This is a genomic window from Streptomyces sp. NPDC127097, from assembly GCF_042724075.1.
Classification (GTDB): Bacteria; Actinomycetota; Actinomycetes; order Streptomycetales; family Streptomycetaceae; genus Streptomyces.
Genome location: NZ_JBHXFI010000023.1, coordinates 1 through 57,671 on the forward strand (window position 1 = coordinate 1; position 57,671 = coordinate 57,671).

11 protein-coding genes and 1 pseudogene (1 of these 12 running past the window's edge) are annotated in these 57,671 nt (G+C 71.1%); 5 read left to right on the top strand and 7 right to left on the bottom strand.

Annotated elements, in window-relative coordinates; genetic code table 11:
* The 4 genes and pseudogenes from ACFWJW_RS19065 to ACFWJW_RS19080 form a co-directional block, all read right to left on the bottom strand.
* Positions 1-2,132 (bottom strand): annotated as a pseudogene (locus tag ACFWJW_RS19065) (type I polyketide synthase); the annotation flags it as partial.
* Positions 2,133-2,184: 52 nt separating this feature from the next.
* Positions 2,185-12,915: an SDR family NAD(P)-dependent oxidoreductase gene (locus tag ACFWJW_RS19070; protein ID WP_387242295.1), complete on the bottom strand. Its 10,731-nt coding sequence runs from the start codon at positions 12,913-12,915 to the stop codon at positions 2,185-2,187.
* A 43-nt stretch (positions 12,916-12,958) separates the two neighbouring features.
* The gene (locus ACFWJW_RS19075) at positions 12,959-34,138 is read right to left on the bottom strand and encodes an SDR family NAD(P)-dependent oxidoreductase (RefSeq protein ID WP_387242298.1); all 21,180 of its coding nucleotides are present in this window, start codon (positions 34,136-34,138) and stop codon (positions 12,959-12,961) included.
* Positions 34,139-34,181: 43 nt separating this feature from the next.
* Entirely contained in the window at positions 34,182-45,053 is a 10,872-nt protein-coding gene (locus ACFWJW_RS19080) for an SDR family NAD(P)-dependent oxidoreductase (protein WP_387242470.1), read from the bottom strand.
* 734 nt (positions 45,054-45,787) lie between these two features.
* On the opposite strand from ACFWJW_RS19080, the gene ACFWJW_RS19085 reads away from it, so the two are divergent.
* Together ACFWJW_RS19085 and ACFWJW_RS19090 are read left to right on the top strand one after the other, a co-directional pair.
* Entirely contained in the window at positions 45,788-46,159 is a 372-nt protein-coding gene (locus tag ACFWJW_RS19085) for a hypothetical protein (protein ID WP_387242301.1), read from the top strand.
* Between the two features lie 2 nt (positions 46,160-46,161).
* Positions 46,162-47,172, top strand: coding sequence for an ACP S-malonyltransferase (locus ACFWJW_RS19090; RefSeq protein WP_387242304.1), 1,011 nt, complete (start codon positions 46,162-46,164; stop codon positions 47,170-47,172).
* Between the two features lie 127 nt (positions 47,173-47,299).
* On the opposite strand, the gene ACFWJW_RS19095 is transcribed toward ACFWJW_RS19090, so the two are convergent.
* Positions 47,300-47,956: a response regulator gene (locus tag ACFWJW_RS19095; RefSeq protein WP_387242307.1), complete on the bottom strand. Its 657-nt coding sequence runs from the start codon at positions 47,954-47,956 to the stop codon at positions 47,300-47,302.
* Positions 47,938-49,836, bottom strand: a complete 1,899-nt coding sequence (locus tag ACFWJW_RS19100) for a sensor histidine kinase (protein WP_387242310.1) — start codon at positions 49,834-49,836, stop codon at positions 47,938-47,940. The genes ACFWJW_RS19095 and ACFWJW_RS19100 overlap by 19 nt, the downstream gene beginning before the upstream one ends.
* Before the next feature lie 519 nt (positions 49,837-50,355).
* Here ACFWJW_RS19100 and ACFWJW_RS19105 point away from each other — a divergent pair.
* Positions 50,356-51,180, top strand: coding sequence for a hypothetical protein (locus ACFWJW_RS19105; RefSeq protein WP_387242313.1), 825 nt, complete (start codon positions 50,356-50,358; stop codon positions 51,178-51,180).
* Between the two features lie 82 nt (positions 51,181-51,262).
* Here the strand turns inward: ACFWJW_RS19105 and ACFWJW_RS19110 are convergent, their stop codons facing one another.
* Positions 51,263-54,193, bottom strand: a complete 2,931-nt coding sequence (locus ACFWJW_RS19110) for an AAA family ATPase (protein ID WP_387242316.1) — start codon at positions 54,191-54,193, stop codon at positions 51,263-51,265.
* A gap of 1,680 nt (positions 54,194-55,873) precedes the next feature.
* Between ACFWJW_RS19110 and ACFWJW_RS19115 the strand changes: the two genes are divergently transcribed.
* Positions 55,874-57,286 carry a class I adenylate-forming enzyme family protein gene (locus ACFWJW_RS19115; RefSeq protein WP_387242319.1) on the top strand — a complete coding sequence of 471 codons (1,413 nt, stop codon included), beginning with the start codon at positions 55,874-55,876 and terminating at the stop codon, positions 57,284-57,286.
* Between the two features lie 61 nt (positions 57,287-57,347).
* On the top strand, positions 57,348-57,671 hold the 5' portion of the coding sequence (locus ACFWJW_RS19120) for a carbon-nitrogen hydrolase family protein (RefSeq protein ID WP_387242322.1). The gene runs 471 nt beyond the window's last position; only the first 324 of its 795 coding nucleotides appear in the window; its start codon is at positions 57,348-57,350; its stop codon lies beyond the right edge, outside the window.

Below are 57,671 nucleotides of genomic sequence, written 5' to 3' on the forward strand. Positions count from 1 at the left end.
CGCTCCTGAACGGCCTCGCGCGAGCCGGCGACCGACACCATGCCACCCCGCCCGGCCAACACCCGACCGATGGCCTGACTGCGCAACGCCACCACCCGCGCACCGTCACGCAGCGACAGGATCCCGGCGACGCAGGCCGCGGCGATCTCACCCTGAGAGTGACCCACCACAGCCGACGGCACCACGCCACAGTCCTCCCAGACCGCAGCCAACGACACCATCACCGCCCACAGCACCGGCTGCACCACATCAACCCGCGCCAACGCGTCCTCGTCGGACAGAACCTCATCCAACTTCCAGGACACGAACTCCGACAGCGCCGCACCACACTCAGCCATCCGCCCCGCGAACACCGGGGAGGCAGCCAGTAGTTCGTCCGCCATGCCCAGCCACTGCGAACCCTGACCAGGGAAAACCAGCGCTACACGGGCACCGGCTCCGGTACCGGTCGAGCCCCGCACCACGCCCGCAGGGTCCACCCCCGCAGCCAGCCCACGAAGGCCCGAGAGCGCCTCCTCACCATCAGCACCGAGCACCACCGCCCGGTACTCCAACCCCGCCCGCGTACTCAGCAGCGAGAACCCCACATCAACGGGATCCAGCCCCGGACGGTCCGCCGCAAAGGACGCCAACCGCCCCGCCTGGGCAACCAACGCCTGCTCCGAACGCGCCGACAGCACCCACGGCACCACCCCAGCAGGCACACCCACAGCCGGTGCGGCCTCAGCCGGTTCCACGGCCTCCGGCTCAGCCACAGGGGCCTGCTCCAGCACCACATGCGCGTTCGTCCCACTGATGCCAAACGAGGACACACCCGCCCGGCGCGGCTGGCCGCTCTCCGGCCAGTCCCGGGCCTCGGTCAACAGCTCCACCGCACCCGCGGACCAGTCCACATGCGACGACGGCTCATCCACATGCAGCGTCTTCGGCAGCACACCGTGCCGCATGGCCAGCACCATCTTCATCACCCCGGCCACCCCGGCCGCGGCCTGGGTATGTCCGAGGTTCGACTTCACCGAACCCAGCCACAACGGCCGGCCCTCCGGCCGCCCCTGCCCATACGTCGCCAGCAGTGCCTGCGCCTCGATCGGGTCGCCGAGAGCGGTGCCGGTGCCGTGCGCCTCCACCGCGTCGACCTGATCGGCGGAGAGCCGGGCGTTCGCCAGGGCCTGCTCCACGACGCGCTGCTGTGAGGGGCCGTTGGGGGCGGTCAGACCGTTGGACGCACCGTCCTGGTTCACCGCCGAACCCCGCACCACCGCCAGGATCGGGTGGCCGTTGCGCTCGGCGTCCGACAACCGCTCCACCAGCAGCATTCCGGCGCCCTCGGCGAGGGTGGTGCCGTCCGCGCCCGAGGCGAATGCCTTGCAGCGTCCGTTGCGGGCCAGGTTCTGCTGGCGGGAGAAGTCGATGAACGTGTCGGGGGTGGACATCACGGTCACCCCGCCGGCCAGGGCCAGCGAGCACTCCCCGGTCCGCAGCGCCTGTACGGCCAGGTGCAGCGTCACCAGAGAAGAGGAGCAGGCGGTGTCCACGGTCACCGCCGGGCCCTCCAGGCCGAAGGAGTACGAGATCCGGCCGGACAGCACGCTGCCGATGCTCCCGGTGCCGAGGAATCCCGCGGCTTCGGGGGCGACATGGTTCAGCCGCGACGCGTACTCGTGATACATCAGCCCGGCGAACACCCCGGTGGAACTGCCGCGCAGGGCCATCGGGTCGATTCCCGCATGCTCGAACGCCTCCCAGGACGCCTCCAGCAGCAGCCGCTGCTGGGGGTCCATGGCGGACGCCTCGTGCGGGGAAATGCCGAACATCTCGGGGTCGAATTCGAGGGCGTCGTGCAGGAATCCGCCCTCGCGGACATAAGAGGTGTAGGGGCGTCCGGAATCCGGGTCGTGCAGGGATTCCAGGTCCCAGCCCCGGTCGTCCGGGAAGGTGGTGACGGCGTCCCGGCCGTCGGCCACCAGCTGCCAGAGTTCCTCGGGTGAACTCACTCCTCCCGGGTACCGGCAGGCCATGCCGATAATGGCGATCGGCTCGTGCTGCTTCTCCTCGACCTCGCGCAACCTCTGGCGCGTGCGGCGGAGATCAGCCGTTGCTCGCTTGAGATAATCCCGGAGTTTGGCTTCATTCTCCATCCGGTACCTTCCCCCAAAACACTGTCAGGCGCTTGATCCGCACGCGTTAGGACATTCCGAGTTCGTTGTCGAGAGCATCGAAGAGTTCGTCGTCGGTGGCTGAGCCGAAGTCCTCTTCGGAGTTCTCCGGGCTCTCGCCGTTCCTGCTCTCGTCCCACTGCCACAAGATGCTGCGCAGCCGAGCGGTGATCTTGTCCCGGCCGGCGGCATCGGGGTCGATCTCCGGCAGTCCGGCGGCGATCCGGTCGAGTTCGGCGAGCAGGCGGGCCGAGGGGTCCGCCTCGGCCGGTACCAGTTCCGCCCGCAGGAACTCGGCGAGCGCGACCGGGGTCGGATGGTCGAAGACCAGGGTGGCGGGCAGGGTCAGGCCGCCGGCCGCGGCGAGCTGATTGCGCAGTTTCACGGCGGTCAGCGAGTCGAACCCCAGGTCCTTGAAGGGCCGGTGGTCCTCGACCTGTTCGGCGGACTCGTAGGCGAGTACCGATGCGACATGAGTACGCACCAGGGCCAGCACGCTCTCCCGCTGTTTGTCCGCCGGCATGGCGATCAGCCGGTCCGCCCAGCCCTTCTCGCCCGGTCCCTCGGCACCGGCCGACCGCCGGGTCTCGCCCGGCATCAGACCGTGCAGCAGGATCGGTATCCGGTCCTTCGGCAGGGCCCGGATCGCCGGGATGTCCAGCGGAATCGGCACCAGCACCGGTTCGCCGGCCCGGCGGGCATGGTCGAAGAGGACCATGCCGAGTTCCGCGGTCATCGCTCCCGCCGAGATCCGCTCCGCCCGCATCTCCTCGCTCTGGTCCGCGGCCTGGACCCGCTCGGCCCAGACGCTCCACGCCATCGAGACGGCGGGCAGGCCCTGGGCGCGCCGGTGGTGTGCCAGTGCGTCCAAGAAGGCGTTGGCGGCGGCGTAGTTGCCCTGCCCGGCGTTGCCGAAGTGCGCGGCCGCCGAGGAGAACAGGATGAACGCGGACAGGCCGAGGTCCTTGGTGAGCTCATGCAGGTTCCAGGCCGCGTCCACCTTGGGCCGCAGCACGGTGTCCAGATGCCCCGGGGTGAGCGAGGTGACCACACTGTCCTCGACCACCCCGGCCGCGTGCACGACCGCGGTCAGCGGACGGTCCTGCGGAACGGCCGCCAGCAGCTCCGCCAGCGCGGTCCGGTCCGCGGCGTCGCAGGCGGCGAGGGTGACTTCCGCCCCGAGTCCGGCCAGCTCGTCCCGCAGTTCGGTGGCCCCCGGGCTCGCCGCGCCACGGCGGCTGGTGAGCACGAGATGACGTATCCCGTGCTGTGTCACCAGATGACGGGCCACCAGGGTGCCGATCATTCCCGTGCCGCCGGTGATCAGCACGGTGCCCTGTGCGTCGAAGGCCGGGGCTTCGCCGGTCAGGTGGACCCGGGCGAGCCGTACGGCGCGGGGTGTGCCGGCCCGCACCACGGCCTGGGGTTCGCCGGAGCCGATGACCTCCGGCAGGGCGGCGGCCGAGGAGTCCTGCTCGTCCAGATCGACGAGGACGAACCGCCCGGGATGCTCGGACTGGGCGGACCGGAACAGCCCCCAACTCGCCGCGTGCGGCAGATCGGTCACCGGATCGGTGGCCTCGGCCGCCATGGCCCCGCTGGTCACCAGCACCAGACGGGAGGCGGCGAACCGGTCGTCGGCCAGCCAGCGCTGGACGAGTTCCAGGGCGTCGCGCACGGCGCCGTGCACCACCCCCGGGAGGAATCCGTCCTGGTCGCTGCGCGGTGCGGCCATCAGCACGACCTCGGGTACGGGCGCGCCCGCGCCGACCGCCGCGGTGAGCGCGGCGAGATCGGCGTAGGTGTCGCCGTTCCCCGTGAGGGCAGCCGACAGTCCCGCGCGGTCCGCACCGAGCACGGCCCAGGAGCCCGTGAACTTCGGCCCGTGGAGGGCCGCCCACTCGGGTCGGAAGAGGGTGTCACGCGGTGCGGCGCCGGTCAGCGCGGTGGCCGTGACGGCCCGGAGCCGCAGCGCGTCGACGGAGGCGATGGGCTCTCCGAGGCCGTCGGCGATATCGAGCGTCACCGCCCCCGTGGGCGCGGTGCTGAGGCGGGCCCGCAGGGTGCTCGCCCCGGTCGCGAAGAGCGAGACACCGTTCCAGGTGAACGGCATCCAGGGGCCACCCTCCTGCTCCGCGAGCGGGGACCACGACAGCGCGTGCAGTACGGAGTCGAGCAGGGCCGGGTGCAGCCCGAACCGCTCGGCCTCGCCCCGCTGGTCCTGCGGCAGGGTCACCTCCGCGTAGAGGTCAGCACCCTGACGCCAGACCTCCCGCAGGCCCTGGAACACGGGACCGTAGTCCACTCCGGCCGCGGCCAGCTGGTCGTAAATGCCGTCCAGGTCCACCGGGGTGGCTCCCTTGGGGGGCCACACCTCAAGGCCGGTGCCACTGCCGGCGGCGGTGTCCGGCCCGAGCAGCCCGGTGGCATGCCCGGTCCACGGCTCACCGTCAAGCGCGTCATCGGCCCGCGAGTGCACGGTGACCGGCCGGCGTCCTTGATCGTCTGGAGCGCCGACGCTGACCTGGAGCTGCACCCCGCCCTGATCCGGGAGGATCAGCGGGGCCTCCAGCACAAGCTCCTCGACCCTGGGGCAGCCGACCTGGTCACCGGCCCTGATGGCGAGGTCCACAAAGCCGGTGCCAGGGAGAATGGTGACGCCCCGGACGGTGTGGTCGGCGATCCAGGGGTGGGTGGCCGCACTGATCCGCCCGGTGAGGACGACCGTGTCCGTACCGGCCATGGAAACAGCGGCCGGGACGAGCGGATGCTCAACCGGTTGCAGCCCGAGACCGGCGGCATCCTGAGTGCCCGCTGCGGCCGACAGCCAGTAGCGCTGACGTTGGAAGGCGTAGGTGGGCAGGCCGATCCGCCGGCCGGTGGGGAGCAGGGTGCTCCAGTCCACCGGCACGCCGTGTGACCAGAGTTGGGCGAGGGACTGCGCGAATCGGGACCAGCCGCCTTCGTCGCGGCGCAGGGTCCCGGTCACTACGACGGGGCTGCCCGCTTCCTGCGCGGTGTCCTCGATGCCCGGGGTGAGGACGGGGTGCGCACTGCACTCGACGAAGACGCCGTGCCCGTCGGCGACCAGTGCCTGGACGGCTTCCTCGAACCGTACGGTGTTGCGGAGGTTCTCGAACCAGTAGGCGGCGTCCAGCTCCTCACCCGATATAGGCGAGGCGTTCACCGCGGAGTAGAACGGGATACGGCCTTCCGCGGGTGCCACCTCGGCCAGGACCGTGGCGAGTTCCTCGCGCAGCTCCTCGACCTGGGCACCGTGGGAGGCGTAATCCACCGGGATCTGGCGGGCCCGTACGTCTTGCTCGGCGCACTCCGTCAGCAGCTCCTGCAAGGCATCCGGTTCACCGGAAACCACTGTCGAGGTCGGCCCGTTGATGGCGGCGACGGACACCCGCTCGCCCCACTTGGCGATGCGCTCCTGAACGGCCTCACGGGAGCCGGCGACCGACACCATGCCACCCCGCCCGGCCAGGACACGGCCGATGGCCTGACTGCGCAACGCCACCACCCGGGCACCATCACGCAGGGACAGGATCCCGGCGACGCAGGCCGCGGCGATCTCACCCTGAGAGTGACCGACCACAGCCGACGGCACCACGCCACAGTCCTCCCAGACCGCGGCCAACGACACCATCACCGCCCACAGCACCGGCTGCACCACATCAACCCGCGTCAACGCGTCCTCGTCGGACAGCACCTCGTCCAACTTCCAGGACACGAACTCCGACAGCGCCGCACCACACTCAGCCATCCGCCCCGCGAACACCGGCGAGGAGGCCAGCAATTCATCGGCCATACCCAGCCACTGCGAGCCCTGACCAGGGAAAACGAGCGCCACACGGCTACCGGCTCCGGTACCGGTCGAGCCCCGCACCACACCCGCAGGGTCCACCCCCGCAGCCAGCCCACGAAGGCCGGCCAGCGCCTCCTCACCATCAGCACCGAGCACCACCGCCCGGTACTCCAGCCCCGCCCGCGTATTCAGCAGCGAGAACCCCACATCAACGGGGTCCAACTGCTTGCGGTCCTCGACGAAGGACGCCAACCGGGCCGCCTGCGCGAGCAACGCACGCTCGGAGCGCGCGGAGAGCACCCACGGCAGAACCCCGGGCCGCGCCTCCTCAACCGGCTCCGCCGGCACCTCGTCAGGAGCCTGCTCCAGCACCACATGCGCATTCGTCCCGCTGATACCGAACGACGACACACCCGCCCGACGCGGCTGACCACTCTCCGGCCAGTCCCGGGCCTCGGTCAGCAGCTCCACCGCACCCGCGGACCAGTCCACATGCGACGACGGCTCATCCACATGCAGCGTCTTCGGCAACACACCGTGCCGCAGCGCCAGCACCATCTTCATCACCCCGGCCACCCCGGCCGCGGCCTGGGCGTGCCCGATGTTCGACTTCACCGAACCCAGCCACAGGGGCCGGTCCTCGGGGCGGTCCTGGCCGTACGTGGCGAGCAGCGCCTGGGCCTCGATCGGGTCGCCCAGCGTCGTACCGGTGCCGTGCGCCTCCACCGCGTCCACATCCGACGCGTCGAGTCCGGCGTTGGCGAGCGCCTGACGAATAACCCGCTGCTGCGAGGGGCCGTTCGGCGCCGTCAGACCGTTGGACGCACCGTCCTGATTCACCGCCGAACCCCGCACCACCGCAAGCACCGGATGGCCATTGCGCCGGGCCTCCGAAAGGCGCTCGACCAGCAGCAGGCCGACGCCCTCGCCCCAGCCCGCGCCGTCCGCGCTCTCCGCGAATGCCTTGCTGCGGCCGTTCGGAGCGAGGGCGCGCTGGCGGGAGAACTCGATGAACTCCATCGGTGTGGACATGATCGTCACACCGCCGGCCAGAGCCAGTGAGCACTCGCCGGACCGCAGCGCCTGGATCGCCCAGTGCAGGGCCACCAGGGAGGACGAGCAGGCGGTGTCGACGGTGACCGCGGGGCCCTCGAAGCCGAAGGTGTAGGAGATCCGGCCGGAGACCACACTGCCCGCGGTGCCGGTGGCGAGGTGACCGTCCACCTCGGCGGAACTGTGGGCCAGGAAGGAGCCGTAGTCCTGGCCGTTGGTGCCGACGAAGACGCCGGTGTCGGCGCCGCGCAGCGTCGTCGGGTCGATGCCCGCGTCCTCCAGGGCCTCCCAGGAGGTCTCCAGCAGCAGCCGCTGCTGCGGGTCCATGGCGGTCGCCTCACGCGGTGAGATGCCGAAGAACCCGGGGTCGAAGTCGGCCACGTCCCGCAGGAAGCCGCCTTCGCGGACGTAGGAGGTGCCGTGGTGGTCGGGGTCCGGGTGGTAGAGCCGCTCGACGTCCCAGCCGCGGTCGCCGGGGAAGTCGCTGACCGCGTCCTCGCCGCGGGCCAGCAGGTCCCACAGTTCCGCCGGAGAGGCGACGCCGCCGGGAAAGCGGCAGGCCATGCCGACGATGGCGATCGGCTCGTCGTCCACGGCCGCGCGGGACCGCACCACGGTGGTGGCGGTCTGCCCGCCGAGCAGTTCTTCCCGCAGGAACCGCACGAGAGCGGCCGGGGTCGGATAGTCGAAGATCAGGGTCGCCGGGAGGCTGAGTCCGGTCGCGGTGTCCATGCGGTTGCGCAGTTCCACCGCCGTCAGCGAATCGAACCCGAGGTCCTTGAACGCACGGGATGCCTCCACCGCGCCGCTGCCCGCGTACCCGAGCACCAGGGCGACCTGGGCCGTGACCAGTTCCCGCAGCGCCCGGTCCTGGTCGGCCTGCGGCAGGCCGACGAGCCGGTCCCGCAACGCGTTCCCCGCACCGGCTCCGGCCGCGGCGGCCCGCCGGCGCACCGGCACCAGTCCGCGCAGGACGGGCGCCACCTCCCCGGACGCGGCGAGGGCCCGCAGGTCCAGCCGGATCGGGACGGACAGCGCGGTGTCCGTGGTGAGCGCGGCGTCGAACAGGGCCACGCCTTCCTCGGCGGTGAGTGGGACGAGTCCGCCGCGGGCCATCCGTCGCAGATCGGTGTCGCTGAGCTGCTGGGTGATCTCGCTGGTCTCGGCCCAGAGTCCCCACGCCAGGGAGGTGCCCGGCAGACCGTGGTTCCGACGATGGCGGGCGAGCGTGTCCAGGAAGGTGTTGGCGGTGGCGTAGTTGCCCTGACCGGCCGCGCCGAGTACCGCTGCGGCCGAGGAGAACAGGACGAAGGCGGAGAGATCGGCGTCCTGAGTGAGTTCGTGCAGGTTCCAGGCGGCGTCCATCTTGGGCCGTAGCACGGTGTTCAGGCTTTCCCCGGTCAGGGAGCCAAGGGTTCCGTCGGAGGTGACCCCCGCGGTGTGCACGACGCCGGTGAGCGGAGCGTCCGCCGGGATCCCCGCCAGCAACTCGGCGAGGGCATCGCGATCCGCCGCGTCGCAGGCGGCGATCTCCACCTGGGCGCCGAGCGCGGTGAGTTCCTCGCGGAGTGCGGCCGCGCCCTCGGCGTCCGGGCCGCGCCGGCTCATCAGCAGCAGGCTGCGAACGCCGTGTGCGGTCACCAGGTGCCGGGCGATCAGGGTGCCCAGGGTGCCGGTGCCGCCGGTGATCAGTACGGTGCCGTCGGGGTTCCAGACGGTGGCCGTGCCTGACGGTCCGGAGGGTCCGGACGGAGCGGACGGAGCGGACGGAGCGGACGGAGCGGACGGAGCGGACGGAGCGAGCCTGGCGAGCCGAGGCACCGACAACGCGCCTTCGCGGACGGCCAGTTCGCTTTCGCCGGTGGCCACGGCGGCATGGATCGCGGCGGAGGACTTCTCGTGGTCGTCGATATCGACCAGCACGAAGCGTCCCGGGTGCTCCGACTGCGCCGAGCGCACCAGCCCCCAGAGCGGCGCCATGGCCAGATCCAGCGGCTCACCGGCGACCGAGACGGCACCCCGGGTCACCACCACGAGCCGCGCGGTGGCGTTCCGGTCATCGGCGACCCAGCTCTGAAGCCGTTCCAGCACCTGGTGCGTCACCGCCCGCACGCCGTCGGGAACGGTCGTCCCCTCCCCGGCCCCGGACGGATACAGGAGCACCAAGCCGTCGTCGCCCACGGCTTCGGAAGCCTCGAAAGCCTCAGGAAGCTGCGGAAGTTCCGGTAGCTCCGGTAGTTCCGGTAGTTCCGGTAGTTCCGACAGTTTCGGCAGGGACACCCACTCCACCGCGAACAGCGCGTCGTGGTGGTCGCCCGGGACGGTCGTGGTCAGCTGCTCGGGAACCACCGGCTCCCAGCGCACCGCATCCACGGAGGCGACCAGGCCGCCTGCCTCGTCGGCGACGAGGAGCGCATACCCGTCACCTGCCCTGCTCAGCTTCACCCGGAGCGCGGTGGCACCCACTGCGTGCAGGCGCACCCCGGCCCAGGACGCGGGGAGCCGCAGCCCGTCGAGCGCGGGTTGCAGCGCGGCGTCGAGCAGGGCCGGGTGCAGCCCGAACTTCGCCGCGTCGGCGACGACTTCGTCCGGCAGGGTGACCTCGGCGTAGATCTCGTCGCCGCGCCGCCAGGCGGCCTGGATGCCCTGGAACACGGGGCCGTGGTGGAATCCGGCGGCGCCGAGGGCGTCGTAGCAGGCGTCCACGGAGAGGGCCTCGGCGCCGGCCGGCGGCCAGACCGGCTCGCCGAACGCCGGCGTCGCGGCACCCTCCGCCAGCACACCCAAGGCATGCGCGGTCCAGGACTGTTCCGGGGACTCCTCAAGGCGCGAGTACACCGCCAGTTCCCGGCGGCCGTCCGCGTCGGGCTCGGCGACGACGACGCGCAGCTGCACTCCGCCCCGCTCCGGCAGAACCAGCGGCATCCGTACGGTGAGTTCTTCGATCAGGTCGCAGCCGACCTGGTCCCCGGCCCGGATGGCGAGTTCGACCAGGGCCGAGCCGGGCAGCACGGCGGCGCCGAGTACGGCATGGTCGGCGAGCCAGGGGTGGGTGGCCAGGGACAGCCGGCCGGCCAGGACCACGGCGTCCGGCAGGGTCACGGTGGCACCGAGCAGCGGGTGATCGGCGGCGCCCAGACCCGCGGCGGTCATATCGCCGGGCCCGGTGTCTCCTTCCAGCCAGAAGTGCTGCCGCTGGAAGGCGTACGTCGGCAGCTCCACCCGGCGGCCGCCGGCGAGCATCGGCTGCCAGTCGACGGGGACCCCACGGACCCACAGCCCGGCGAGGGCCTCCGTAACCACCTCGGGTTCGGGACGGTCCTTGCGCAGCGTGGGCACGAAGACCACGTCGTCCGCCAGGCAGTCCTGTCCCATGGCGGACAGGACGCCGTCCGGGCCGAGTTCGAGGAAGGTGGTGACGCCTCCGTCGGCGTGCGCGGCCTGGATACCGTCGTGGAAACGGACGGCCTCCCGGACGTGCCGCACCCAGTACTCGGGGGCGCGGAGTTCGGCGGGGGCGGCCAGCCGACCGGTCACATTCGAGATGACGGGCAACTCAGCATCCGCGTACGTGAGTTGACGCAACACCGCGCGGAACTCGGCCAGCATCGGCTCCATCAGCGGCGAGTGGAAGGCATGACTCACCCGCAGCCGCTTGACCTTACGGCCCTCCGCCTCCAGGGCGGCAGCGATCTGCTCCACCTCGGCCTCAGCACCCGAGAGCACCACAGCATCAGGACCATTGACGGCAGCGATCCCGACCTGCTCCCGGCCCTCCAGCAGCGGCGCGACCTCATCCTCCGAGGCCCGCACCGAGACCATGACGCCACCAGTCGGCAGCGCCTGCATCAGCCGCCCACGCGCCGCGACCAACTTCGCCGCATCCGCCAGCGACCACACACCCGCCAGATAAGCAGCCGTCACCTCACCGATCGAGTGACCCAGCAGCACAGCCGGAGCCACCCCACGCGACTCCACCAACCGATACAGCGCCACCTCCAGCGCGAACAGCGCCGCCTGCGCATACTGCGTCTGGTCCAGCAGCTCACCCCCGCCCCGGACCACCTCCGTCAGCGGCCGAGGCAGCAGACCGTCCAGCTCCCCGCAGACTTCATCCCAGGCCCGCGCAAACACCGGATACGTCTCGTACAGTTCACGGCCCATGCCCAGTCGCTGCGCACCCTGACCGGTGAACAGCACACCGAGTTTGCCGTCGCTGACCAGTCCGGTGAGCATGCCGGGCGCAGCGTCATCGGTGGCCAGGGCGGACAGCGCGGTGCGCAGTCCGGCCCGGTCGGTGGCCAGGGCGACCGCGCGATGGTCGAGGGCGGCACGTGTGGTGACCAGCGAGAAGCCGGTGTCCACGGGGTTCAGCTCCGGCCGCTCGTCCACGTAGGCGGCGAGTCCGGCTGCCTGTGCGGTGAGTGCCTGCCGGGAACGGGCGGACAGTGTCCAGGGCAGCAGACCGGACGGGTCGGAGGCCACGGGGGCGGGGCCGGGGTCTGCGGGTTCGTCGGCAGGGGCCTGTTCGAGGACGACATGGGCGTTGGTGCCGCTGATGCCGAAGGAGGACACCCCGGCCCGGCGGGGCCGTTCGGCCTCCGGCCAGTCCCTGGCTTCGGCGAGGAGTTCCACCGCGCCGGCGGACCAGTCCACATGCGGTGAAGGGGCGTCCAGATGCAGGGTCTTGGGCAGCACGCCGTGCTGCATGGCGAGCACCATCTTGATGATGCCGGCGACTCCGGCGGCGGCCTGGGTGTGGCCGAGGTTGGACTTGATGCCGCCCAGCCACAGCGGGCGGTCCGCCGGGCGGTCCTGCCCGTAGGTCGCGAGCAGCGCCTGGGCCTCGATGGGGTCGCCGAGGGTCGTACCGGTGCCGTGCGCCTCCACCGCGTCCACGTCCGACGGCGAGAGATGCGCGTTGGCGAGGGCCTGCCGGATCACCCGCTGCTGCGAGGGGCCGTTGGGGGCGGTCAGACCGTTGGACGCACCGTCCTGGTTCACCGCCGAACCCCGCACCACCGCGAGCACCGGGTGACCGTTGCGCTGGGCGTCCGACAGCCGCTCGACCAGCAGCAGGCCGACGCCTTCGCCCCAGCCGGTGCCGTCCGCGGCGGCGGCGAACGGCTTGCAGCGGCCGTCCGCCGCGAGACCGCGCTGGTAGGAGAAGTCGACGAAGGTGTCCGCGGTGGCCATCACGGTCACGCCGCCGGCCAGCGCGAGGTCGCAGTCCCCCGCCCGGAGCGCCAGCACCGCCTGGTGCAGCGCCACCAGCGAGGAGGAACAGGCGGTGTCGACGGTGATCGCGGGGCCTTCGAAGCCGAACAGATAGGAGATTCGGCCGGAGACCACACTGCTCACCGCGCCGGTGCTCATAAAGCTGGCGATGTCGTCGGGGACATCGAGGACCCGCGCGGCGTAGTTGTGGTACATCAGCCCGGCATAAACGCCGGTCTTGCTGCCCCGCAGGGTGCCCGGGTCAATTCCGGCGCGTTCGAAGACCTCCCACGACGTTTCCAGGAGCAGCCGCTGCTGCGGGTCCATCGCCAGCGCCTCGTGCGGCGATATTCCGAAGAACCCCGGGTCGAACTCCGCGGCGTTCTGGAGGAATCCGCCCTCCCGGACATAGGAGGTGCCGGGGTGTGCGGGGTCGGGGTGGTAGAGCCCCTCGACGTCCCAGCCCCGGTCCGCCGGGAAGGCGGACATGCCGTCGCGGCCCTCGGACAGCAGCGTCCACAGGTCTTCCGGAGAGGCGACCCCGCCGGGATAGCGGCAGGCCATGCCGACAATCGCGATCGGTTCCGATTCGAGTTCCCAGATCCGGCGGCGGCTCTGCCGCAGATCGATTGTGGCCTGCTTGAGATACTCGACAAGTTTCTTGTCGTTGGTCACCTGGTTCCGCCCCTTCGACCGGCACGAAAAATGTTCTGGAAGATCATGAGTTACCGAACTCCCGGTCAAAGACGTCCAGTAGTTCATCGGTTGAGGCGTCGCGGATATCGCTGTCCGTGTCGTCGCCGTATTCCGCCGCATCGCCGTCGCGGTACTGGCTCAGCGCACGCTCCAGCCGCTTGGTGATATCCCTTCGGTCACCGCTCTCCGTCCGCAGCATCGAGAGACCGGCTTCCAGCTTTTCGATGGTGGCCAGCACCATCGCGACGGGATCGGGCTCGTTCGCCGCCACCTCGCCGAGGATGTGGTCCGCGAGCGCGGCGGAGGTCGGATAGTCGAAGATCAAGGTGGCCGGCAGCCGCAGACCGGTGGCGGTGTGCAGACGGTTGCGCAGTTCCACCGCGGTCAGCGAGTCGAAGCCGAGATCCGTGAACTGCTGATCCGCCTTCATCTTCGCGGTCTCCGCATGTCCGAGGACCGCGGCGACATGGGTGCGCACCAGATCGAGCACCATGCCGGACCGTTCGGCTGCCGGCACCGCCCCCAGCCGGTCGCCCAGCGATACCTCCGCCACGACCGGACCGGCTGCCGCGGCCCGCCGTGCGGGTGTCCGCACCACGCCGCGCAGCACCGCGGGGATGTCCCCCGACGCCGCCAGCTTCCGCGGGTCCAGGTCCATCGGGAGCACCACGGCCGGGCCGGCCACGGTGGCCGCGTCGAGCAGTGCCACGCCCGCCTCGGAGGACAGCGGTACCAGCCCGCCGCTTCCGATGCGCCGCAGGTCGGCCTCGCCGAGCTTTCCGGTCATGCCGCTGCTCTGCGCCCACAGCCCCCAGGGCAACGAGACCGCGGGCAGTCCCGCCGCCCTCCGGTGCGCGGCGAGCGCGTCCAGGAAGGTGTTGGCGGCGGCGTAGTTGCCCTGTCCCGGTGCGCCGAGGATGCCGGCGACCGAGGAGAACAGCACGAACGCGGACAGGTCCAGGTCCTGGGTCAGCTCGTGCAGGTTCCAGGCGGCGTCGACCTTGGGGCGCAGCACCCGGTCCACCCGGTCGGGGGTCAGCGAGGTGATCACCCCGTCGTCGGTGACTCCGGCGGTGTGCACCACCCCGGTCAGCGGAGCGTCCGCCGCAATCCCGGCCAGCACCGCGGCGAGCGCGTCCCGGTCGGCCGCATCGCAGGCGAGGATCTCCACCCGGGCGCCGGCCGCGGTGAGTTGGGCCCGCAGTTCCCCGGCGCCTTCGGCCGTCGGGCCGCTGCGGCTGGTCAGCACCAGGTTCCGTACGCCGTGTCCGGTCACCAGATGCCGCGCGACCTCGGCGCCCAGCACACCGGTACCGCCGGTGATCAGCACGGTGCCTCCGGTGTTCCACACCGGGGCGCTGTCCTGCCCGGACGGTTCGAGCGCGGTGAGGCGCGGCACCGAGAGGACTCCCCGGCGGATCGCGGCCTGCGGTTCACCGGCGGCGATCAGCGCGGGCAGCCGCGCCGGCGAGGCGTCCTCGTCGTCGAGGTCGGCCAGCACGATCCGGTCCGGGTGCTCCGACTGCGCGGAACGCAGCAGGCCCCAGACGGGAGTGGTCGCCAGGTCGGCCGGTGCCCGGTCGGGTGAGACCGCGCCCCGGGTGAGGACGACCAGCCGGGTGTCCTCAAGGCGCTCGTCAGCCAGCCAGGACTGCACCGTGCCCAGGACACTGTGCACCGCCGCACGGGCCGCGGCCGGTGTCATCTCCGTCCCGGCACCGGACGCCGGCACCACTACCGGCAGCACCACGAAGTCCGGTGCCGTGCCCTGGCCCGCCGCGTTCGCGGGCTCCGGGCAGGTACTGACGTCCACACCCGCCCGCCGCAGAGGTTCGGCGATCTTCTCGGCCTCCGGGCCGACCACGGTCCAGCTACCGGATACGGACTCGGCGGCTTCCTCTTCAAGGACGTTCCAGACGAGTTCGTACAGCGCTCCGCGCCGCGTGGTGGAGCCGAGCTGTTCGGCCGGCACCGGTCGGGTCACCAGGGAATCGATGGTGGCCACCGGCGCACCGGTCTCGTCGGCCACCAGGACCTGCACCCCGCCGTCACCGGACGGGGAGAGCCGGACCCGCAGTGCGCTCGCGCCGACGGCGTGCAGCCGGACCCCGGTCCAGGCGAAAGGCAGCCCCGATACGGCGTCCCCGAGCAGTCCCACGGTCTGGAGCGCGGCATCGAGCAGCGCCGGGTGCAGGGCGAACTTCGCCGCATCGGCGCCCGGCTCCTCGGGCAGGGCCACTTCGGCGAACACCTCCGCACCCCGCCGCCAGGCCGCGCGCAGCCCCTGGAACACCGGCCCGTACGCGAAGCCGACCGAGACCAACTCCTCGTAGAACCCGTCCACCGGGATGCGCTCGGCATCGGCCGGCGGCCAGACGGTTTCGCTGAAGCGCACGGGTGTAACGGGTGTATCCGCCGCGACGGTCAGTGAGCCGGTGGCATTCCGGGTCCACTCCTCGTCGGGCTCGTTCTCGTCACGGGAGAACACCGCGAGTTCACGGCGCCCGTCCCCGGCCGACTCCTCCCCCACCGTGACCCGCAGCTGCATTCCGCCGTGCGGCGGGAGGATCAGCGGGGCGTGCAGGGTGAGCTCGTCCAGGAGATCGCAGCCGACCTGGTCCCCGGCCTGGATGGCGAGTTCGACCAGGGCGGTTCCCGGCAGGAGAACGGTGTCCATGATGGTGTGGTCGGCCAGCCACGGATGCGTGGCCAGGGACAGCCGACCGGTGAGGACCACGGCATCCGGCAGGGTGACCGCGGCACCGAGCAGCGGATGGTCCGCGGCGCCCAGCCCGATCGAGGACACGTTGCCGCCCCCCGCGTTGGCCGTCAGCCAGTAGTTCTGCCGCTGGAACGCGTAGGTGGGCAGCGCCACCCGGCGGGCCCCCGGGAACAGCGGGGTCCAGTCCACCGCGACGCCACGGGCCCACAGCCCGCCCAGTGCGTCAATCAGCGCTCCGGGTTCGGGACGGTCCTTGCGGAGGCTGGGCTGGAGGGTGGTGGGGGTGTTATGTGCGGCGGTCTGCGGTAGGCAGTCCTGTCCCATGGCGGACAGGACGCCGTCCGGGCCGAGTTCGAGGAAGGTGGTGACGCCTCCTTCGGCGTGGGCGGCCTGGATGCCGTCGTGGAAGCGGACGGCTTCGCGGACGTGGCGCACCCAGTACTCGGGGTCGCGGAGTTCGGCGGGGTCGGCCAGCAAGCCGGTCACGTTCGAGACGACCGGCAACTGGGCGTCGGAGTAGGTGAGTTGGTCCAGGACCGTGCGGAACTCGGCCAGCATCGGGTCCATCAGCGGCGAGTGGAAGGCATGGCTCACCCGCAGCCGCTTGACCTTGCGGCCCTCCGCCTCCAGGGCGGTGATGACCTGGTCCATCTCGGTCTCGGCGCCGGAGAGGACGACGGACTCCGGACCGTTGACGGCGGCGATACCGACCTGAGCGCAGCCGTCCAGCAGCGGCGTGACCTCGTCCTCAGAGGCCCGCACCGACGCCATGACACCACCTGCCGGCAGCGCCTGCATCAGACGCCCACGCGCGGCGACCAGCTTCGCCGCATCCGCCAGCGACCAGACACCCGCCAGATAGGCAGCCGTCACCTCACCGATCGAGTGACCCAGCAGCACAGCCGGAGCCACACCAAGGGACTCAACGAGACGGTAGAGCGCGACTTCGAGGGCGAACAGCGCCGCCTGCGCATATTGGGTCTGATCGAGCAGGTCTGCCTCGCCCCACACCACTTCACGCAACGGCCGCGGCAGCAGACCGTCCAGTTCCCCGCACACCTCGTCCCAGGCCCGGGCAAACACCGGGAAGGCGTCGTACAGCTCACGGCCCATGCCCAGTCGCTGAGCGCCCTGGCCGGTGAACAGCACACCGACCCGGCCATCGCCGGCGACCGCCGTGGGGTGTTCACCCGCGGCCAGCCGTCCGGCCGCGGCCAGCAGGGCATCCCGGTCCGCCCCGGTGACGACCGCGCGGTGCTCCAACGCCGCGCGGGTGGTGGCCAGCGAGAACCCGATGTCGGCCGGGGCCAGTTCCGGGTGCTCGGCGGTGAAGGCCACCAGTCGTGCCGCCTGCGCGTACAGGGCTTCCTGCGTCCGCGCCGAGAGCGTCCAGGACAGCGAACCGGCAGGCCCGCTACCGGCGGACGTGACCTCGGCGGTTTCCGACTTCGCGGGTTCCGTCGTAGTCGGTTCCGTCGTGGCGCGTGCCGTCGTGGCGAGTTCCTCCAGGGGCGCCTGCTCAAGGATGACGTGGGCGTTGGTGCCGCTGATACCGAAGGCGGAGATTCCGGTCCGGCGCGGGCGGCCGGTCTCCGGCCACTTCCGTGTCTCGGTGAGCAGCTCCACCGCACCCGCGGACCAGTCGACATGCGGGGTGGGCTCGTCCACGTGCAGGGTCTTGGGCAGCAGCCCCTGCTGGAGCGCGAAGACCATCTTGATGACGCCGGCCGCACCGGCGGCGGCCTGGGTGTGCCCGATGTTGGACTTGACCGCGCCGAGCCACAGCGGCTGGTCGGCGGGCCGGTTCTGCCCGTACGTGGCGAGCAGCGCCTGGGCCTCGATCGGGTCGCCGAGCGTCGTACCGGTGCCATGCGCCTCCACGGCGTCCACGTCCGACGGTTCGAGTCCGGCGTTGGCGAGTGCCTGACGGATCACCCGCTGCTGCGAAGGGCCGTTGGGGGCGGTCAGACCGTTGGACGCACCGTCCTGGTTCACCGCCGAACCCCGCACCACCGCAAGCACCGGGTGACCATTGCGCCGGGCGTCCGACAGCCGCTCGACCAGCACCATGCCGGCGCCTTCGGCCCAGCCCGTGCCGTCCGCGGCGCCGGCGAACGGCTTGCAGCGGCCGTCCGCCGCGAGGCCGCGCTGCCGGGAGAACTCCACGAAGTTGCCCGGGGTGGCCATGACGCAGACACCACCGGCCAGGGCCATCGAGCACTCCCCGGAGCGCAGCGCCTGGATCGCCAAGTGCAATGCCACCAGTGACGAGGAGCAGGCCGTGTCCACGGTCACCGCCGGCCCTTCGAGGCCGAGCGAGTAGGAGATACGGCCGGAGAGCACGCTGCCCGCGCCACCGGTGGTGAGGTAGCCCTCGATGTCCTCGGGCACGTTTCCGTCGGCGGGCGCATAGTCGTGGTAGTTGATCCCGGTGAACACCCCGGTCTGGCTGCCGCTCAGGGCCAGCGGGTCGATACCCGCGTTCTCGAAGGTCTCCCAGGCGGCCTCCAGCAGAATGCGCTGCTGCGGATCGGCCGCCAGGGCCTCCCGGGGGCTGATCCCGAAGAAGCCGGCATCGAACTCGCCCGCGTCATAAAGGAATCCGCCCTGCTGGGTGATGCTCTTCCCGGTTTCGGCGGAGTCGCTGCCGAACAGGTTGTCCAGGTCCCAGCCGCGGTTGACGGGGAAGCCGGAGATGGCGTCCCCACCGCTGGTCACGAGCTGCCAGAGGTCGTCCGGGGAAGACACCCCTCCGGGGTAGCGGCAGGCCATACCGACGATCACGATGGGGTCGTCGTCGACGGGCCGGGCCACCGGGACCGTGGCGACCGGTGCGGCCACCGTGCCCAGCAGTTCCTCGCGTACGTAGCGGGCGAGGGCCTCCGGGTTCGGGTAGTCGAAGATCAGCGTGGCCGGCAGGGTCAGCCCGGTGGCCGCGTTCAGCCGGTTCCGCAGTTCGACCGCGGTGAGCGAATCGAAGCCGAGCTCCTTGAAGGCCCGGGTGGTCCCCACGGCGTCGCCGCCGTCGTAGCCGAGTACGGCGGATGCCTGCCGGCGGACCAGTTCCACCAAGGTCCGCTCACGCTCCGGCTCGGTCATCGGGCGCAGTCGCTCGGCGAGGGTGTCGGCCGTTGCGCTGCCGGTGGTCACGGCACGACGCCGGACCCGCACCAGGCTGCGCAGCAGTGACGGAACCTCTCCGGTGGCGGCGATGGTGTTCAGGTCCAGATGGGCGGACAGCGCAACCGGCTGGTCCGTGCCCAGGGCAGCGTCGAACAGCGCAGCGCCTTCAGCCTGACCGAGCGGGATCATCCCGCCCCGGGCCATCCGCCGCAGGTCGGTCTCACTGAGCTGCCCGGTCATCCCACTGGCATCGGCCCACAGGCCCCAGGCCAGGGAAGTACCCGGCAGACCACTGAGACGACGGTGCTCGGCGAGAGCATCCAGGAACGTATTCGCCGCCGCGTAACTGCCTTGTCCGGCGCTGCCGAGCACACCGGCGGCCGAGGAGAACAGCACGAACGCGGACAGGTCCAGGCCCTGGGTCAGCTCGTGCAGGTTCCAGGCCGCATCCACCTTCGGCCGAAGAACCGTGTCGAGACGCTCAGGGGTCAGCGAGCCGATGATGCCGTCGTCCAGGACACCTGCCGTATGCACTACGCCCGTCAGCGGGGCGTCGGCCGGGATGCTTGCCAGCACGGCGGCCAGCGCGTCCCGGTCAGCCGCGTCGCAGGCGACCACATCAACCCGGGCACCCAGCTCAGTCAGCTCGGACCGCAACTCCCGGGCTCCGCCGGCGTCCAGACCACGGCGGCTGGTCAACACCAGCCTGCGGACGCCATGTTCGGACACCAGATGCCGGGCGAACAGCGCACCCAACGTGCCCGTACCACCCGTGATCAGCACCGTGCCCTCGGAGCCCCACACCACCGGCGCACCATCCGACGGCGCAGTCCGCACCAGCCGAGGCACGGAGACCACACCGTCGCGAACCGCCACCTGCGGCTCACCCGAAGCCACCGCCGCAGCAATAGCGTCCACCGAGGACTGCTGCTCATCAAGATCAAGCAGCACAAACTGATCCGGGTTCTCACTCTGCGCGGAACGCAGCAGACCCCACACCGCGCCGCCCACGGCATCCAGCGGTTCTCCGGCCACGGAGACGGCACCACGGGTCGCCACCACCAGCTTCGAACGCGTGCAACGCTCATCAGCCAGCCACGACTGAAGGTGCTCCAGCACCCGGCCCACGGTGGCGCGCACCGCCGCCGGCACCTCCAACGCACCATCCACGCCAGGCACCGCCAGCACGACATGCTCCGGCACGTCCACCAGCTCACTCAGTACGTCCGCACCCGACGCACCCAACGCCGCAGCCAGCCCGACCTCCGCACCGAGCACCGCCCACGAACCCGCCACCGGCTCAGACCGAAGCGGCAACTCCGACCACTCCACCCCGAACAGCGCATCCCGGTGCTCCGGGCCGGCGACAGCCACGTCCGCTTCGGAAATCGCCGTCCAGGCAATGGATTCGGCCGCGGCGACCACTTCGCCGTCGTGATCGGCGACTACGAGGGCATAGCCGTCCCCCACGCTGGAGAGCTTGACCCGTAGCGCGGTCGCGCCCTCGGCGAACAGCGTCACGCCGGTCCACTGAGTGGCGAGTCGCGTCCCGTCCGCGGCCTCCTGGCGCGTCACCGGATGCAGCGCGGCGTCGAGCAGGGCAGGGTGCAAGCCGAATCGGCCCGCCTCGCCCGCGCTCTCCTCCGTCAGAGCGACCTCGGCGAACAGGTCCGTACCGCGGCGCCAGGCCGCTCGGACGTTCTCGAAGACCGGGCCATGGGTGATCCCGGCGGCGGCGAGTTCGTCGTAGAGCCCGTCCACCGTCAAGGTGTCGGAGCCGGCCGGGGGCCAGACCGCTTCGCCGAATCCGACGGGTGCGGCACCCGCGGCCAATACACCGGTGGCGTGCCGGGTCCAGGGCAGATCGGTTTCGGCGTCCTCAACGCGGGAGAACACGGCCAGCTCCCGGCGACCGTCCTCATCGGACTCGCCGACGGTGACACGGAGCTGGAGCCCGGCACCGTCCGGCAGGAGAGCCGGAGCCAGCACGGTGAGTTCTTCCAGCAGATCGCAGCCGACCTGGTCGCCGGCCCGGATGGCCAGCTCCACGAGGGCAGAACTCGGCAGCACCACGGCGCCGAGTACCGAGTGGTCGGCCAGCCAGGGGTGCGTGGCCTGGGACAGCCGCGCGGTGAACAGGTAGCCGTCGGACTCGGGCAGGGCCACGGCCGCGCCCAGCAGGGGATGCTGCGAGTCCGCCTGGCCGAGGCCGGTGGCGTCACCGGCCGCGACCACAGTGGCGGGCCAGTAGCGCTTGTGCTGGAAGGCGTAGGTGGGCAGGTCGACCCGCCGGCCGGCCGGTACCAGGGTGCTCCAGTCCACCGGCACGCCGTGCGCCCAGAGCTGACCGAGCGATTGCGCGAACCGGGGCCAGCCGCCTTCGTCGCGGCGCAGGGTCCCGGTCACCACGACGGGGCTGCCCGCCCGTTGCGCGGTGTCCTCGATTCCAGGCGTCAGTACGGGGTGCGCACTGCACTCCACGAACACTCCGTGCCCGTCAGCCAACAGCGCCTGGACGGCCTCCTCGAACCGCACCGTGTTGCGCAGGTTCTCGAACCAGTACGCGGCGTCCAGCTCCGCGCCCGACACGGGCGAAGCGTTCACCGCCGAGTAGAAGGGGATGCGGCCTTCCGCAGGCGCAACCTGGGCCAGGACCGCCGCGAGCTCTTCGCGCAGCTCCTCGACCTGCGCGCCGTGGGAGGCGTAATCCACCGGGATCTGCCGCGCCCGCACCTCCTCCTCAGCACACTCCGCCAGCAGCTCCTGCAAGGCATCAGGTTCACCAGAAACCACCGTGGCGGACGGCCCGTTGATGGCGGCGACGGACACCCGCTCGCCCCACTTGGCGATGCGCTCCTGAACGGCCTCACGGGAGCCGGCGACCGACACCATGCCACCCCGCCCGGCCAACACCCGACCGATGGCCTGACTGCGCAACGCCACCACCCGCGCACCGTCACGCAGCGACAGGATCCCGGCGACGCAGGCCGCGGCGATCTCCCCCTGAGAGTGACCCACCACAGCCGACGGCACCACGCCACAGTCCTCCCAGACCGCGGCCAACGACACCATCACCGCCCACAGCACCGGCTGCACCACATCAACCCGGGCCAACGCGTCCTCATCCGACAGCACCGCCATCAGATCCCAGGACACGAACTCCGACAGCGCCGCACCACACTCAGCCATCCGCCCCGCGAACACCGGTGACGTAGCGAGGAGTTGGTCCGCCATGCCGAGCCACTGCGAGCCCTGACCGGGGAACACCAGCACCGCGCCAGAGGCTGCCGTGGCCGCCACGCTGCCCTGGACCACACCGGCACCGCCATCCAGGCCACCGGCAAGGCCGCGCAAGCCGTTGAGCAGCTGATCCCGCTCAGCGCCGATCACCACGGCCCGGTGCTCCAGCTCCGCCCGGGTGCTCAGCAGGGAGAACCCGACATCGGCCAGGCCCACCTCCGGCCGCTCCGCCACAAAGGACGCCAACCGGCCCGCCTGAGCCGACAACGCCTGCTCCGAGCGCGCCGACAGCACCCACGGCACCGGCCCCGGCCCCGGCCCCGTCACCGGAGCAACCGACTCCACCCGCTCCTCTTCAGGAGCCTGCTCCAGCACCACATGCGCATTCGTCCCGCTGATACCGAACGACGACACTCCCGCCCGACGCGGACGGCCGGTGTCCGGCCATGCGCGCGCCTCGGCGAGCAGTTCGACCGCGCCGGCGGCCCAGTCCACGTGCGGGGAGGGCTCGTCCACGTGCAGTGACTTGGGCAGGATGCCCTGCCGCATGGCGAGGATCATCTTCATCACGCCGGCCACACCGGCCGCGGCCTGGGTGTGCCCGATGTTCGACTTGATGGATCCCAGCCACAGCGGCCGGTCCTCCGGCCGGTCCTGGCCGTACGTGGCCAGCAGCGCCTGGGCCTCAATCGGGTCACCCAGCCGCGTGCCGGTACCGTGCGCCTCCACCGCGTCCACCTCGGACGGGGACAGCCGTGCGCCAGCCAGGGCCTGCCGGATCACGCGCTGCTGCGAGGGACCATTCGGGGCGGTCAGACCGTTGGACGCACCGTCCTGGTTCACCGCCGAACCCCGCACCACCGCAAGGACCCGGTGACCGTTGCGCCGGGCGTCCGACAGCCGCTCCACGAGCAGCATGCCGACGCCCTCGCCCCAGCCCGTACCGTCCGCGGCCGCGGCGAACGGCTTGCAGCGGCCGTCCGCGGACAGGCCACGCTGCCGGGAGAAGTCGATGAACGTATCGGGGGTGGCCATCACGGTCACGCCGCCGGCCAGGGCCAGCGAGCATTCACCGGACCGCAGCGCCTGCACCGCGAAGTGCAGGGCCACCAGAGAGGACGAGCACGCGGTGTCCACGGTGACCGCGGGCCCTTCGAAGCCGAAGGAGTAGGCCAGCCGGCCGGAGGTCACACTGCCGGAGTTGCCGGTGCCCATGAAGCCCTCGACGCCCTCGCCCACGGACTGCAACTGGTGGACGTAGTCGTGGTACATGAGTCCGGCGTATACACCGGTCGGGGTGCCGCGCAGGGTGGTGGGGTCGATGCCCGCGCTCTCCAGGGCCTCCCAGGACGTTTCCAGCAGGAGCCGCTGCTGCGGGTCCATGGCCAGCGCCTCGTTCGGGCTGATCCCGAAGAACGTGGGGTCGAAGTCCGCGGCGCCGTCCAGGAAACCGCCCTCGCGCGTGTACGAGGTGCCCTGGTGGTCGGGGTCCGGGTGGTACAGGGCGTCGAGGTTCCAGCCGCGGTCGCCGGGGAAGGCGGAGATGCCGTCCCGCCCGGATTCCAGCATGCCCCAGAGGTCCTCGGGGCTGTGGACGTTGCCGGGGAGGTGGCAGGCCATACCGATGATGGCGATGGGTTCGTCCATCGTCGTGCCGGTGGCGACGCTGGTGACAGCCGGCTGGTCCCGGTCCCCGACCAGCTCGTCGCGCAGGTGGTCCAGCAGCGCGGCCGGGGTCGGGTAGTCGAAGACCAGGGTCGCGGGAAGCCGGAGGCCGGTGGCCGAGTTGAGCCGGTTGCGCAGTTCGACCGCGGTCAGCGAGTCGAATCCGAGGTCCTTGAAGACCTGGTCGATACGGACCGCTCCCGAGTTCTCGTAGCCGAGGACGGCCGCCACCTGGGTGGTCACCAGGTCGAGCAGCAGCTCATCGCGTTCCTCGACGGGGAGGCCGAGCAGGCGGTCGCCCAGCGATCCGGCCGAGGTGGCCTCGGCCGCGGTGCGACGTACGGGCGCCCGCACCACTCCGCGCAGGATCGCCGGCACCGCCCCGGAGGCCGCCAGGGCCCGCGCGTCCAGCCGGATCGCTGCGATCACGGCCTCGTCGGCGCCGACGGCCGCGTCGAACATCGCGGTGCCGTCGGCCGCGGAGATCGCCAGGAACCCGTCCGCGGCCATCCGCCGCAGATGGGTGTCCTCGACCTGGCCGGTCATCCCACTGGTGTCCGCCGCCCACGGCCCCCAGGCCAGGGAGGTACCCGGCCGGTCATTGAGACGACGGTGCTGAGCGAGGGCGTCGAGGAAGGAGTTGGCCGCGGCGTAGTTGCCCTGCCCGGCGCTGCCGAGCACACCGGCAGCGGAGGAGAACAGCACGAACGCCGACAGGTCCATGCCCTCGGTCAGCTCGTGCAGGTTCCAGGCCGCATCCACCTTCGGCCGAAGCACGGTGTCGAGGCGTTCCGGAGTCAGCGAGCCGATGATCCCGTCGTCCAGGACACCTGCCGTATGCACCACGCCCGTCAGGGGTGCGTCCGCCGGGATGCCCGCCAGCAGCGCCCCGAGGGCCTCCCGGTCAGCCGCGTCACACGCCACGACCTCCACCCGGGCACCCAGCTCAGTCAGCTCGGACCGCAACTCCCGGGCACCGCCGGCCTCCAGACCACGACGGCTCGTCAACACCAGCCTGCGGACGCCGTGTTCAGACACCAGATGACGGGCGAACAGCGCACCCAGATTCCCGGTGCCACCAGTGATCAGCACCGTGCCCTCGGGGTTCCACACCGGCGCACCGTCCACCCCGGACGGCACGGTCCGCGCCAACCGCGGCACCGAGACCACGCCGTTCCGGACCGCCAGCTGCGGCTCGCCGGACGCCACGGCCGCACGGACCGCCTGGAGCGAACTCGCCGCACCGTCCACGTCGACCAGCACGAGCCGGCCCGGATTCTCCGACTGCGCGGACCGCACCAGCCCCCACACCGCGGCCGCCGCCACCTCGACCGGCTCGCTGCTCGCCGTCGAGACGGCGCCCCGGGTCACGACCACCAGCGTCGAAGCGTCGCACCGCTCATCCGCCAGCCATGTCTGTACCCGCTGCAACACCTCAGCCGTGGCCCCGCGCACCGAGCCCGGAACATCCGCGCTCGCGCCCGTCTCCACGTCCGGGGACCACGCCACATGGCCCGGCACCGACTCCGCCGACGGATCCAGGACTCCCACGCCCAGACCGGCCGCCAGCACCACATCCTCGTCGGCCACCGCCCACGAGCCATCCACATCCCCGGCGGGCAGCGCGACCGGCGCCCACTCCACCGCGTACAGCGCCTCGCGCTGTCCGCCGCCGGCACTCGCCAGCTGCCCGGCGGCAGGCACCGGTCGGGTGGTCAGGGCGTCGATGGTGGCTACCGGGGCGCCCGCGTCATCGACGGCCAGGATCCGCATGCCGCCATCGCCCGTGGGCGTCAGCCGGGCACGCAAGGAGGCCGCGCCGACGGCGTGCAGGCGCACGCCGGCCCAGGCGAAGGGCAGGCCGGGGCCGTCCGTGCCGAGGTCATCGCTGAGACCGAAGGTCTGGAGTACGGCGTCGAGCAGTGCCGGGTGCAGCCCGAACTTGGCTGCCTCCTCGGCCGCGCCCTCGGGCAGCGCCACCTCGACGAACAGCTCCGGGCCGCGTCGCCAGGCCGCCCGTACCCCCTGGAACACCGGGCCGTAGCCGAATCCGGCGTCGACGAGTTCCGCGTAGAAGCCGTCCACGGAGACGGCCTCGGCCCCGGCCGGCGGCCAGGCCGCCTCACCGAGGTCCGCGACCGGGGTGGCACCCGCGGTGGTCAGCACCCCCAGTGCATGCTGGGTCCACGGCTCCGCACCGTCCTCGCCACGGGAGAACATGGACAGCTCGCGTCGGCCGTGGGCGTCCGGACCGTCCACGGTGATCTGGATCTGTATGCCGCCGGCCGACGGGATGATCATGGGCGCCTGAAGGGTCAGTTCCTCCAGCAGGTCGCAGCCGACCTGGTCCCCGGCGCGGATGGCCAGTTCGACCAGCGCGGTGCCGGGCACCAGGACGGTGTCCATGACGGCGTGGTCGGCGAGCCAGGGGTGGGTGGCCAGGGACAGCCGGCCGGTGAAGAGGAACCCGTCGGACCCGGGCAGCGGCACCGCGGCGCTGAGCAGCGGGTGATCCGCGGCGGCCAGTCCGGCCGAGGTCATATCGCCGGCGCCCGCGCCGGTGCGGTCCAGCCAGTACCGCTGCCGCTGGAACGCGTAGGTGGGCAGCGCCACTTGGCGGGCACCGGGGAAGAACGTCGCCCAGTCCACCACGACGCCCCGCGCGTACACGGCCCCCAGAGCCTGGAGAACCGCTTCCGGCTCGGACCGGTTCTTGCGCAGACTCGGCTGAAGGGCGGCGCTCTCCGGCAGACAGTCCTGTCCCATGGCGGACAGGACGCCGTCCGGGCCGAGTTCGAGGAAGGTGGCGACGCCTCCTTCGGCGTGGGCGGCCTGGATGCCGTCGTGGAAGCGGACGGCTTCGCGGACGTGGCGCACCCAGTACTCGGGGTCGCGGAGTTCGGCGGGGTCGGCGAGACGGCCGGTCACGTTCGAGACGATCGGCAACTGGGCGTCGCTGTAGGTGAGTTGGTTCAGGACCGTGCGGAACTCGGCCAGCATCGGGTCCATCAGGGGCGAGTGGAAGGCATGGCTCACCCGCAGCCGCTTGGCCTTGCGACCCTCGGCCTCCAGGGCGGTGATGACCTGGTCCATCTCGGTCTCGGCGCCGGAGAGGACGACGGACTCGGGGCCGTTGATGGCGGCGATGCCGACCTGAGCGCGGCCGTCCAGCAGCGGCGTGACCTCGTCCTCCGAGGCCCGCACCGAGACCATGACACCACCGGCCGGCAGCGCCTGCATCAGCCGCCCACGGGCCGCAACCAGCTTCGCCGCATCCGCCAGCGACCAGACACCCGCCAGATAGGCAGCCGTCACCTCACCAATCGAGTGACCCAGCAGCACAGCCGGAGCCACACCATGGGACTCAACGAGCCGGTAGAGCGCCACTTCGAGGGCGAACAGCGCCGCCTGCGCGTACTGAGTCTGATCGAGCAGGTCTCCCTCGCCCCACACCACTTCACGCAACGGCCGCGGCAGCAGACCATCCAGCTCCGCACACACCTCGTCCCAGGCCCGCGCAAACACCGGATACGTCTCATACAACTCACGGCCCATGCCCAGCCGCTGCGCCCCCTGACCGGTGAACAGCACACCCAGACGGCCCTCACCCGCCACAGGCTCAGTCACCGAAGGCAGGCTCCCCAGAGCCGCGACCAGCGACTCCCGGTCCGAGCCCGTGACCACGGCACGGTATTCCAGCCCCGCACGACTCCTCGCCAGAGAGAACCCGACGTCAGCAAGCCCCAACTCCGGCTGCCGCGCCACAAACGCCGCAAGGCGTTCCGCCTGCCCCGCCAACGCCTGCTCCGAGCGCGCCGACAGCACCCACGGCACCGGCCCCGGCACCGGCCCCGGCCCCGTCACCGGAGCAACCGACTCCACCCGCTCCGCTTCAGGAGCCTGCTCCAACACCACATGCGCATTCGTCCCGCTGATCCCGAACGACGACACACCGGCGCGACGCGGACGGCCGGTGTCCGGCCACTCCTGCGCTTCGGCGAGCAGCTCCACCGCACCCGCGGACCAGTCGACGTGCGGGGTGGGCTCGTCCAGGTGCAGGGTCTTGGGCAGGATGCCCTGCCGCATGGCGAGGACCATCTTCATCACGCCGGCGACGCCGGCCGCGGCCTGGGTGTGCCCGAGGTTGGACTTGATCGCGCCGAGCCACAAAGGCTGGTCGGCGGGCCGGTCCTGGCCGTACGTGGCGAGCAGCGCCTGGGCCTCGATCGGGTCACCCAGCCGCGTGCCGGTACCGTGCGCCTCCACCGCGTCCACCTCGGACGGGGACAGTCCCGCGCCGGCGAGGGCCTGCCGGATCACGCGCTGCTGCGAGGGGCCGTTGGGCGCGGTCAGACCGTTGGACGCACCGTCCTGGTTCACCGCTGAACCCCGCACCACCGCCAGGACCGTATGGCCGTTCCGCCGGGCATCGGAGAGCCGCTCCACGAGCAGCATGCCGACGCCCTCACCCCAGCCGGTGCCGTCCGCGGCCGCGGCGAACGGCTTGCAGCGGCCGTCCGCCGCGAGGCCGCGCTGCCGGGAGAAGTCGACGAAGGTATCGGGAGTGGACATCACCGAAACACCGCCGGCCAGCGCCATCGAGCATTCACCGGACCGCAGTGCCTGCATCGCCCAGTGCAGCGCCACCAGCGAGGCGGAGCACGCCGTGTCCACGGTGACTGCGGGGCCTTCGAAGCCGAGGGAGTAGGAGACCCGGCCGGACACCACGCTGGCCGAGGTTCCGGTGATCAGGTAGCCGTCCGCGTTGTCCGCGCCCTGGGCGAGGACCGAGCCGTAGTCCTGGCCGTTGGTGCCGACGAAGACACCGGCATCGCTGCCCCGCAGAGTGGTCGGGTCGATGCCCGCGTTCTCCAGGGTCTCCCAGGAGGTTTCCAGCAGGATCCGTTGCTGCGGATCCATCGCGGTCGCCTCACGCGGCGAGACGCCGAAGAAGCCGGCATCGAAATCACCGGCGTTGCCGAGGAAGCCGCCCTCGCGCACATACGAGGTGCCCTTGTGCTCCGGGTCCGGGTGATACAGCCGCTCCACGTCCCAGCCACGGTCGGCCGGGAAGTCACCGATCGCATCGCCGCCACGCGCCAGCAGCTCCCACAGCGCGTCGGGACTGTCGATCCCGCCGGGGAAACGGCAGGCCATGCCGACGATGGCAATGGGCTCGTCGTCCACAACTGCCTTGGCACGTACCGCGGGGGTGGCGGCCTGGCCGCCGAGCAGTTCCTCGCGCAGATGGCGCACCATCGCGGACGGAGTGGGATAGTCGAAAATCAGCGTGGCCGGCAGCCGCAGACCGGTGGCGTTGTCCATCCGGTTCCGCAGTTCCACGGCGGTCAGCGAATCGAACCCGAGGTCCTTGAACGCCCTGGACGCGTCGAGCCCACTGCTGTCGGAGTAGCCCAGCACCAGGGCGACCTGGGCGGTGACAAGGTCCAGCAGAGCACGGTCCTGATCGGCCTTCGTCAGCCCGACGAGCCGGTCCCGCAATGTGCTGCCGGCACCGCCGCCGGCCGCGGCGGTGCGCCGCCGGACCGGTACGAGGCCGTGCAGGATCGCCGGTACCGAAGGCGCGGCGGCGAGGGCGCGCACGTCGAGATGGATCGGTACGGAGAGCGCCGATTCCCCGGCGATCGCCGCGTCGAACAGGTCCACGCCTTCGGCCGCGGAGACCGGCAGCACACCGTCGGCCGCCATCCGCCGCAGGTCGGCATCGCTCAGCTGCCCCGTCATCCCACTGGCATCGGCCCACAGGCCCCAGGCCAGGGAGGTACCCGGCAGGCCACTGAGACGACGGTGCTCAGCGAGCGCGTCGAGGAAGGAGTTGGCCGCGGCGTAGTTGCCCTGTCCGGCGCTGCCGAGCACGCCGGCGGCCGAGGAGAACAGTACGAACGCCGAGAGGTCCAGGTCCTGGGTCAGCTCGTGCAGGTTCCAGGCCGCGTCCACCTTCGGCCGAAGAACCGTGTCGAGACGCTCAGGGGTCAGCGAGCCGATGATGCCGTCGTCCAGGACACCGGCGGTGTGCACCACACCCGTCAGCGGGGTGTCGGCCGGGATACCTGCCAGCACGGCCGCCAGCGCGTCCCGGTCAGCCGCGTCACACGCCACGACCTCCACCCGGGCACCCAACTCAGCCAGCTCCGACTGCAACTCCCGGGCTCCGACAGCCTCCAGACCACGACGACTGGTCAACACCAGGCTACGGACGCCATGTTCAGACACCAGATGCCGGGCGAACAGCGCACCCAACGTGCCCGTACCACCCGTGATCAGCACCGTGCCCTCGGAGCCCCACACCACCGGCGCACCATCCGACGCCGCAGTCCGCACCAGCCGAGGCACGGAGACCACACCGTTGCGAACCGCCACCTGCGGCTCACCCGAAGCCACCGCCGCAGCGATGACAGCCACCGAGGACTGCTGCTCATCAAGGTCGACGAGCACAAACTGGTCCGGGTTCTCGGCCTGGGCGGAGCGCAACAGACCCCACACCGCGGCACCCACCGCATCCAGCGGCTCCCCAGCCACCGAGACAGCGCCCCGGGTGGCGACCACCAGCTTCGAACGCGTGCAACGCTCATCAGCCAGCCAGGACTGAAGGTGCTCCAGCACCCGGCCCACGGTGGCGCGCACCGCCGCCGGCACCTCCAACGCACCATCCACGCCAGGCACCGCCAGCACGACATGCTCCGGCACGTCCACCAGCTCACTCAGTACGTCCGCACCCGACGCACCCAACGCCGCAGCCAGCCCGACATCCGCACCGAGCACCGCCCACGAACCCGCCACCGGCTCAGACCGAAGCGGCAACTCCGACCACTCCACCCCGAACAGCGCATCCCGGTGCCGCACCCCGGCGTTCGCGAACTGCTCGGCGGAGACCGCATCCCACGCCACCACGTCCGCCGAGGCCACCAGGCCGCCGGCCTCGTCCGTCGCAGTCAGCGCATAGCCGGCACCGGCCTTGGTCAGCCGCACCCGCAACGACACCGCGCCCACCGCGTGCAGCCGCACCCCGGACCAGGAGACCGGCAGCCGCAGCCCGTCGATCACCGGCTGTAGGGCCGCGTCCAGCAATGCCGGATGCAGGCCGAACTCACCCGCCCGGTCGGCGATTTCCTCGGGCAGCGCAACCTCGGCGAAGACCTCATCGCCACGACGCCACATCGCTCGTACGCCGCCGAACACCGGCCCGTGCGCAAAGCCGGCCGCGGCCAGCTCCCCGTACAGCCCTTCCACGGAGACGGCTTCCGCGCCGGCCGGCGGCCAGACCGGAGCGTCGATGCTCCCGACGGGTGTCCCCGCGGCCAGCACGCCGTCGGCATGCCGAGTCCAGGGCTCGTCCACCGCTTCCTCAGCGCGGGCGAATACCGCGATCTCACGGCGACCGTCCACCGCGGACTGCCCGAGCGCGACCCGCAGCTGCACTCCGCCGCGTTCGGGCAGGATCAGCGGCGTCCGCACGGTGAGTTCTTCCAGCAGGTCACAGCCGACCTGGTCACCGGCCCGGATGGCCAGCTCCACCAGCGCCGAGCCGGGCAGCACGGCGGTGCCGAGTACGGCGTGGTCGGCGAGCCAGGGGTGGGTGGCCAGGGACAGCCGGCCGGTGAAGAGGAACCCGTCCGAATCCGGCAGGGCGATGGCAGCGCTGAGCAGCGGGTGGTCCGCAGCGCCCAGACCGGCCGAGGTCACATCGCCGGTACCCACACCGCTGCGGTCCAGCCAGTACCGCTGCCGCTGGAACGCGTAGGTGGGCAGCGCCACTTGGCGGGCACCGGGGAAGAACGTCGTCCAGTCCACCAGCACACCCCGCGCGTACGCAGCGCCAAGGGCTTGGAGGACGGCTTCCGCCTCGGGCCGGTCTTTGCGCAGCCCGGGGAGGAAGGCCGCGGGAGTGCCCTCGACCTCACGGAGGCAGTCCTGTCCCATGGCGGACAGGACGCCGTCCGGGCCGAGTTCGAGGAAGGTGGTGACGCCTCCTTCGGCGTGCGCGGCCTGGATACCGTCATGGAAACGGACGGCCTCCCGGACATGCCGCACCCAGTACTCCGGGTCACGGAGCTCGGCGGGGGCGGCCAGCCGACCGGTCACATTCGAGATGACCGGCAACTCAGCATCCGCGTACGTGAGTTGACGCAACACCGCGCGGAACCCGGCCAGCATCGGCTCCATCAGCGGCGAGTGGAAGGCATGACTCACCCGCAGCCGCTTGACCTTCCGGCCCTCCGCCTCCAGGGCGGCAGCGATCTGCTCCACCTCGGCCTCAGCACCCGAGAGCACCACAGCCTCAGGACCATTGACGGCAGCGATCCCGACCTGCTCCCGGCCCTCCAGCAGCGGCGCGACCTCATCCTCCGAGGCCCGCACCGAGACCATGACGCCACCAGTCGGCAGCGCCTGCATCAGCCGCCCACGCGCCGCGACCAACTTCGCCGCATCCGCCAGCGACCACACACCCGCCAGATAAGCAGCCGTCACCTCACCAATCGAGTGACCCAGCAGCACAGCCGGAGCCACCCCACGCGACTCCACCAACCGATACAGCGCCACCTCCAGCGCGAACAGCGCCGCCTGCGCATACTGCGTCTGATCGAGCAGGTCACCCTCGCCCCACACCACTTCACGCAGCGGCCGAGGCAGCAGACCGTCCAGCTCCGCACACACTTCATCCCAGGCCCGCGCAAACACCGGATAGGCGTCGTACAGCTCACGCCCCATCCCCAGCCGCTGCGCCCCCTGACCGGTGAACAGCACACCAAGACGGCCCTCACCCGCCACAGGCCCACTCACCGAAGGCAGGTCCCCCAGAGCCGCGAGCAGCGACTCCCGGTCGGAGCCCGTGACCACGGCACGGTATTCCAGCCCCGCACGACTCCTCGCCAGAGAGAACCCGACGTCAGCAAGCCCCAACTCCGGCTGCCGCGCCACAAATGCCGCAAGGCGTTCCGCCTGCCCCGCCAACGCCTGCGGAGACCGAGCAGACAGCACCCACGGCACCGGCCCCTGCCCCGCCACCGGCCCCGTCACCACCGGAGCAACCGACTCCACCCGCTCCGCTTCAGGTGCCTGCTCCAGCACCACATGCGCATTCGTCCCACTGATGCCGAAGGACGACACACCCGCCCGACGCGGCTGCCCGCTCTCCGGCCAGTCCCTGGCCTCGGTCAGCAGCTCCACCGCACCCGCGGACCAGTCCACATGCGACGACGGCTCATCCACGTGCAGCGTCTTCGGCAACACACCGTGCCGCAGGGCCATGACCATCTTGATGACACCGGCCGCGCCGGCCGCGGCCTGGCTGTGTCCGATGTTCGACTTGACCGTGCCCAGCCACAGGGGGCGGTCCTCGGGGCGGTCCTGGCCGTACGTGGCGAGCAGTGCCTGGGCCTCGATCGGGTCGCCGAGCGTCGTACCGGTGCCGTGCGCCTCCACCGCGTCGACCTGGCCGGCGGTCACGCCTGCGTTGGCGAGTGCCTGGTCGATGACGCGCTGCTGTGAGGGGCCGTTGGGGGCGGTCAGACCGTTGGACGCGCCGTCCTGGTTCACCGCCGAACCCCGCACCACCGCAAGGATCGGGTGACCGTTGCGCTCGGCGTCCGACAGCCGCTCCACCAGCAGGATTCCGGCGCCTTCGGAGAGCACGGTGCCGTCGGCGCCGGTGCCGAAGGCCCTGACCTCACCGCTGCGCGCCAGGTTCTGCTGGCGGCTGAAGTCGACGAAGGTGACCGGGGTGGACATCACGGTGACGCCGCCGGCCAGCGCCATCGAGCATTCGCCGGAGCGCAGCGCCTGGATCGCGAGGTGCAGGGAGACGAGTGAGGAGGAACAGGCGGTGTCCACGGATACGGCCGGGCCTTCGAGGCCGAGCAGATAGGCCACCCGTCCGGAGAAAATGCTGCCGTCGGAGCCGCTGCCCAGAAAGGCGGCCACTTCCTCCGATATGCCGGAGATCCCGGTGCCGTAGTCGTGGTACATGACGCCGGCGAACACACCGGTTTTGCTCCCCTTCAGCGAGAGGGGGTCGATCCCGGCGCGTTCGACGGCTTCCCAGGAGACCTCCAGCATCAGCCGCTGCTGTGGGTCCATGGCCAGTGCTTCGCGCGGTGAGATGCCGAAGAATGCCGGGTCGAACTCCGCGGCCTGGTGCAGGAATCCGCCCTGCCGGACGTAGGACGTGCCGCGGCTCGCGGGGTCCGGGTCGTACAGCGAGTCGATGTCCCAGCCACGGTCGGCGGGGAATTCGGTGATGCCGTTCCCGCCCTGGGACACCAGGTCCCAGAGGTCCTCCGGTGACGACACCCCGCCCGGGTACCGGCAGGCCATTCCGACGATCGCGATCGGCTCCGATTCGAGCTCCCAGACACGACGGCGGCTCTCTCGCAGGTCGATCGCCGCCTGCTTCAGATACTCGACAAGCTTTTCGTTGTTCGTCACCTGCACCGGCCCCCTCAGGCTGGAAAGAAAGTGTTGGACAGAATCGCGGTCAGGACTTTCCGAACTCCTGGTCGAAGAAGTCCAGTAGTTCATCGGCGGAGGCATCCCGGATATCGCTGTGTGTTTCGCGTTGATCCGTTGCCGAGCCGCCGTCGCGATACCTGCTCAAGGCCCGCTCGAGGCGTTTCGTGATGGTCGTTCGTTCACGGCTTTCCGTTTCCAGCGTCAGCAGAGCGTTTTCCAGCTTGGTGAGCGTCGCCAGCGCCGTGGCGACCGCATCGGGTTCGTCATCGATGAGCCCGGTGAGAATGTGGTTGGCCAGCGCCGCGGAGGTCGGGTAGTCGAACACCAACGTGGCCGGCAGCCGCAGCCCGGTCGCCGCATGGAGGCCGTTGCGCAGCTCCACCGCGGTCAGTGAATCGAAGCCCAGCTCGCTGAAGCTCTGATCCGCGTTGACCATGTCGGCGCCGGAGTGCCCCAGCACCATGGCCGTGTGGTGGCGCACCAACTCCAGGACCATGGCGGCGCGTTCGGCGGCCGGTACCTCCACCAGCCGGTCGCGCAGGGACTTCGCCGAGGCGGGCCCGGCACTCACCGTACGGCGCACGGGGGCGCGGACCAGGCCGCGCAGGATCGCGGGCACCTCGCCGGCCGCAGCGGCCTTCCTGGCGTCCAGCGCGACGGGGATCACCACCGGCGTTTCGGCGGCGCCCACGACGTCGAACAGCGCCACGCCCTCCTCCGAGGACATCGGCGGCAGCCCCTCCCGGTTCATCCGCCGCAGATCGGTGTCGGTGAGCTTCCTGGTGAGGTCGCTGCGCTCGGACCAGAGCCCCCAGGCCAGTGACAGCGCGGGGAGGCCCTGGGCGTGCCGGTGCTCGGCCAGCGCGTCGAGGAAGGTGCTCGCCGCCGCATAGTTGGCCTGGCCGGGCGCGCCGAGCACCCCGGAGGCCGAGGAGAACAGCACGAACGCCGACAGGTCCAGGTCCTTGGTGAGTTCGTGCAGATTCCAGGCCGCGTCGACCTTGGGCCGCAGTACGGTCTCGATCCGCTCCGGGGTCAGCGCGCCGATCAGTCCGTCGTCCAGCACCCCGGCGGTGTGCACCACACCGGTCAGCGGCGCGTCCGCCGGGATCCCGGCGAGCAGTGCGCCCAGCGCGTCCCGGTCGGCCGCGTCACAGGCGACCACCTCCACGTGGGCACCGAGCGCGGTCAGCTCGTCCCGGAGGCGCGGGGCTCCGTCGGCTGCCAGGCCCCGGCGGCCGGCCAGGATCAGCCGCTTCGCACCGTGCTCGGCGACCAGGTGCCGGGCGACCAGACCGGCCAGCATGCCGGCGCCACCGGTGATCAGCACCGTGCCGTGACCGGCCCAGACGGGTTCCCGGTCGGCATCCACCGGACCGAACCGGGCCAGCCGGGGAGCGGAGGCGGCCCCGCCACGCAGCGCCAGTTGCGGTTCCGCCTCGGCCAGCAGTCCGGGCAGGGCCCGCAACGACGACGCCTCGCCATCGAGGTCGGCGAGCACGATCCGGCCCGGGTTCTCGGACTGCGCCGACCGCACCAGACCCCAGACGGGAGCGAGTGCGAGATCCGGGCTCGGCTCACCGGACACGGCGACCGCGCCCTGGGTGAGGACCACCAGTTTCGCGTCGGTGAACCGGCTCTCGGCCAGCCAGGTCTGCACCGTCCCCAGCACCTGGTGCACCGCCGAGCGCACGGTGTCCGGCACCGCACCGGAACCGGCAGCCGGGACCGGCAGCAGCACATACTCCGGCAGCGTGTCCTGCTTGCCGAGCACCGCCAGGTCCGCCGCGGTGCCGGCCTCGATTCCGGCAGCACGCAGGGCACCCGCGAACTCGTCGGCGGCGGGCCCGATCACGGCCAGGGACGTCTCGACGACTCGGCCGGAGAGGCTGGGCAGCTCCGTCCAGTCCAGCCGGAAGACCGCGTCCCGGCCACTGCCGGCGGCCCGCAGCTGGTCGGCCGAGACCTCACGCATGACCAGCGACTCGACGGTTGCCACGGGTGCCCCGGTGGCATCGCTCACCTCGACCCGCACACCACTCTCGCCGGCCTTGCTCAGCCTGGCGCGCAGCGCGGTGGCGCCCACCGCGTGCAGCTGGACCCCGGTCCACGCGAACGGCAGTCCCGGCCCCTCGTCGCCATGGGCTTCGCCCAGGCCCACGGTGTGCAGCACCGCGTCGAGGAGCGCCGGGTGCAGACCAAACCGGCCCGCCTCTCCGACGGCTTCCTCGGGCAGGGCGACCTCCGCGAAGATGTCCTCCCCGCGCCGCCACGCCGCCCGCAGCCCCTGGAACACCGGGCCGTACTCGTAGCCCGCCTCGGCGAGTTCGCCGTAGAACCCGTCCACCGGGACGGCTTCCGCACCGGCAGGCGGCCAGGACTCCGCGCCGCGCGCGGCCGGCGCGCCGGTGCCGACGGCCAGCACACCGGTGGCATGCCGGATCCACGACTGGTCGGCCGCCGCTTCCTCGTCGCGGGAGAACACCGCGAGGCTGCGGCGCCCGTTCTCGTCGGGCTCACCGACGGTGACCCGCAGCTGCACCCCACCGGTCGGCGCGATGATCAGCGGGCTCTCCAGAGTGAGCTCCTCCAGCAGGTCGCAACCCACCTGGTCCCCGGCACGGATGGCCAGTTCGACCAGCCCGGTGCCCGGCACCAGCACCGTGTCGAGCACGCGGTGATCGGCCAGCCAGCGGTGTGTGGACAGCGACAGCCGCCCGGTGAACAGGAAGCCGTCCGAGTCCGGCAGCGCCACCGCGGCACCGAGCAGCGGATGGTCCGCCGCGCCCAGCCCCACCGAGGACACATCCCCGGCGCCGGACGAGGTCTCCAGCCAGTAGCGCTGTCGCTGGAAGGCGTAGGTGGGCAGGCCGATCCGCCGTCCGGCCGGCAGCAGCGCCTTCCAGTCGACCGGGACGCCGTGCGTCCAGAGCCGGCCCAGCGATTGCGCGAACCGGGACCAGCCGCCTTCGTCGCGGCGGAGGGTGCCGGTCACTACGACCGGGGTGCCGGACTCCTGTGCCGTGTCCTCGATGCCCGGGGTGAGGACGGGGTGCGCGCTGCACTCGACGAAGACGCCGTGCCCGTCAGCCAGCAGTGCCTGGACGGCTTCCTCGAACCGTACGGTGTTGCGCAGGTTCTCGAACCAGTAGGAGGCGTCCAGCTCCTCGCCGGAGACCACTGACGCACTCACCGCCGAGTAGAACGGGATCCGGCCCTGACCAGGGCGTACCTCGGCGAGAACCGTCGCCAGCTCCTCGCGCAACGACTCGACCTGGGCGCCGTGCGAGGCGTAGTCCACCGGAATCGTCCGGGCCCGCACCTCCTGCTCGGCGCACTCCGCCAACAGCTCCTGCAAGGCATCGGGTTCACCCGAAACCACCGTGGCGGACGGCCCGTTGAGGGCGGCCACGGACAGTTGCTCACCCCACCTGGCGATGCGCTCCTGTACGGCTTCGCGGGAGCCGGCGACCGACACCATGCCGCCGCGACCGGCCAGCACACGGCCGATGGCCTGACTGCGCAACGCCACCACCCGGGCGCCATCACGCAGCGACAGAATGCCCGCGACGCAGGCCGCGGCGATCTCGCCCTGGGAGTGGCCCACCACGGCTGCGGGCACCACGCCGCAGTCCTCCCAGACCGCGGCCAGTGACACCATCACCGCCCACAGCGCCGGCTGCACCACGTCGACCCGCGTCAACGCGTCCTCGTCGGACAGCACCTCGTCCAGCTTCCAGGACACGAACTCCGACAGCGCCGCACCACACTCGGCCATCCGCCCCGCGAACACCGGTGACGTGGCGCGCAGTTGGTCCGCCATGCCGAGCCACTGCGAGCCCTGGCCAGGGAACACCAGCACCGCACCCGAGGCCGCCGTGGCCGCCACACTGCCGTGCACCACACCCGCAGCATCCAGGCCGGCACCGGCAACCCCACCGGCGAGCCCGCGCACGCCGCTGAGCAGCTGATCCCGCTCAGCGCCGACCACCACGGCCCGGTGCTCCAGCTCCGCCCGCGAAGCCATCAGCGAGAATCCGACCTCGGCCACGGACAGCTCCGGGCGCTGCGTCACAAAGGACGCCAGCCGGTCCGCCTGCGCCGCCAACGCCTGCTCCGAGCGCGCCGACAGCACCCACGGCACCACCCCGGACGGCGCACCGCCACCCGGTTCCACGGTCTCCGGCTCAGCCGCCGGGGCCTGCTCCAGCACCACATGCGCGTTCGTGCCGCTGATGCCGAACGACGACACACCGGCCCGCCAGGGTTCACCGGTCTTCGGCCACTGCCGGAGTTCGGTCAGCAGCTCGACGGTGCCGGCGGACCAGTCGACGTGCGGGGTGGGCTCATCGACATGCAAAGTCTTCGGCAACAGGCCGTGCCGCATGGCCAGCACCATCTTCATCACCCCGGCCACTCCGGCCGCGGCCTGGGTGTGCCCGATGTTGGACTTGACCGACCCCAGCCACAGGGGCCGGTCGGCCATCCGCTCCCGGCCGTACGTCGCTATCAGCGCCTGGGCTTCGATGGGGTCGCCGAGGGTGGTGCCGGTGCCGTGGGCCTCCACCGCGTCGACCTGATCGGCGGTCACCCCTGCGTTGGCCAGGGCCTGTTCGATGACCCGCTGCTGCGAGGGGCCGTTCGGTGCGGTGAGGCCGTTGGAGGCACCGTCCTGGTTCACCGCCGTGCCCCGGACCACCGCCAGGACGGTGTGGCCGTTGCGCCGGGCGTCCGAGAGGCGCTCGACCAGGACCATGCCGACGCCCTCGCCCCAGCCGGTGCCGTCCGCCGCGGCGGCGAATGCCTTGCAGCGGCCGTCCGCGGACAGGCCGCGCTGCCGGGAGAAGTCGACGAAGGTGTCCGGAGTGGACATCACCGATACGCCTCCGGCCAGCGCCAGGGTGCATTCCCCGGTGCGCAGCGCCTGGATGGCCCAGTGCAGGGCGACCAGTGAGGAGGAGCAGGCCGTGTCGACGGTCACGGCGGGGCCTTCGAAGCCGAAGGTGTAGGAGACCCGGCCGGAGAGGACGCTGCCCGCGCTGCCGGTCCCGACGTAGCCTTCGAGGTCCTCGGGGATCTGGCCGCTCGGCGGTGCGTAGTCGTGGTAGCTCACTCCGGCGAACACGCCGGTTTTGCTGCCGCGCAGGGTGGTCGGGTCGATGCCGGCGTTCTCGAAGGTCTCCCAGACGGTCTCCAGCAGGATCCGCTGCTGGGGGTCGGTGGCCAGCGCCTCACGCGGGTTGATCTCGAAGAAGCCCGCGTCGAAATCGGCGACGTCGTAGAGGAATCCGCCTTCGCGGGTGTAGGTCTTTCCGCTGCGGCCGGGGTCCGGGTCGTAGATGCCCTCGACGTCCCAGCCGCGGTTCTCCGGGAAGTCGCTGATGGCGTCGCCGCCGGAGACCAGCAGGCGCCACAGGTCGTCGGGGGAGGCCACCTGGCCGGGGAAACGGCAGCCCATTCCGACGATGACGATGGGGTCGTCGTCGGCCGCCGGCGCGGTGGAGCGCACGGCGACGGGCGCGGCCGAGGTGCCGCCGAGCAGCTGTTCCCGCAGGTGCCGGACCAGGGCGACGGGGGTGGGGTAGTCGAAGACCAGGGTCGCGGAGAGGCTCAGACCGGTCGCGGTGTCCAGGCGGTTGCGCAGTTCTACGGCGGTCAGGGAGTCGAAGCCGAGGTCCCGGAAGGCGCGGGAGGTCTCCACCGCGCCGCCGCCGGCGTATCCGAGGACCAGGGCGATCTGGGCGGTGACCAGGTCCATCAGGGCCCGGTCCTGGTCGGTCTGCGGCAGTCCGGCCAGCTGCTCCCGCAGGGAGTCGCCGGTGCCGGCCCCGGCCGCCGCGGCGGCGCGCCGGCGGAACGGCACCAGGCCGTGCAGCATCGGCGGGAAGTCACCGGTGACGGCGAGGACGTTGGTGTCCAGGCGGACGGGTACGACCAGCGGTGCGCCGGAGCGGACGGCGCCGTCGAACATCCGCATGCCCTCGTCGGGGGTCTGCGCCACGATGCCCTTGCGGGCCATGCGCCGCAGGTCGTTCTCGCCGAGTCCGCCGGCCATTCCGCCGCCGTCCTGCGCCCACAGGCCCCAGGCCAGCGAGACGCACGGCAGGCCGAGGCCGTGGCGGTGTTCGGCCAGGGCGTCGAGGAAGGCGTTGGCCGCCACGTAGTTCGCCTGTCCGGGTGCGTCGAAGACGCTGCACGCGGCGGAGAACAGGATGAATGCGGACAGGTCGAGGTCGCGGGTCAGCTCATGGAGGTTCCAGGCCGCGTCGACCTTGGGCCGCAGCACCTTGTCCATGCGCTCCGGGTTCAGCGAGGCGAGGACGCCGTCGTCCAGGACGCCCGCGGTGTGCACGACGCCGGTCAGCGGGGCGTCCGCCGGGACGGTGGCCAGCAGGGCGGCCAGCGCCTCCCGGTCCGCGGTGTCACAGGCGGCGATGGTCACCCGGGCGCCGAGTGCGGTCAGCTCGTCGCGGAGTTCCGCGGCGCCTTCGGCGGCCATGCCGCGCCGGCTGGTCAGCAGCAGCTGCCGGACGCCGAGGTCGGCCACGAGGTGGCGGGCGGTGATCGCGCCCAGGCTGCCGGTGCCGCCGGTGACCAGCACGGTGCCGTCCGCGGTCCACACCGGCTCCGGTTCCCGCTCGGGGGCGGGCAGTTGGGCGAGGCGGGGTGCCGAGACCAGACCACCGCGGATCGCCAGCTCCGGTTCACCGGCGCCGGCCACGGCGGGCAGCACGTCCAGGGACCGGGTGTCGTCGTCGATGTCGACGAGGACGAGCCGGTCGGGGTTCTCCGACTGCGCGGAGTGCACCAGGCCCCAGGCCGGGGCCGTCACCAGATCGACGGGTTCCTCCGCCACCGAGACCGCGCCGCGGGTGAGCACCACGAGCCGGGTGCCGGCGAACCGCTCCTCGGCCAGCCACCACTGGAGGCGGGCCAGCAGCTGATGGGTGGTTTCCCGTACGGCCTCGGGCACGGCGCCGGCGGTGGCCCCGATGACCGGCAGCACCACGGTGTCCGGTACCGGGGCGTGGGTGTCGTCCGGGTCGAGGACGGAGGCGCCCAGGGCTGCGGCGAGGGCGGGATCGTCGCCGAGTACCGCCCAGGAGCCGCCGGTCCGTTCGGCGACCGGGACGGGTGTCCAGTCCAGCCGGTAGAGCGAGTCCGAGGGGTCCGCGTCGGTGGCGAGTTCGCCGGCGGTCACGGCGCGGCGGGTGACCCGGTCCACGGAGGCGACGACGGCGTTGTCGGCGTCGGCGGCCATTACGGAGAAGCCGTCCGCACCGGCCGGGGAGATCTTGACGCGCAGGGTGGTGGCGCCGACGGCGTGCAGCCGGAAGCCGGTCCACGAGGCGGGCAGCCGGGGGCCGTCGGCGGCGGTCTCGGCCCGGCTCAGGGTCTGGAGCACGGCTTCCAGCAGGGCGGGGTGCAGCCCGTAGGTGTCGGCCTGGGCGGCCGGTTCGTCGGGGAGGGCGACCTCGGCGTACAGGTCCTCGCCGCGCCGCCAGGCCGCGCGGACGCCTTGGAAGGCCGGCCCGTAGCCGAAGCCGGTCGCCGCCAGCTCGTCGTAGAGCCCCTCCACCATGAGGGGTTCGGCGGCGGCCGGGGGCCAGGAGGTCTCCGGGAAGGCGGGCGCGGGCGCGGTGCCCCCGGCGGCGAGGACACCGGTGGCGTGCCGGGTCCAGGGCCGGGTGTCCTCGGCGTCCTCGGGCCTGGAGAACACCGCGAGTTCCCGTCGGCCGTTCTCGTCCGGCGCGTCCACGGTGAGCTGGATCCGCACCCCGCCGCGGGCGGGCAGGACCAGCGGGTCGAGCGTGGTCAGTTCCTCGATCAGCGTGCAGCCGGCCTGGTCACCGGCCCGGACGGCCAGCTCGACGAGGGCGGAGCCCGGCAGGACGACGGTGCCCAGGACGACATGGTCGGCCAGCCAGGGGTGGGTGGTGAGGGACAGCCGGCCGGTCAGGAGGAAGCCGTCGGAGCCGGGCAGCGGCAGCACCGCGCCGAGCAGCGGATGGTTTCCCGCCCCGAGCCCGGCGGAGGTCACATCGGCGCCTCCGGCGGCCCCCTCCAGCCAGTAGCGGCCGCGCTGGAAGGCGTAGGTCGGCAGGTCCACCCGCCGGCCCCCGGGCAGCAAGGCGGCCAGGTCCACGCGGACGCCCCGGGTCCAGAGCCCGGTCAGCGCCTTCAGCAGTGCCTCGGGGTCGGCGAGCGGGGTCCGCAGGCTCGGCTGGAAGGTAACGGTGTCGTCCTCGGGCAGGCAGTCGCGTCCCATGGCGGAGAGCACGCCGCCGGGGCCGAGTTCGAGGAAGGTGGTGACGCCGTCGGCGTGCGCGGCCTGGATGCCGTCGTGGAAACGGACGGCTTCCCGGACGTGCCGCACCCAGTACTCCGGGTCGCGGAGTTCGGCGGGGTCGGCGAGCCGGCCGGTCACATTCGAGACGACCGGCAACCGGGGCTCGGCGTAGGTGAGTTGCTCGACGACCGTGCGGAACTCCGCCAGCATCGGCTCCATGAGCGGCGAGTGGAAGGCATGGCTCACCCGCAGCCCCTTCACCTTCCGGCCGCGCGACTCCAGGACCGCGACCACCTGCTCCACCGGCTCCGCGGCACCGGAGAGCACCACCGAGGCCGGTCCGTTCACCGCTGCGACACCGATCTGCTCGCGGCCCTCCAGGAGCGCGCGCACCTCGTCCTCGGCGGCCGCCACCGACACCATCACGCCGCCGCTCGGCAGGGCCTGCATCAGCCGCCCACGGGCCGCGACCAGCTTCGCCGCGTCCGCCGGCGACCAGACACCCGCGAGATGGGCAGCGGTGACCTCACCGATGGAGTGGCCCAGCAGTACGTCGGGGACCACGCCGTAGGACTCGACGAGCCGGAAGAGGGCGACCTCCAGCGCGAACAGTGCCGGCTGCGCGTACTGCGTCTGGTGGAGGAGTTCCTCCTCGCCGCTGCCGGGCGTGGCCCAGACGACCTCGGTCAGCGGGCGCGGCAGCAGGCCGTCGAACTCCGCGCACACCTCGTCCCAGGCCCGTGCGAACACCGGGTACGCCGCGTGGAGTTCACGGCCCATGCCCAACCGCTGTGCGCCCTGGCCGGTGAACAGCGCGGCGAGCCGTCCCTCGCTCACGGCCCGGGACTGTGCGGTGTCCTCGGCCAGTGCCCGGAGTCCGGCGAGCAGTTCTTCCCGGCCGGTGCCGGTGACCGCCGCGCGATAGTCCAGTCCGGCGCGCGTGGTCACCAGCGAGAAGCCGATGTCGACCGGGTCCAGCTCGGGACGGGACGCCACGTGGGAGGCCAGACGCCCGGCCTGAGCGGCCAGTGCCTCCCGGGACCGTGCGGACAGCACCCACGGGACGAGCCCGGTGCCGGACGCCGCGGTGGCCGGTGCGTCCTCCGGGTCCGTCGGCTGTGCGTCGTCCGACTCCGGCTCCGGCTCCGGCTCCGGTGCCTGCTCCAGGACGACATGCGCGTTGGTGCCGCTGATCCCGAAGGAGGACACGCCCGCCCGGCGGGGGTGACCGGAGTCCGGCCACTCGCGTGCCCGGGTGAGCAGCTCCACCGAACCGGCCGACCAGTCCACATGCGGCGAGGGCTCATCCACGTGCAGGGTCTTCGGCAGCATCCCGTGCCGCATGGCGAGCACCATCTTCATCACCCCGGCCACGCCCGCGGCGGCCTGGGTGTGCCCGAGGTTCGACTTGATCGAGCCCAGATAGAGCGGCTGTTCCTCCGGCCGGTCCTGTCCGTACGTGGCCAGCAGTGCCTGGGCCTCGATCGGGTCACCCAGCTTCGTGCCGGTGCCGTGGGCCTCCACCGCGTCCACATCGCCCGTGGACAGCCGGGCGTTGGCCAGCGCCTGCCGGATCACCCGCTGCTGCGCGGGGCCGTTCGGCGCGGTCAGCCCGCTGCTCGCGCCGTCCTGGTTGACCGCGGAGCCCCGCACCACGGCAAGCACCGGATGCCCGTTGCGCCGGGCGTCGGACAGCCGCTCCACCAGCAGCACACCGGCGCCCTCGCCCCAGCCGGTACCGTCCGCGGCCGCCGCGAACGACTTGCAGCGGCCGTCCGCCGCGAGACCGCGCTGCCGCGAGAAGTCGATGAAGGTCTCCGGGGTGTACATCACGGTCACCCCGCCGGCCAGCGCCATGCTGCATTCGCCGGCCCGCAGGGCCTGGATCGCCCAGTGCAGCGCCACCAGCGAGGAGGAGCAGGCGGTGTCCACCGTCACCGCTTGGCCCTCCAGGCCGAAGAGGTAGGCCACCCGGCCCGAGACGACGCTGGAGTCGGCACCGTTGCCCTGGAACGCCGCGATGTCCTCGGCGACGCCGGAGACCCCGGAGCCGTAGTCGTGGTACATCACGCCGGTGAAGACGCCGGTCTTGCTGCCCCGCAGCGAGGTCGGGTCGATGCCAGCACGTTCGATGGCTTCCCAGGACACCTCCAGCAGCAGCCGCTGCTGGGGGTCCATCGCCACCGCCTCGTGCGGGGAGATGCCGAAGAATCCCGGATCGAATTCCGCCGCCCCGTGGAGGAATCCGCCCTCCCGGGTGTACGAGGTGCCGACGTGCTCGGGGTCGGGGTGGTACAGCGAGTCCACGTCCCAGCCGCGGTCGACGGGGAACTCCGAGACGCCGTCGGTCCCGGCGGAGACCGCGTCCCACAGTTCCTCCGGCGAGGACACCCCACCGGGATAACGGCACGCCATTCCTACGATGGCGATCGGCTCGGACTCTTTCCGCTCGGTTTCGGTCAACCGGGCCCGGGTATCCCGAAGCTCAGCCGTTGTCCGCTTGAGGTACTCGAGCAGCTTTCCCTCGTTGTTCGCCACCGTATTCCACTCCACTGAATCGGTCGGAGGACCTTTACGTCGATGACACCGAAAGACACCGAACGCCACGACACCGGTACGGCGCACACGGCGGCGGCAGTCCCTGCCGCGCCGGATGCCGCATCATTCGCCCTGATGAGGGCGCGCATTGAGGCCGAGCAGTCGGCTTCCCAAGAATTCCAAGCTCGACAGATCCCCCTTCGACTCACTGCGGGCCACGCTACGGAATCGCCGGTGGGTACTCCAACCCCTAGCCGTCCCCTAAGGAATATCGCGCAACCCTGAGACAAGGGTGGGGCGATGTGGGCTGATCAGGGGTTGATACCGGCGGTCCCGGTCGGGGTCGCGGTGAATTACCCGGTGTACGGGTGTGAAGCGGAGAAGTTCCGCGCGTGGATACGGGTCGCAAGGAAGGTCGGGTGGAGAAATACCGGCCGCTGCTTCCGCGTGCTCCAGGCCCCGCCGGCGACCCCACGGCCGTACCGTTCAGCAGCGACGGCGCGGCCTTTTCCCCTGCTCACGGCAGTAACGGAGGTACGTGGGCGGCCCTTGGACACCAGGGCCGGGAACGACTGAAGCGCACAATCCCACTTCTCTTGCGGCTGCCAGGTTAGAGCCGGGATCCACGCGCCGGCTACCCCTATCCGGTACCCCCGAACCCCCTAATTTTGCGCCATGCATCGGCGTCCGATTGCTCATCACATCGGTGACAGGCGCGGAGCGGACCGGATACGCTGAAGCCGCTGCGGCCGTCATCCACAACGGTGTTGACGACCGCGGCACGACACAAGGGGAGGATTCATATGCCCAGGGGGGCGGCCCGCTTCCGGGTCCTCGCGTTAGCACTGGTACTGCTGACCGTGGGATGCACGGACAAGGGGCATTCCAATAAAGCGACCGATCTCAAGGACAAAGCCTCGGCCTGTGTGAAGGCACTGCGGATCGTCGATCTGGTGCCGGACCCGAAGAAGGCCGAGGACTACGAGAAAAAGGGCAAGGAATTACGCGAGCTGGCGAAGGACGTACGCGACCGTGATGTCGCGGCGGCCATGCGCCAGGTGGCCCATCAATATGGCATGGCACGAACGGAGGCCGCGCGCGATTTCGGCCGGGTGGCGGTATGGGTCAAGGCAACCGTCACCAACATCAAAGCACTGAAAAAGGTGTGTGCCTGACCATGGGGCAGACTGAAGCGCGAGCCGGGGACTCCCCCGTCGCGCCGGCCGTCGAGCGGGACTCCGGTGCGGCGCCGCGGACCGCCGTACTGTTCCCCGGCATGGGCCGGTTCGATTTCGCGAGCGCCGGCCGGTTCCTGGTGCTCGACCGCTATGCCCGCGCCCGGCTCGCGGTCGCCGACGAGGTGCTCGGCTTCTCCGTACTGGAACGGTTCCACGACGCCGGCGCCGACTACTCCGAGTACGCCCAATTGGCCTTTCTGATCGCTTCGCTCGCCGCCGCGGACCGGGCCGAGGACCGGTTCGGTATGCGGCCGGACGTCTGCGCCGGAGCCAGCTTCGGCCAGAAGGCAGCGGCCGCGTACGCCGGTTCGCTCGATTTCCCCGATGTCCTACGGATGACGGCGGAGCTGGCGCGCTGCGAGAAGGAGTACTTCACCACCGAGCACTCGGATGTGGTGACCCACGCCGTTTACCGCGTCCCGGACGAGGAGTTCCACGCCCTGCTGGACGAAATGCGGGCACGGGGCGACTGGTTCGAGATCTCCGGCGAGCTGGACCGCGGGTTCTACATGGTGTCCCTGCCCGAATCCCGGCTGGAGGATTTCATCCGGGCGGTGCGGGACCTCGGCGGATACTCGATGTACACCATGCGCCCGCCGGTGCATGCCCGTGCGTTCGGCGCGCTGCGCCGCAAGGCGGAGGCCGAGGTCTTCCCCCAGTACCGGATCAAGGCGCCCCGGCTCCCCGTCATCTCGGACGCCGACGGCACGGTCGTGGACTCCGCCGAGGCGATGCGGACCCTGCTGCTGGACACCTTCGACCGGGCGATCCACTGGCCGGCCATGGTGACCTCGATGGTCGCCCTCGGCGTGGACACGCTCCATGTCACCGGCGCCGACGACATGTTCCACCGGCTGAACTGCACCTCCCGCGCCTTCGACGTCCTCACGGTCAATCCGAAGAACGCCCTGCGCCCGGGACCACCGAAGCTCCGGAGCCGGGCGGCCTGAGACGGGCCGCCTGAGGCCGCGCCCCCTGAGGCCGCGCCGCCGCCCGAAGCCGGTCCGATGAGTCGGTACGGTCCCCCGGCTCCGGTCCCCCGGCACCGGCCCACCGGACAGGCCCTGAGGACAGCCCCTAGTCCAGGTTCGCGCTGTTCAAGTACGCGAGAACCGCGAGCACCCGGCGGTTGGTGTCATTGGAGTTGGTCAGATTCAGCTTGCTGAAGACGCTGGCGATGTGTTTGCTCACCGCGCCTTCGCTGATGTAGAGACGGTGGGAGACCGCCGCGTTGGAACAGCCCTCCGCCATCAGCTCCAGGACCTCCCGTTCCCGGGCGGTCAGGGTGCCCAGCGGCTCCTGATGGGCGTTGCTCTCCACCAGTTTGGAAATGACCTCCGGGTCCATCGCGGTACCGCCCTCGGCGACCCGGCGCAGCGCGTCCACGAACTGCGTGGCGTTGAACACCCGGTCCTTCAGCAGATATCCGATGGCACCGGACCCGTCGGCCAGCAGTTCGCGCGCGTAGAGCTGCTCGACGTGCTGGGACAGCACCAGGACGGGCAGGCCGGGGATCCGCCGGCGGGCCTCGTGCGCCGCCTGGAGCCCCTCGTCGGTGAACGTGGGAGGTAGCCGGACATCCACGATCGCGATGTCGGGCCGGTGCTCCTGCACGGCCGTGAGCAGCTCCGGGCCGGTCTCGACCGCGGAGACCACCTCGAAGCCGTGCGCGGTGAGCAGATGGGTCAGACCTTCGCGAAGCAGGTAGAGGTCCTCTACGAGGACAACACGCACGGAATCTCCAGAGTGACTGTGGTGGGGCCGCCGAGTGGACTGTGCACGGCGAGACTTCCGTCGAAGGTAGCGAGCCGCCGCTGGATGCCGCGCAGCCCGCTGCCCTTCGCCGGATCTGCGCCCCCGACCCCGTCGTCGGTGAGCGCGATCCGCAGCTGGTTCGCCGTGTAGCGCACATCGATGTGCACCCGGCCCGCGTCGGCATGTTTGGAAACATTGGTGAGCAGTTCGGACACCGCGAAGTAGGCGGCGGATTCGACCGGGCGCTCGGGACGGCCGGGCAGCTCGATCCGCAGACCGACGGAGAGCGGCGAGTCCAGGGCCAGCCCGCGGATGGCGTCCGCGATGCCGCGTTCGGCGAGCACCGGCGGATTGATCCCGCGGATCAGATGGCGTAACTCGATGAGCGCTTTCGCGGAGGCTTCCCTGGCGGTCCCGACCATCGTCTTGGCGGCAGCCGGGTCCCGTTCGATGAGTGCCTCGATGGCGCCGAGTTTCATCCCCATGGCCACCCACTGTGCCTGCGCCCCGTCGTGCAGATCCCGTTCGATCCGGCGCAGCTCCGAGGACAGCGTCTCCCGGGCCTCCATCCGGGTCTCGGTGAGCTGGTCCACCCGGCGGCCGAGCAGCGCCGACTTGGTCGGCCCGAGGAGGAGCCAGCTCCACAGGCCGTGCAGCCGCAGCAGCGGGAGGGCGAGCAGACACCCGGTCAGGGTGCCGACCACACCGATCAGGGGGGCGGTGACGATCGGGTACTCGCCGAGGACCGGGACGCCGCGGGTCAGCAGGGGCCAGCTCTCGAAGGTGTGGAAGTCGACGAAGAGCTGAAGCAGCGACGCCCAGGCCCAGGACCAGATCAGGCCGAAGAAGCAGTATCCGGTGACCAGCACGGGGACCGCGGCGAGCAGCACCCCGACCACCGGGTCGAGCAGCAGCCACAGCAGGTCCCGCCAGGTGGCCAGGTCCCGGGCGTTCTGCCGGTAGCGCAGGGACCGCAGCGCCATCTCCGGGGTGCGGTACAGCGTGCGGCCGATCTGGTACGTGCCGTCGGGCCGGGGCGGCGGCAGGACGGGTTCGGGCAGATAGGGCCGGTCGATCCGGATGCCGGTCCACTCCTGGATCTGCTGCCGGCGCCAGGAGGTGAGCTGCCGGCCGGCGACCAGCACGGTCGGCCAGGCCCACAGCAGGATCGGCACCATCGCCAGCACATGCATGAGGGCGGCGGCCAGTTCGGCGACCGCGAGTCCGGCGGTCAGGGCCAGCCGCCAGGTGGCGAGGCCCCCACGGCCGATCCAGATCAGCGCACGGCGTATTCCGGAGTCGGCCGCGGATGCGAGGAGTTGGCAGGTCCAGCGGCCGTGCAGATGGAGCAGGACCGGCCCGAAGCCGAAGCCGGCCAGCCCCGTCGCCACGGCGACCGGGATGGTGATCCCGGGGTGTCCCGGCCAGTACCACGGGGAGGTGGCGCCCACCACGACGAGGGTGAGCGGCAGCAGCGCCGTGATGCTGCCGGCGACGGGGTTGATCAGCATCCACAGGATGTCCCGCGAGGTGGCCGGGTCCTTGACCAGCCAGTCCCAGCGCCGTTCGTAGGAGAGCTTCTTCGGGGTCAGGTAGAGCCGGTTCTTGTAGCGGTACCAGCCGTCGGGTTCGGGTTCGGGTGGTGGCGGCGGGGGCTGGTACGGCACCGGGATGTCCACCCCGCACCACCGGCCGGCGAGGGTGCGGTAGACGTTGAGCGGATCGCGGTACCACTGGGCGAGTGACTGGATGCCGAAGAGCGTGCCGAGGCCGACGGCGGCCAGCATCGGCCCGGCGGTGAGTCCCAGCCCGAAGAGCACGAGGCCGCGCAGGGGCGCCCAGAGGTGCCGTCCGAACATCGCTCTCCCCGTGTTTCCGATGCCCCCGGCGGGAGCGTTCGCCGCCTGCCACAATACCGACCGGAGGCAGCGGTTCCCGGTTTCTTTTGGCCGACACCCCTGGCCTCAATAGGGCGGCATTGGCCGGGAATCGATCCTCAATTCCCGGGGCCCGCACGCTATCCGTGATCCGGGGCATATCCGCGACGCGTCCCGTAGCGGATCGACCCCTTCCGCACGGCCGTCCGGAGCACCGCCGCTCTCCGCCTCACGCCCCAACAGCTGGCTGGAAAAGGCGCCTTGGGCCCTTCGAGGATGGCCAGGTGAAGCCGTCGACGGCACTTTGTCCGCGGAGTCCGGATCATCTCTCCCCGGTAAGGAATGAGATATCGGGTAACCGGGGTAGAGGTAGCTCCACCCGTCGTGTGGCCGTAGCTTGATTCACGGAATGGACCGCCACGGCATATTTTCTGCATACGACGATTCACGATGCACAAAGGTCCATACCGGCTCCCCTCCCTCATCGCCAGGAGGTATTCGATGCGGTCGTCGCGCGGTGCAGCCCTCGCACCGGCCCGGGTCTACGGTGTCGGCGTCTGCGCCGGTCATCTCGTCGTGCATGACCCCCTGACCGGGACGACCCACCACCGGAACCAGCTGATCACGGTGGGCCGCACGTTGCTGCGGGCGAGCGAGGTCGCCACGCACCCCGTGGCCGACCTGGCCGCGCTGGGCGGATCGTGGGCCCTCGGGGTGCGCTGGTCCCCGGTGGTGCAGCGCGATCCGTCCCCCACGTGCGTGCCCGCGGATTCCGTGCACCGCCGTGCGGCCCGCGCGCTGGCCTGCGCCGGGCTGCTCACCGTGGACCTGCACGAGGTCGATCCGCTGCCCACCCCCGCGCTCACCGACATCGCCGGCCATCTCACCGACGACGGCTGCACGGTCAGCCTCACCACCGAACACTGCCCGGCCGAGCGTCACGCGGAAGCGCTCGCCGACTGTGTCGACGCGCTGCGCATCTGCGTGGACACCGCGGTCACCCGGCAGCATCGATTAGGGCCCGAAGAGCGCGAGCACCGTCTCAGATCCCTGCTCTCCGGTACCCGTGCCACCGTCGCGGCCGGGCTGCCCACCCAGCTGTACACCCGCGTCATCCCGCCCCCGCCGGGCAACGCGGCCACCCGGTGGCTGGTCGAGCTGGCGGACGCCGTCGGCGCGCACGGGGTGACCTTCGCCCGCCCCCAGGAGGACGGCACGCCGGCGATGCCGGACCCGGCCGACTGGGGCGCCGACGCACCGCCCTGCGGAACGCTCAAGCCGCTGGACGTCCCGCTGGACACGGTGTGTCTGCGCGCCGATGTCTGAGGGGGCCGTCCGCCGCGCCCGTACCGGCACGCGGCTCCGACTCCCGTACCACGAACGCCAGTTGGCGCCGTGCGCCCGTCAGTCAGGCGATATCCGCGATGTCCGCCGGGAGCCCGACCGGCAGATCCGCCCGGCGCTTGATGTTCAGCTTCCGGTACACCCTCGTCAGGTGCTGTTCCACGGTGCTCACGGTGATGTGCAGCTTCCGGCCGATCTCCCGGTTCGTCCGCCCCAGCGCGGCGAGCGCGGCCACCCGGCGCTCGGCCTCGCTCAGCACGGCCATGCCTTCGGCGTCCTCCCACTGGCTCGTGGCCGGCTCACTGTTCAGCGGCTCCCTGGTGGCGAGCAGCTGATGGGACAACTGCTCGGCATGGCAGCTCTTGGCCAGTTGCAGCGCCCGGCGCCGGATCAGCTGGGCCCGGTCCAGTTTGCCGAGGATCTGCCAGACCTGACCGAGTTCGACGAATGCCTGGGCCAGCTGGTAGCGGTCCCCGCCGGCCTGCAACAGATCGACCACCTCGCCGAGCAGCGGCAGTCGTTGTTTGAGGTCGCTGACCGAGGCGAGGATGCCGAGGGAGATCCCGCGCATCCGGGTGGAGTCCGGCCCGATCATGCGTAGTTGATCCTTGATGAGCTCCCTGGCCCGGTCGGTCTGACCGACCCGGACCAGGGCCTGGGCCAGGTCCCCGCGCCAGGGCAGAGCCATCGGGTGATCAAGCTTCCACTTGACCACGAGATCACCCACGGCCTCGAAGTCCTCCAGCGCGGCATGCGGCCGGTCCGTCGCGAGATGGAAATGGCCCCGCGCCGTGCGGTACTGGAGCCCGTAACGGGTGTCCATCATGGACTGCGGGATCATCTGGTGGAGAAGTGCCTCGGCCCGGTCGAAATGGCCGCGCATCGTCGCGGCATGGATCGCGTGGGACAGCGGTGAACCGATCGCCACGCCCCAGCTGCGAGCGGAGAGAGCCGTCAAGGCGCTGCAAGCGTCCCGTTCCGCATCGGCGAGATCACCGAGCCGGAGGCTGACCGCGGCCCTGGTGTCCAGCAGCACCCCGCGCCAGGCGGCGGCGTGCTGGCCCTCGGCCTTCTGGAGCAGCTCATTGCACCAGTACATCGCGCGCTCGAACCGCTCGGCAGTGAGGAGTTCATGCAGTGCGGAGATCACGGATGCCAGCGGGGTCTCCCGGACCCGGGCCTTTTGCAGCACCTGCTCGGGCCCGTCCACGGCCGGGGCGTTCGCGGCGCCACGGGGAAGAACGGCGGTGTGCGGCCGGCGCACCGGGGCCGGGGAGTTCGTGGGTTCGGCCATCGCGGCGTGCCGTTCGACCCGGGCGAAGATCTGCGGATGCCAGCGGGCGAGCCACCGGCGGGTCAGTCTCCGTTCGGCCGGATCGCGGGAGCCGTCACCCTCGGGCAGCGCGCCCAGGGATTCCAGCGCGCGGACCGCTTCCTCGGGCCGGCCGTGCCATGCCAGCGAACGGACCAGCCGCATCACCTCACGGCTGCTGAGCAACTCCTTCTCCAGCGCCGTCTGCAAGGGCCCGTGGTGCCGGGTCGCGGCCGCGGGGCTGATCGTCCACTGCACCCAGGCGAGCCGCGCGGTGAGCATGGCGCGCTTGTGCTCGTCGCCGCAGGAACGGCTGGCGAACTCCAGGTACTGCACGGCCTCCGCCACCTTGCCGGCCGCCAGTGCCTGCTCCGCGTGGGCCAGCGCCTGATCGGCGGCGGCATGCAGCACCCGGGCGGCCCAGGGCTCGTCGGCCTCGCCGGCGGCCAGCAGGTAGCCCACCACGTCCGAGGGCGCCACGCCGTCGTGATGCAGCAGCTCGGCCGCGCGGCGGTTCAGTGCGGAACGCTCCTCGGGCGTGAGTTCGTCCAGTACGGCGGTGCGTGTGCCGTGGTAGCGGAACTGGGCGTCGGTGGTCAGCCCCGCCAGTTCCAGGGTTTCCAGCGCCCCGCCCACGGCCGATGGCCGGACGTCCAGGAATCGGGCCAGCAGCGCGGGGGCGGCGAACTCGCCGAGCACCGCGACCGCCCGCGCCGTCCGCAGCAGTTGCGGGCCGCCGCGGCGCAGGATCGCCAGCACGGCCCTGGTGAAGGCCGGCCCGGTGACCGGTTCGACCCCCGCTCCGGCGGCCGCTTCCTGGTCGGGCGCCAGACTGTCGTCGATCAGGGCGTGCGTCAGCAGGGGGTTGCCACCGGTCACGGCGTAACTGCCGGGTGCCTGCTGATCGGCGACCAAGGAGTCCAGCCGCTGCGCGAGGAGCTGCCCGACCCCCTCCGGGGACAACGGGGACAGCGTGAACTGCCGGGAATACGGCTGCCGGAGCGCCTCCGCCACCAGCTCGGACGGCGGCTCGGTCCCCTGGCTGAGCAGCAGCATCACCCGCGCCGTGCCGATCCGGTGCTGAAGGTAGGTCAGCACTTGCAGCGAGGCGCTGTCAGCGAACTGGTGATCGTCCACGGTGATCACCAACGGCCCCTGCCTGCTCAGTTCGAGCAGCCCGACGCACAGGTCGTGCGCGGCCCTGGTCCCGGACTGCGCGGAGGACGGTGCTTCGCTCCCCACCTGGGGCGTGGTCAGGCCGGCCAGGTGGGACAGCGACTCGGTGGCTTCCGGCGGGGTGGTCGCCCCGCTGAGGAACTGCTCGATCAGACCGAAGCGGAGCGACTGCTCACCGGGCGCGCCCGAGGCCCGCAACAGCGTGGCGCCGGCGGCTACCGCATGCTCCTCGAATGCCCTGAGCAGGGCGGTCTTACCGCTGGCGATTCCCCCTCGTATCACCGCTACCTTGCCGGACCCCTTGGCGCTGTCACTCAATGCGGCGCGTAGCTCCGACATCACTGCTTCTCGTTCCACTAACCCCATGCAGCTCTTCCTCCCCGAAGAAGAACCCCGGGCGTACCTCTCGGGCCCGAGGAAATGCACATTCCCCACAAGATTCACTTGGACGACGGCAGTGCCGGTCGGCGCGAGTGCCGCACCGCTCATCGGAACGCTCATCGTCATCAACACTTTCCCGCCGTCTGAAAAACAGGACACCCCGTCAATCCGGATCCCCGGAGTGCACACAATGCATAAGGATCCAGCAATGAAGAAGTGTTGATTTCACACTGAGTACTCAGGCGAAATCTGGCTGCCGAGTAAATTCGACGAAGGCCGGTCAACCGCAGTTGTAAAATTTGACTCAGGAGTCAATATTGCATTTCAGAAATCACCGGAAGCAAGAAGGCAACATCGCCTCCGGATGCGCAACATCACGCCGCCGGACACGCATCGCGGGAGCGGAAATTCCAGCTGGAAAACGTCTGGAAAGTGGATTTTCGCCAAGAAGCCCGACCCCCCGAATGCCGGAAACGTACACCTGAATCCCGAACCAGGGAAAATCAAGAGACGTTAAAGTCGACGTTTTCATGTCGCAAAGGCACTACCACCAATAATATGAACGATCACACCCCTGAGGTTCAAGCCGGTCCGGTGTGACGGCAGTCACATGGAGGCCACTAAGTGTACGCCACCAGCCGGCATGGCATTCTCGTGAATTTTGGAATCCGAACCGGGTCCGGCCGCCGCGGAATTTCAGGTTCCGGGAGCCGGTACATCGCCACGGAATTTACGATTCCGCAGTTCGTGTTGCCGCTGCCTGCACGAACATGAACCGGCCGGACCCTCCGGAGCATCACGTTCCACCACCGGAACAACCGCCTCCACCGGCGGTCGACGACGCAGCGCCGCCAGATGTTCACGCAACGCACCAACCGCACTTCTCGGCCTTCCGGGCCTTCCGCAAGGGCTCCTGAGTATGCGTCACGTAAAAGTGCGCTTGAGCAACCAATAGGGCGTCGCGCACCATCAGCGCAGCCCACGGAGCAAAACTCCCACAGCGCCTGAGGAGGCGAGCAGCAGTCCGTGGACACCAACGGCCGGCGGGCACTTCTCCGCACCGTCACACCGTGGCCACCCCACGAACCACCCCACCCATCAGCACAATCCGTGGCGGGACGACGGAAGTTGACGTGGCAGCGCTTGACCCCGCCTTGACTCTCGTGCACAGGGCGCTACCCAGAGTAAGTGCAGGAACTGACCTGTGAGTAACCCGCAAAAGTCAGCTCGCCCGCCGGCCCGGCATCCTCGCGGGTCACGCGACGAAGGAGGCCAGGGGCGGTGCACGGGCACCTGAGCCAGTACGGCGGAAGATGGCCGAAAGGAATTACCGGGGTGGGGCGCGGCGCGGCGTATCACGGCGGCCGGGCAGGAAGGTGAACCGCGGAGGAAAACCGGCAGGCGGAATTGCTCGGCGAAAGCAAGATCGATCATGCCGCCCTCCGCGGTGGCACCTCGAACGCCGCGGCGCCGGTGGGCAGGCCACGACGAAGGCGCCCGCGCGCAGGCCGCGTTCCCCTCATTCGCCGGATGCCTGGACGCGGCGGCGCCGATACCCGCTGCACTCCGCGCAACGTCCCTGGTGGGCCCGGCCCGCAACGGAATTCCCGGCGCAGCGGCACGCGGCCGCGGCGGCAAGAGAAGGGACCTTAGGGGTGCGGATAAGGGTTCCCTCCCCGCGCCCCCGCTTCCAGACTCGCCGTAGGTGAGGCACGTGCCCTGCCCTGTCGGCTGGGCGGCTCCCGCTGGTTTTCCGTAGTGATGCCGCATGTGAGGTCTGCCCACGAGGAAGGAAGCGTGCGACCAGTGAACGCAAAGATCTTTGCCCCTGACTCGGTGCGGACCTTGTCCGAATTCGAGCAGGACGCACTCCGCATCGCGCAGGTGCTCGGCGAGCGGGGCGTCGGCCCCGGGGACCGGGTCATGCTCAAGGCCGGCAACTCGCCCGCCTGGGTGGCGACACTGCTCGGGCTGATGCACATAGGCGCCTCGATCGTGCTGGTCGACCAGCAGGAGCATGCGGAGCCGACCCGGCGGATCATCCTGCGGACCGGTACGAAGCTGGTCCTCAGTGACGAGGACTCCCCGCTCGACAGCAGCCAGGAGGCCGTGCATCTCTATGAGTTGCTGGTGTCCGCCGCCGGCCGGCAGGTCACCGGCGAGCGGCTGACCACCGACGCCTGGTGCGAGCTCCCCGACGGCCTGATCATGTGGACCTCCGGCTCGACCGGCTCCCCCAAGGGCGTGGTCAAGTCCGGTCGCAAGTTCCTCAAGAACCTCGAACGGAACGCGGCGCAGGTCGGGCACCGGGAGGACGATGTCCTGCTGCCGCTGCTGCCGTTCGCCCACCAGTACGGCCTCTCCATGGTGCTGATCGCCTGGCTGAAACGGTGTTCGCTGGTGATCGCCCCGTACCGGCGGCTGGACCGCGCGCTGCTGATGGCGGAGGAGTCGGGGGCCACGGTCATCGATGCCACGCCGTCCAGCTACCGCAGCATGCTCAACCTCGTCTCGCGGAAGCCGAGTCTGCGCCCGGGGCTGGCGCGGGCGCGGATGTTCTGCGTCGGCGCGGCGCCGCTGGACGATCCGCTGGTCGGCCAGTACGAGGCGGAGTTCGGGCGGCCGCTGCTGGACAGCTACGGCAGCACGGAGCTGGGCAATATCGCCTTCGCGACGCCGGACAATCCCGTGGCGTGCGGGCAGGCGATGGACGGTATCCGGGTGCGCGTCGTCGACGACGAGGGCCGGGCGGTCCCCGCGGGCGAGCCCGGCGAGGTGGAGGTGAACACCCCCGACGCGCTGGAGGGGTACCTCGCCGAGGACGGCACTCTCCAGCCCGCCCCCCAGGGCTGGCAGCGCACCGGCGATCTCGGCCGGCTCGACACGGACGGCAACCTCTTCGTCCTCGGCCGCAAGTACGCGGTGCACCGCAAGGGTTACACCCTCTACCCCGAGCTGATCGAACGCGGTGTGGCGGCGCAGGGCTGCTCCGTCAGGATCGTCGCCCTGCCCGACGAGCGGCGCGGCGCCCAGCTCGTGTTCTTCGTGGAGGACGACCAGAGCCGGGAGGACACGTACTGGCGCGAGCGGCTCTGTGGCATGCTGGCGGCCTACGAGCACCCCGACCGGGTCGTCGTGCTCGAACACTTCCCGCTCAATCGCAACGGCAAGCCGGACAAACGGCAGTTGGAGCATCTCGCCCGGGCCCGCGGCCGGTAGGTCGCCGACGGCACCGGCACCGCCGGCGGGCGGCGGGTGTCACCCCCGGAGGACGTACCCAGTGAAGATCGCCTGTCTTCAGACCGTCTGTGGCCCGACGGACTTCCCGCAGACCCTCGACAGGCTGCGGGAAGCCGCGGGGAAGGCGGCCGCCGAGGGCGCCGGCCTGCTGCTCGCTCCCGAGATGACCATCGGCGGCTATCCGCTCCAGCCCGCGGCCCTCGCGCAGTCGGCCGGCACCGCGGACGGCCCGCAAGGCACCGCGGTCGCCGAGATCGCCCGGGAAGCCGGCATCGCGATGGCGTACGGCTGGCCCGAGCGGGACGGTGCACACCTCTACAACGCGGTGCGACTGGTCGGCCGGGACGGGCGTCCGCTGGCCGTC

Bases quoted from the DNA above. Each gene is read 5' to 3' on its own strand.
- ACFWJW_RS19105 (WP_387242313.1), top strand. From the start codon at position 50,356: ATGCGGTCGTCGCGCGGTGCAGCCCTCGCACCGGCCCGGGTCTACGGT.
- ACFWJW_RS19110 (WP_387242316.1), bottom strand. From the start codon at position 54,193: ATGACGATGAGCGTTCCGATGAGCGGTGCGGCACTCGCGCCGACCGGC.
- ACFWJW_RS19085 (WP_387242301.1), top strand. From the start codon at position 45,788: ATGCCCAGGGGGGCGGCCCGCTTCCGGGTCCTCGCGTTAGCACTGGTA.
- ACFWJW_RS19100 (WP_387242310.1), bottom strand. From the start codon at position 49,836: ATGTTCGGACGGCACCTCTGGGCGCCCCTGCGCGGCCTCGTGCTCTTC.
- ACFWJW_RS19090 (WP_387242304.1), top strand. From the start codon at position 46,162: ATGGGGCAGACTGAAGCGCGAGCCGGGGACTCCCCCGTCGCGCCGGCC.